At 32.6% G+C, this 57,671-nt stretch carries 60 protein-coding genes, 3 pseudogenes and 1 other annotated feature (2 of these 64 cut by a window edge); of the genes and pseudogenes, 16 read left to right on the plus strand and 47 right to left on the minus strand.

From position 1 onward, the window contains the following. The 14 genes from ssp1_RS11455 to ssp1_RS11515 form a co-directional block, all read right to left on the minus strand. A protein-coding gene (locus ssp1_RS11455) for a helix-turn-helix domain-containing protein (RefSeq protein WP_107536195.1) crosses the window boundary here: on the minus strand, nt 1-217 show its 5' portion. Its footprint begins 125 nt before the window's first position; only the first 217 of its 342 coding nucleotides appear in the window; the start codon lies at nt 215-217; its stop codon lies beyond the left edge, outside the window. Between the two features lie 2 nt (nt 218-219). Beyond that, nucleotides 220-678 (minus strand): pathogenicity island protein, encoded by a 459-nt coding sequence (locus ssp1_RS11460; protein WP_107536194.1) that lies wholly within the window; start codon nt 676-678, stop codon nt 220-222. Nucleotides 679-739: 61 nt separating this feature from the next. Beyond that, nucleotides 740-1,390 (minus strand): hypothetical protein, encoded by a 651-nt coding sequence (locus ssp1_RS11465; RefSeq protein WP_107536193.1) that lies wholly within the window; start codon nt 1,388-1,390, stop codon nt 740-742. A 29-nt stretch (nt 1,391-1,419) separates the two neighbouring features. Beyond that, on the minus strand, nt 1,420-1,761 hold the full coding sequence (locus ssp1_RS11470; protein ID WP_107536192.1) for a pathogenicity island protein: 342 nt from the start codon (nt 1,759-1,761) through the stop codon (nt 1,420-1,422). Nucleotides 1,762-2,170: 409 nt separating this feature from the next. Beyond that, nucleotides 2,171-2,812, minus strand: a complete 642-nt coding sequence (locus tag ssp1_RS11475) for a pathogenicity island protein (protein WP_107536191.1) — start codon at nt 2,810-2,812, stop codon at nt 2,171-2,173. A 4-nt stretch (nt 2,813-2,816) separates the two neighbouring features. Continuing rightward, nucleotides 2,817-3,335, minus strand: coding sequence for a hypothetical protein (locus tag ssp1_RS11480; protein ID WP_107536190.1), 519 nt, complete (start codon nt 3,333-3,335; stop codon nt 2,817-2,819). 311 nt (nt 3,336-3,646) lie between these two features. Further along, a complete protein-coding gene (locus ssp1_RS11485) occupies nt 3,647-5,347 on the minus strand; it encodes a DUF927 domain-containing protein (protein WP_107536189.1) in 1,701 nt (566 codons plus the stop codon). Between the two features lie 14 nt (nt 5,348-5,361). Next, nucleotides 5,362-6,234: a primase alpha helix C-terminal domain-containing protein gene (locus ssp1_RS11490; RefSeq protein ID WP_107536188.1), complete on the minus strand. Its 873-nt coding sequence runs from the start codon at nt 6,232-6,234 to the stop codon at nt 5,362-5,364. A gap of 90 nt (nt 6,235-6,324) precedes the next feature. Then, entirely contained in the window at nt 6,325-6,630 is a 306-nt protein-coding gene (tscT, locus tag ssp1_RS11495) for a type II toxin-antitoxin system toxin TscT (protein WP_107536187.1), read from the minus strand. Then, on the minus strand, nt 6,630-6,992 hold the full coding sequence (locus ssp1_RS11500; RefSeq protein WP_118828227.1) for a pathogenicity island protein: 363 nt from the start codon (nt 6,990-6,992) through the stop codon (nt 6,630-6,632). The genes tscT and ssp1_RS11500 overlap by 1 nt, the downstream gene beginning before the upstream one ends. Before the next feature lies 1 nt (nt 6,993). Next, nucleotides 6,994-7,206: a type II toxin-antitoxin system antitoxin TscA gene (gene tscA / locus ssp1_RS11505; protein WP_107536185.1), complete on the minus strand. Its 213-nt coding sequence runs from the start codon at nt 7,204-7,206 to the stop codon at nt 6,994-6,996. Nucleotide 7,207: 1 nt separating this feature from the next. After that, nucleotides 7,208-7,363 (minus strand): hypothetical protein, encoded by a 156-nt coding sequence (locus tag ssp1_RS11940; RefSeq protein ID WP_162886120.1) that lies wholly within the window; start codon nt 7,361-7,363, stop codon nt 7,208-7,210. 15 nt (nt 7,364-7,378) lie between these two features. Beyond that, complete coding sequence (locus ssp1_RS11510) at nt 7,379-7,651, minus strand: helix-turn-helix domain-containing protein (RefSeq protein WP_107536184.1); 273 nt, start codon at nt 7,649-7,651, stop codon at nt 7,379-7,381. After that, on the minus strand, nt 7,651-7,872 hold the full coding sequence (locus ssp1_RS11515; RefSeq protein ID WP_107536183.1) for a helix-turn-helix transcriptional regulator: 222 nt from the start codon (nt 7,870-7,872) through the stop codon (nt 7,651-7,653). The genes ssp1_RS11510 and ssp1_RS11515 overlap by 1 nt, the downstream gene beginning before the upstream one ends. Before the next feature lie 191 nt (nt 7,873-8,063). Here ssp1_RS11515 and ssp1_RS11520 point away from each other — a divergent pair, with 191 nt between their 5' ends. After that, on the plus strand, nt 8,064-8,987 hold the full coding sequence (locus ssp1_RS11520) for a helix-turn-helix domain-containing protein (protein ID WP_107560731.1): 924 nt from the start codon (nt 8,064-8,066) through the stop codon (nt 8,985-8,987). An 8-nt stretch (nt 8,988-8,995) separates the two neighbouring features. Beyond that, nucleotides 8,996-10,219 (plus strand): tyrosine-type recombinase/integrase, encoded by a 1,224-nt coding sequence (locus ssp1_RS11525; RefSeq protein ID WP_118828228.1) that lies wholly within the window; start codon nt 8,996-8,998, stop codon nt 10,217-10,219. A 226-nt stretch (nt 10,220-10,445) separates the two neighbouring features. Here the strand turns inward: ssp1_RS11525 and rpsR are convergent, their stop codons facing one another. Genes rpsR through rpsF form a run of 3 tightly spaced genes read right to left on the minus strand, consistent with a single transcriptional unit; the run spans nt 10,446 to nt 11,564 of the window. After that, a complete protein-coding gene (gene rpsR, locus ssp1_RS11530; RefSeq protein WP_002451519.1) occupies nt 10,446-10,688 on the minus strand; it encodes a 30S ribosomal protein S18 in 243 nt (80 codons plus the stop codon). A 42-nt stretch (nt 10,689-10,730) separates the two neighbouring features. Further along, nucleotides 10,731-11,246, minus strand: a complete 516-nt coding sequence (gene ssb / locus ssp1_RS11535; protein WP_002451520.1) for a single-stranded DNA-binding protein — start codon at nt 11,244-11,246, stop codon at nt 10,731-10,733. A gap of 21 nt (nt 11,247-11,267) precedes the next feature. Beyond that, nucleotides 11,268-11,564, minus strand: coding sequence for a 30S ribosomal protein S6 (rpsF, locus tag ssp1_RS11540; protein ID WP_002451521.1), 297 nt, complete (start codon nt 11,562-11,564; stop codon nt 11,268-11,270). A gap of 375 nt (nt 11,565-11,939) precedes the next feature. Here rpsF and ssp1_RS11545 point away from each other — a divergent pair, with 375 nt between their 5' ends. Together ssp1_RS11545 and ssp1_RS11550 are read left to right on the plus strand one after the other, a co-directional pair. Beyond that, a complete protein-coding gene (locus ssp1_RS11545) occupies nt 11,940-12,761 on the plus strand; it encodes a GH25 family lysozyme (RefSeq protein WP_002451522.1) in 822 nt (273 codons plus the stop codon). A 61-nt stretch (nt 12,762-12,822) separates the two neighbouring features. Next, a complete protein-coding gene (locus ssp1_RS11550; RefSeq protein WP_002451523.1) occupies nt 12,823-13,014 on the plus strand; it encodes a hypothetical protein in 192 nt (63 codons plus the stop codon). A 165-nt stretch (nt 13,015-13,179) separates the two neighbouring features. Here ssp1_RS11550 and ychF read toward each other — a convergent pair whose 3' ends face one another. The 4 genes from ychF to ssp1_RS11570 all read right to left on the minus strand — a co-directional run bounded on the left by ychF (nt 13,180) and on the right by ssp1_RS11570 (nt 16,378). Next, on the minus strand, nt 13,180-14,277 hold the full coding sequence (gene ychF / locus ssp1_RS11555; RefSeq protein ID WP_002451524.1) for a redox-regulated ATPase YchF: 1,098 nt from the start codon (nt 14,275-14,277) through the stop codon (nt 13,180-13,182). A gap of 11 nt (nt 14,278-14,288) precedes the next feature. Further along, nucleotides 14,289-14,492 carry a DUF951 domain-containing protein gene (locus tag ssp1_RS11560; protein ID WP_002451525.1) on the minus strand — a complete coding sequence of 68 codons (204 nt, stop codon included), beginning with the start codon at nt 14,490-14,492 and terminating at the stop codon, nt 14,289-14,291. A gap of 20 nt (nt 14,493-14,512) precedes the next feature. Next, nucleotides 14,513-15,391, minus strand: coding sequence for a mechanosensitive ion channel family protein (locus ssp1_RS11565; protein ID WP_002451526.1), 879 nt, complete (start codon nt 15,389-15,391; stop codon nt 14,513-14,515). A gap of 147 nt (nt 15,392-15,538) precedes the next feature. Then, nucleotides 15,539-16,378, minus strand: coding sequence for a ParB/RepB/Spo0J family partition protein (locus ssp1_RS11570; RefSeq protein WP_002451527.1), 840 nt, complete (start codon nt 16,376-16,378; stop codon nt 15,539-15,541). A gap of 265 nt (nt 16,379-16,643) precedes the next feature. Beyond that, nucleotides 16,644-17,021, plus strand: a binding site (T-box leader). Between the two features lie 60 nt (nt 17,022-17,081). Between ssp1_RS11570 and ssp1_RS11580 the strand changes: the two genes are divergently transcribed. The 5 genes and pseudogenes from ssp1_RS11580 (at nt 17,082) to ssp1_RS11600 (ending at nt 24,157) form a co-directional block, all read left to right on the plus strand. After that, on the plus strand, nt 17,082-18,185 hold the full coding sequence (locus ssp1_RS11580; protein ID WP_002451528.1) for a PLP-dependent transferase: 1,104 nt from the start codon (nt 17,082-17,084) through the stop codon (nt 18,183-18,185). After that, complete coding sequence (gene metC / locus ssp1_RS11585; protein ID WP_002451529.1) at nt 18,182-19,357, plus strand: cystathionine beta-lyase MetC; 1,176 nt, start codon at nt 18,182-18,184, stop codon at nt 19,355-19,357. Before ssp1_RS11580 ends, metC begins: the two co-directional genes overlap by 4 nt. Beyond that, on the plus strand, nt 19,311-21,149 hold the full coding sequence (locus tag ssp1_RS11590; protein WP_075778681.1) for a bifunctional homocysteine S-methyltransferase/methylenetetrahydrofolate reductase: 1,839 nt from the start codon (nt 19,311-19,313) through the stop codon (nt 21,147-21,149). The genes metC and ssp1_RS11590 overlap by 47 nt, the downstream gene beginning before the upstream one ends. Then, a complete protein-coding gene (metE, locus tag ssp1_RS11595; protein WP_002451531.1) occupies nt 21,146-23,392 on the plus strand; it encodes a 5-methyltetrahydropteroyltriglutamate--homocysteine S-methyltransferase in 2,247 nt (748 codons plus the stop codon). The genes ssp1_RS11590 and metE overlap by 4 nt, the downstream gene beginning before the upstream one ends. A 21-nt stretch (nt 23,393-23,413) precedes the next feature. Further along, nucleotides 23,414-24,157, plus strand: a pseudogene (locus tag ssp1_RS11600) (cyclase family protein). A 263-nt stretch (nt 24,158-24,420) separates the two neighbouring features. On the opposite strand, the gene ssp1_RS11605 reads toward ssp1_RS11600, so the two are convergent. From ssp1_RS11605 to ssp1_RS11655, 10 genes are all read right to left on the minus strand, one after another. Next, nucleotides 24,421-24,627 carry a DUF6440 family protein gene (locus ssp1_RS11605; RefSeq protein WP_002451533.1) on the minus strand — a complete coding sequence of 69 codons (207 nt, stop codon included), beginning with the start codon at nt 24,625-24,627 and terminating at the stop codon, nt 24,421-24,423. Nucleotides 24,628-25,636: 1,009 nt separating this feature from the next. Next, nucleotides 25,637-26,821 carry an acetyl-CoA C-acetyltransferase gene (locus ssp1_RS11615; RefSeq protein ID WP_075778682.1) on the minus strand — a complete coding sequence of 395 codons (1,185 nt, stop codon included), beginning with the start codon at nt 26,819-26,821 and terminating at the stop codon, nt 25,637-25,639. Nucleotides 26,822-27,149: 328 nt separating this feature from the next. Then, nucleotides 27,150-28,955 (minus strand): beta-glucuronidase, encoded by a 1,806-nt coding sequence (gene uidA / locus ssp1_RS11620; protein WP_075778683.1) that lies wholly within the window; start codon nt 28,953-28,955, stop codon nt 27,150-27,152. An 18-nt stretch (nt 28,956-28,973) separates the two neighbouring features. Beyond that, nucleotides 28,974-29,816 (minus strand): SDR family oxidoreductase, encoded by an 843-nt coding sequence (locus tag ssp1_RS11625; RefSeq protein WP_075778684.1) that lies wholly within the window; start codon nt 29,814-29,816, stop codon nt 28,974-28,976. A 21-nt stretch (nt 29,817-29,837) separates the two neighbouring features. After that, complete coding sequence (uxuA, locus tag ssp1_RS11630; protein WP_002451583.1) at nt 29,838-30,884, minus strand: mannonate dehydratase; 1,047 nt, start codon at nt 30,882-30,884, stop codon at nt 29,838-29,840. A gap of 3 nt (nt 30,885-30,887) precedes the next feature. Continuing rightward, nucleotides 30,888-32,300 (minus strand): glucuronate isomerase, encoded by a 1,413-nt coding sequence (gene uxaC / locus ssp1_RS11635; RefSeq protein ID WP_118828229.1) that lies wholly within the window; start codon nt 32,298-32,300, stop codon nt 30,888-30,890. A gap of 15 nt (nt 32,301-32,315) precedes the next feature. Then, the gene (locus tag ssp1_RS11640; RefSeq protein ID WP_075778686.1) at nt 32,316-33,719 is read right to left on the minus strand and encodes a glycoside-pentoside-hexuronide (GPH):cation symporter; all 1,404 of its coding nucleotides are present in this window, start codon (nt 33,717-33,719) and stop codon (nt 32,316-32,318) included. Nucleotides 33,720-33,734: 15 nt separating this feature from the next. Further along, nucleotides 33,735-34,745 carry a sugar kinase gene (locus ssp1_RS11645; RefSeq protein ID WP_075778687.1) on the minus strand — a complete coding sequence of 337 codons (1,011 nt, stop codon included), beginning with the start codon at nt 34,743-34,745 and terminating at the stop codon, nt 33,735-33,737. A gap of 4 nt (nt 34,746-34,749) precedes the next feature. Continuing rightward, entirely contained in the window at nt 34,750-35,391 is a 642-nt protein-coding gene (locus ssp1_RS11650) for a bifunctional 2-keto-4-hydroxyglutarate aldolase/2-keto-3-deoxy-6-phosphogluconate aldolase (protein WP_002451587.1), read from the minus strand. 407 nt (nt 35,392-35,798) lie between these two features. Further along, nucleotides 35,799-37,022: an AraC family transcriptional regulator gene (locus ssp1_RS11655; RefSeq protein ID WP_075778688.1), complete on the minus strand. Its 1,224-nt coding sequence runs from the start codon at nt 37,020-37,022 to the stop codon at nt 35,799-35,801. 51 nt (nt 37,023-37,073) lie between these two features. Between ssp1_RS11655 and ssp1_RS11660 the strand changes: the two genes are divergently transcribed. Together ssp1_RS11660 and ssp1_RS11665 are read left to right on the plus strand one after the other, a co-directional pair. After that, on the plus strand, nt 37,074-37,910 hold the full coding sequence (locus ssp1_RS11660) for an HAD family hydrolase (protein ID WP_107536036.1): 837 nt from the start codon (nt 37,074-37,076) through the stop codon (nt 37,908-37,910). A gap of 15 nt (nt 37,911-37,925) precedes the next feature. After that, the gene (locus ssp1_RS11665; RefSeq protein ID WP_075778690.1) at nt 37,926-39,650 is read left to right on the plus strand and encodes a glycoside hydrolase family 3 protein; all 1,725 of its coding nucleotides are present in this window, start codon (nt 37,926-37,928) and stop codon (nt 39,648-39,650) included. An 81-nt stretch (nt 39,651-39,731) separates the two neighbouring features. Here ssp1_RS11665 and ssp1_RS11670 read toward each other — a convergent pair whose 3' ends face one another. The 6 genes from ssp1_RS11670 to ssp1_RS11695 all read right to left on the minus strand — a co-directional run bounded on the left by ssp1_RS11670 (nt 39,732) and on the right by ssp1_RS11695 (nt 45,213). Then, a complete protein-coding gene (locus tag ssp1_RS11670; RefSeq protein ID WP_002451591.1) occupies nt 39,732-40,661 on the minus strand; it encodes a CobW family GTP-binding protein in 930 nt (309 codons plus the stop codon). A 14-nt stretch (nt 40,662-40,675) separates the two neighbouring features. Continuing rightward, nucleotides 40,676-42,016, minus strand: a complete 1,341-nt coding sequence (locus ssp1_RS11675; protein WP_075778692.1) for a nucleoside recognition domain-containing protein — start codon at nt 42,014-42,016, stop codon at nt 40,676-40,678. Continuing rightward, the gene (locus tag ssp1_RS11680; RefSeq protein WP_118828236.1) at nt 42,010-43,119 is read right to left on the minus strand and encodes an NAD(P)/FAD-dependent oxidoreductase; all 1,110 of its coding nucleotides are present in this window, start codon (nt 43,117-43,119) and stop codon (nt 42,010-42,012) included. The genes ssp1_RS11675 and ssp1_RS11680 overlap by 7 nt, the downstream gene beginning before the upstream one ends. A gap of 280 nt (nt 43,120-43,399) precedes the next feature. After that, nucleotides 43,400-43,942, minus strand: coding sequence for a GNAT family N-acetyltransferase (locus ssp1_RS11685; protein ID WP_118828230.1), 543 nt, complete (start codon nt 43,940-43,942; stop codon nt 43,400-43,402). A 237-nt stretch (nt 43,943-44,179) separates the two neighbouring features. Further along, nucleotides 44,180-44,818 carry a hypothetical protein gene (locus ssp1_RS11690; RefSeq protein WP_075778694.1) on the minus strand — a complete coding sequence of 213 codons (639 nt, stop codon included), beginning with the start codon at nt 44,816-44,818 and terminating at the stop codon, nt 44,180-44,182. Nucleotides 44,819-44,832: 14 nt separating this feature from the next. Then, the gene (locus tag ssp1_RS11695; protein ID WP_075778695.1) at nt 44,833-45,213 is read right to left on the minus strand and encodes an LptM family lipoprotein; all 381 of its coding nucleotides are present in this window, start codon (nt 45,211-45,213) and stop codon (nt 44,833-44,835) included. Between the two features lie 268 nt (nt 45,214-45,481). Here ssp1_RS11695 and ssp1_RS11700 point away from each other — a divergent pair, with 268 nt between their 5' ends. Genes ssp1_RS11700 through ssp1_RS11710 form a run of 3 tightly spaced genes read left to right on the plus strand, consistent with a single transcriptional unit; the run spans nt 45,482 to nt 48,336 of the window. Then, nucleotides 45,482-46,240 carry an ABC transporter ATP-binding protein gene (locus tag ssp1_RS11700; protein ID WP_075778696.1) on the plus strand — a complete coding sequence of 253 codons (759 nt, stop codon included), beginning with the start codon at nt 45,482-45,484 and terminating at the stop codon, nt 46,238-46,240. Then, the gene (locus ssp1_RS11705) at nt 46,230-48,110 is read left to right on the plus strand and encodes an FtsX-like permease family protein (protein WP_118828231.1); all 1,881 of its coding nucleotides are present in this window, start codon (nt 46,230-46,232) and stop codon (nt 48,108-48,110) included. The genes ssp1_RS11700 and ssp1_RS11705 overlap by 11 nt, the downstream gene beginning before the upstream one ends. Nucleotides 48,111-48,147: 37 nt before the next feature. Beyond that, entirely contained in the window at nt 48,148-48,336 is a 189-nt protein-coding gene (locus tag ssp1_RS11710) for a VraH family peptide resistance protein (RefSeq protein WP_002451605.1), read from the plus strand. A 45-nt stretch (nt 48,337-48,381) separates the two neighbouring features. Here ssp1_RS11710 and lip read toward each other — a convergent pair whose 3' ends face one another. Then, nucleotides 48,382-50,448, minus strand: a complete 2,067-nt coding sequence (gene lip / locus ssp1_RS11715; RefSeq protein ID WP_107536039.1) for a YSIRK-targeted triacylglycerol lipase — start codon at nt 50,446-50,448, stop codon at nt 48,382-48,384. Between the two features lie 214 nt (nt 50,449-50,662). Here lip and ssp1_RS11720 point away from each other — a divergent pair, with 214 nt between their 5' ends. Continuing rightward, a complete protein-coding gene (locus tag ssp1_RS11720; RefSeq protein WP_075778699.1) occupies nt 50,663-50,875 on the plus strand; it encodes a hypothetical protein in 213 nt (70 codons plus the stop codon). A gap of 31 nt (nt 50,876-50,906) precedes the next feature. On the opposite strand, the gene ssp1_RS11725 is transcribed toward ssp1_RS11720, so the two are convergent. Continuing rightward, entirely contained in the window at nt 50,907-51,614 is a 708-nt protein-coding gene (locus ssp1_RS11725; protein ID WP_075778700.1) for an SDR family NAD(P)-dependent oxidoreductase, read from the minus strand. 185 nt (nt 51,615-51,799) lie between these two features. Here ssp1_RS11725 and ssp1_RS11730 point away from each other — a divergent pair, with 185 nt between their 5' ends. Beyond that, a complete protein-coding gene (locus ssp1_RS11730) occupies nt 51,800-52,135 on the plus strand; it encodes an antibiotic biosynthesis monooxygenase family protein (RefSeq protein ID WP_002466328.1) in 336 nt (111 codons plus the stop codon). Nucleotides 52,136-52,282: 147 nt separating this feature from the next. On the opposite strand, the gene ssp1_RS11735 is transcribed toward ssp1_RS11730, so the two are convergent. The 8 genes and pseudogenes from ssp1_RS11735 to ssp1_RS11765 all read right to left on the minus strand — a co-directional run. Further along, nucleotides 52,283-52,885, minus strand: coding sequence for a short chain dehydrogenase (locus ssp1_RS11735; protein WP_002451610.1), 603 nt, complete (start codon nt 52,883-52,885; stop codon nt 52,283-52,285). A 268-nt stretch (nt 52,886-53,153) separates the two neighbouring features. After that, a complete protein-coding gene (locus ssp1_RS11740) occupies nt 53,154-53,381 on the minus strand; it encodes a hypothetical protein (protein WP_080496615.1) in 228 nt (75 codons plus the stop codon). Next, nucleotides 53,378-53,491: pseudogene (locus tag ssp1_RS12175) on the minus strand (immunodominant staphylococcal antigen IsaB family protein); the annotation flags it as partial. The gene ssp1_RS11740 and the pseudogene ssp1_RS12175, both read right to left, overlap by 4 nt. Nucleotides 53,492-53,715: 224 nt before the next feature. Beyond that, the gene (locus tag ssp1_RS11745; protein ID WP_075778701.1) at nt 53,716-54,516 is read right to left on the minus strand and encodes a CPBP family intramembrane glutamic endopeptidase; all 801 of its coding nucleotides are present in this window, start codon (nt 54,514-54,516) and stop codon (nt 53,716-53,718) included. A gap of 26 nt (nt 54,517-54,542) precedes the next feature. After that, nucleotides 54,543-55,789 (minus strand): annotated as a pseudogene (locus ssp1_RS11750) (aminoacyltransferase). A gap of 152 nt (nt 55,790-55,941) precedes the next feature. Continuing rightward, nucleotides 55,942-56,439, minus strand: a complete 498-nt coding sequence (gene isaB, locus ssp1_RS11755; protein WP_023374479.1) for an immunodominant staphylococcal antigen IsaB family protein — start codon at nt 56,437-56,439, stop codon at nt 55,942-55,944. A gap of 609 nt (nt 56,440-57,048) precedes the next feature. Continuing rightward, nucleotides 57,049-57,396, minus strand: coding sequence for a hypothetical protein (locus ssp1_RS11760; RefSeq protein WP_142396222.1), 348 nt, complete (start codon nt 57,394-57,396; stop codon nt 57,049-57,051). A gap of 22 nt (nt 57,397-57,418) precedes the next feature. Then, a protein-coding gene (locus ssp1_RS11765) for a hypothetical protein (protein ID WP_075778704.1) crosses the window boundary here: on the minus strand, nt 57,419-57,671 show its 3' end. It continues 299 nt past the right edge of the window; 253 of the gene's 552 nt are visible here — the last part of the coding sequence; its start codon lies beyond the right edge, outside the window; the stop codon is at nt 57,419-57,421.

Raw genomic sequence — 57,671 nt, forward strand, 5'->3', positions numbered from 1 at the left:
TATTGTATTCTCTAAAATCTGCAATACGATCAACCAGGATATCTAGGTCATTCATAAATATATGTTCATCTGCATTAATTGTTTGATATGAATATTCTTCTACATCATCATTTAACGTAAAGAAATCATTAACTGATACATACTTATAATCATCATCCACATTATTATGGTAGTTTAATATAAAGTCTTTCAGTGTCTCTTTATCACCAACAAACATAATCACACCACCATTGTCTGTTGTGGCTCACTAGTCTTTGTTAAAGGCGTATCATGGCTAATGTTATATAAATCTACCTGCAAACGTTCAATGAGCTCATGCGTCTTGATACGTCCATGCGATTGCATGTATCTAACCACTTTTTGTTGTTCTTCTTTGGTATAGGTATTGAGCACCTGCTTTAATAAATATAATCGGATGGCTGAATCATCTTTAAAACGTTTCAAATTACCTTTTGTTTCACTAATCCATATCACTAAATTATCAACTGGATAAGATACAGAAATAATACCCATAATCTGATCACATGTTGTAATGGAAGTACTTAAATGATACATCTCATCTATATGTGACTGTGCCGTTTTGATTTTAGAATTAATGTATTTAGGATTATATTTTGTTAATAACTCATATTCAGATATCTTTGATTGTTGATATGATTCATTAGTATGTTCCTGCACGATAATACCCCCAATAATATAGAATGAGCCTACCCAATTAAGGATAGGCGCTAGTTAGTTTTTATTTTGTCACACTTTTGATTGCATCAGCATATCGGTCATTAATCGTTTTGAAATCCACTGAACCATATTCATTTTCTGTTACAACCACACCACTGTTATCCATTCCCGTTTGATTAATTACGTTATAGTTATATTCAAGTTGAGCAAATTCATCATTACGCTCTGGATATAGAACATTTTGTTTCAATGTTTCAAAACTCATGGCTACTTTATTTTTTTCACTTTCAGTAAATCGCTTATTGATGACATCTTGGAGTAACTTCAATTCATATACCGTCGTATTAGTAGCATCAACATTTACAATCATTGCGATAACTTCAGTGTTATCAATTAAATCAATTTTAGCTGATAGATCTTGGCGCTTTAACATTTCTGATTGAGGATTGTTATAATCCTGTTGCGCTTGTTCAGTTAATGTATCTAGTTTATTTTTGATATCTTCCATCTTATTTATAGCAAACTGTTTAAAACTTTCAGTTAACGCCTCAACTTTTGGTTGTTGTTGCTTATCAATGACATCTGGACGATAGCCCTGTCTATACATTGTCTTAGTTTCAGTAAGTAGATCGTCTAAATCTCCTAATAGATTTCTATATTTCCTATCATCAAAGAATACACCCCATGTATTTTGCTTGGTTGTTGTCGTCATACTCTTATACCTCTTTCTTTTCAAATTTTTTATACTTTTATTTCTTCTAACGCTTTTAAGCGTGTCTGTGCGCCTAATACTTGGCGTTTAACACTATAGATAGCTTGTTGCTTATCTTCTTCACTTTTAATGATGTAGTAGCCTCTAGCATCTTTCTTATAGCTATAACCTACTGGATATTGATAGTTAATAATTAAGCTAGTAATAACTTGTGTAAGCCATCTATCATTGGCTTTATTTAGGGGATAACCCAGTTGATTCAATATCTTAGTCTTAGTTACATACTTTTCATTTGAGTTCTGAATAATATCATAAACTCTTAAATATTCGGTTGGTGGTTGAGCTACCTGTTTTTCTATCGTTTTTATCATGTCAAAACCTCTTATATATTAGTATTTGTTGTCCCCTAATTTTCAATGATTCTTACACATGATTTCTTTCGCTCTGAACTTTTTCTCCTTATCTCTATTATACTAAATTTACACTTAAAACGCAAACTTACGTTCTCCATTTTACTGATTTTAATTATTTCTTATCATTCAACTTAAACATTGATATAACAATATTTATAATGACATTCATATACTTTCACAAACTCTCTAATAAGAACAAATGTTCTGTTTAAGAGTGTAGTTTTGCCCCTTATGAATTTTTGAATACTTAGCTTTTTTTAGTTTTTAATCAAAGCCTAAATTTGAACTCTGCTATTTTTTCATACCTTCATAAAACCTTTCCTATTTTTATATAGGAGCCACACAACATATGTGACCCCTCTTAACACTACTTATTTAAACTATAATAAGTTGCTTTCAATTCACTTAACTTACGCTCTAACGCTTTGTAATCCTCTTGTGTAGCGTTCTCATCTTGCACAAATTCAGTTACCAACTTCAATCCCTCAACTAATTCTGTTGCTGGTTCATTAATCCCTGTTGCTAACTGGTATAACATTTCCATATTACCTATCACATCAGCATTACTAGACTGAATACCCTCAAGTTCTTCTACACCAAAATCTTTTTCCATATACTCGAACATATCAGTATTATTACTTTCTGCAAATGTTTCTAGGCCATACATGAAATAATCATTATCAAACATAAAACTAGCCATCATATCGCTGATAGTGTCATGTGTCCCATCTGGTATTTCATAACCTGCATAATGCCCCTCAATACTTCTTATAAGTCCTTCAGTGTGCTTAGGAGACGCTAATTCAAACGCTTTTCTAACATTACAATCTTTAATGTAGATATGGCCGTACAAATTACCTTCCATGACCACATACACCATATCAAACGGATCGTTATATATTTTGAATCCAAACGGTGTCTTTCTGCTACTTTCTAACAAACCTGTGTAATATCTTAATAACGTGCCTGCTCTTGTTTCAAATTGGTTTGCGATTATTTCAACGTTCATGTTGCTATACCTCTTTCCTCTTAATCATCAAATTTTCTTTCGCTCTTCCACGTTTACCGATGCTTTCAAAACCATATTTTTCAAAATATTTAGTATTAGAAATCGTTTCAGTCCATAAACAAACATCAACTTTCATAACGGAAGTTATTTCCAGAACTTCATTCATTAACTTATTGCCATATCCTTTTTTAAGTGAATTTAAATTGTCAATTTCAACTATCCAATAATCAGTAAAGTAGTCGATATATTTTGGATTAGGTTGTTTAATATTAAATGAAATAGCACTTTTAAAATCTCTAGTAAATAAATGTAGAGATCCACCGCTAATATATAAATAATATTTGTCTCGAAGTAGGAGCACTCTACTCAATATAGTTTTATGCATTTTTGTAGGTGCATACATTAATAAACTCATTAAAATTTTAATAATTTCATTTTGACTATCTTTAACATGTTTTCTAAACATCGTATTATTGCTTAACATTTTAAACTGTTGATACCCTTGTTCTGTAATTGTTGTCATTTTTTTACCTCCATATTGTATAAGTGGCGACTAGTACCCAACGAGTACCCACTATATTTATTTATTGGGGACTGCTTTAACCCTTGATATAACTCGGTTTATTAGAAATAGTCCCCATAGTCACCACTTTTATAAACAATAGTGGTTATATATTTAAATGCTCTTACTTTATTTTCAATTATTCATTTAATACACTATTAATTATTTGGGGACTTTGGGGACTAACTTGTTTAGAGTGTTGATACAATAACTTTTATCCAGTCCCCAATTATATTTTTTAATGGGGACTACTTGGAGACTTCGGGGACTTTTTAATTATATGGATTATGTGAATTAGAAAAATCAAATCCTAATTCTTTTACAATCTCATTTTTAATGGCATACCCTCTGTTTTTTTGAGAATTAAACCTAACTTCTTTTTGTATTCTGTCTTTACTAGTTATTAAATAGCCTTTTTTATCCCATTGGCCTGTAATTGTCTGCATTTCATGTCCTAATTTTTCGTGTACCGTTTGACCTAATATACACATATAATCATGTTTATATATTGCTTTGATATCACCATTTTTGACAGAACTATAACCATCACCAGCAATATTATTTCTATTAGCATCTAAATACTGAAGTAATTCCTCTAATAGCTGTTTAGGTTTATCTATCGTTTTATTATTTCTAACCATGCTGTCATAAGCTTGTTCAATGATTTTAAAATGATCGTGTTCAAATCCCTCAATATCATTTAGTATTTCGCCAGTAACTTGTAGCAATGCAAATGCACGCCCTAAACGTTGCATGATTTCATTGCTACCTTTTTGATTAAAGTATCGTTGATAGCTTTCAAATGCACTCTTATATGCCTCTTTTTTAGATTCATATTGCTTGATAAATGCTATGCCTAACGTCCCGTAGTTTTCTCGAAATGCCTTATCTAAAGTGGTGAAATCAAAGTTATCTGGGTATGGTTGATCCTGTAGCGTTACTACACGAGCAGATACACCAGCTTTCTCATCTGCCATGTTAGAAATTGACGCCTCACCTGTAGAAAGTAGTATATTTCTCCATTCTTTTTTAGCATTAAGTGTCAAATTGATATTACTTCTTGATTTACTTTCACCACTGGAGAAATTGTAAGTTGCATTTGCAACAAATTTAGGATTTGTATTACGTGTATCATCTTTAAACATTGGAAATGAATTTAAGAATGATGCCATTGCTTCAATACTGTTCTTCGTAGAACCCCATGTAGTAATAAGGTCACTTGTACCCCATACACTAGAAACCAAGTTAAGCGTGAACGTCTTACCTGTTGAAGTACTGCCCGAGATTTCTACAATAAAAGGCTGTAGTCCAAATTCACGCAACAATACTGAACCTAGTGACGCATATAGCATAACCATAACCATAGGCAAGTTCTTAATTTGGTTAAATACGTTTTTTGAATAACTTTCAAGCGTTCCTTTACTTTGGAACGAATCAATTAACTTTTGAAAACCTCTATCATTGTTAAACAACTTTATATTGCAGTTTTTCATTTCTTCTTGGTAGGGATAAATAAAATACCCTTTAACATGACCCAAACGAGTGGCCACATTAACATTTACTGGTGGATTATATCGTTTAGACTTATTGATATAATCAATCAACCTAGTTGAAGTGGTTGAAGTTACATCTAATTTCCGATTAACTAATTTCAATAATTGACGACTGTCAGATATTTCTTCGGCACTAACACCTAAATTCACTGGTAAATGATTATCATAAAAAAGCATATTAAAACTCACTTCATTGCTTTCAATATCTTCGAATCGTTCAGTGATTTGGGGAATTGTATTAGTGATAAATATTTTCTTATCTGGTTCACCATCTTTTTTACTAGGAATAATTTGATAAAGTGCCACACCATTTTGATGTTGTTCAATTTCATAACCTTTAGGAATAACTTCTTGAATAGCATCTTTTTCTTGCTTAACTTCTTCAATTTCGTGAAGAATATCATCTTTAGTTAGTTCCATATACTTCCCCCTTTCTATTTATTACGATGTTTCTTTAAAATAGACTGAAATGTAGCATTTATTTCACGTTCTTTTAGTGGAGGCTTACATGCATTTTGTCCCCATAACAAAGCATATGAGTATACAATGTATTCATTCACATGTCGGCTAAATAAATGTCCTATCAAACTAGCTAAAGAGTTATTACGATTGCCCTTTGCAACAGAAAAACTAATATCACGCCAATAAGCATCATCGCGCTTGTTAAAGTTAGTTGTAATTGGTTGATCTATTTGTTTTTTAGTTTCTTCCGACCAATTTTTTAATGTTTCAACCTTCAAAATGGGCGCATCGTTATATTTAAAGATGTAAATTGAATCGTTTGATTTCTTTACTGGTAAAGCCATCGCTCTGCTAGGTTGAAAACTCCCCTCATCTACTGGATGTCCTATTTTATTTACCAACACTTTTGTAAATTTACGGTAATCATCTGCATTGACACGCTCATTTAATGGCACATACAAGCGTATTCTAGGGCTTTCTGTTTGATGATTAAACGTAGTATGCCAAAACCACGCAACACCTTTTAAAGTGTCTGTAATTGCATCATGCAGTGGTCTCAACTTGGGTATGTCATCGTAGTCCAATACTAGAACATCACGATAAATCACATTGTCATTGTTACGGTATTTTTTATATTCTTTTCCATATTCATCCGTACCATCTTTTATATCGCCGTATACAGCGACACCACGAGCATATTTATTAGTATTATTTTGTGGTATTGATAACCTATTAACTAACTCACTCCATTTAGGTTGAGAGAAACTTTTAAATGAACGAGAATCTAGGTTGTTATACCAAATCACTGATATTTGGGTATCGTGTTCTAGCTTTATTTTGTTCAATTTATTCACCTCTGATGAAACAACAGAGCAATGATGTTATAATGAAAATATGTAATTTCTTAATTACTCTGTTGTTAGATTATTAAATTTCTATGCGTTATCTGTTTCTGTCGCCAAACATTCAACAGATGCGCATTTTTCTATTTCTTGAAACTTTTTAAGAATATGATCAAACTGTTGCGTATAGAGATGTAGCAAATCAAACATCTGATTGTCATGAATACGTCTCTCGTGGTAAGAAAACCCTTCTCTGATTAACTCATCTTTATTTAAAACATGATTTGTTTCATAAGGATAATGTTCATCAAAATGCCAACCGTGACTATCCTTTAAATCTTCAAATCTATCCTTTAATATCTCTAAATCGCTAAATAAATCTCTAATTTCCCAGTTCACTATTCTGCATCCTCCATATTCTCAACGAAACTTGTCATTTCTCCAATTGCTACTTTTAGATCTTCAATATCATCTTTAGTGATGAATTGATGAACATTTGAATCTTCATAATTAAAAGGGAAGTCCATCAAGGTTTCTGTTGCTCTTACAAGCTCTTTATAATTTCTGTAATCCATAATAATTTCTGATATCTCACTATCACTTAATCTAGGGTATTCACTTTTAATAATTGAAGCATCTCTACGATATTCTTTTTGTAATAGTTTACTCATTTTTTTAGTGCGTTTTTTACCATTTACCATATGATCGTAATTCAATTTGTTTTCCATATTTTTGTATTCCTGTTTAGTTAATTTATTCATCTTATTCATTCTCATCATTGATATTAAAATTTTTCTCTAACTCTTGTATTGCCCACTTCATTATTAATTCGAGATGTTTTTCTCGACTAATTTCCGAAACTACTTCTTGACCATCTTTAAATTCAGTATGCTCATAACTTTCAAAGTGATTATAAATACTTGTTTTAAGTTGATATTTAATGTGTTCTAATACTTCAAGTTGTTCTTGTTTCATCTTATTTATCTCCTTTATATTCGAATTGATTCGCTACTGGCATACTAAACACTTGAATCAAAAATGTGATTGCTAAACCATGTAAGAAATCTATTTTAACTGCATACAATGTACCAATAGCAGTCGCTAGTATTGAAAGTAAAATATATAACTTCATTTGCCTCACTCCTTTCTACATCCATTTTTTATGACGTTTTTTCATGTACTCTTCAAAACGCGAAATACTGATAACCGTCATTGTTGATGACAATGAATAATACAAATCATCAACACCTTTAGAATCTTTCTCCCACTCTTTTAAAATACGGTTTACTGAACTGTATGAAATACCGAAAATACTTGCTAACGTATTAGGTTTAGCAAACATAGGCTTTACCACTACTTGCTTTGGTTCAGTGATCGTATTTTCTTTTGTTGGTAAATCTTGCAACTTTGTTCTAGACATTATTTAACCTCCTTAACTTCAAATTCAAATTCAAAAATATCTTGAATTTCAACACCTAATGCATTAGCTACATCTTTTGCTTTTTGAGGACTTAAACCTTTCTTTCTAGTTACTACTGAACTCATATAAGTTCTAGAAATATTAACCTTATCTGAAAATTCTTTTATGGAATATCCGTTTAAGAATATTTCATTTTTTAACAAATTTTCCTTAGCTTTCACAAAATCACCTCTTAATCAAATTTAAATATTAAACTTAATTACAGACGATATACATTAGTTATAAAGCTTTTTAATTAAGTTGTATTTATAATTTAACTTAAGTTAAGTTTAAAGTCAATAATTATTTAACTTAAGAAATTAAAAATGCTATAATCTATGTATAAATTAAAAAGAAAGGTAGTTTTTACTTAATGTATGATTTAGGGACGTTTTTGAAGAATGAACGCTTAAACAAAAAGAAATCTGTAAAAGAAACAGCAGAAGAACTTAAAGTTAGTAGTTCTTATATATCAATGGTCGAAAACAACAAAACCTTTCCAAATAGCGATTACTTATATAACCTATCTTCTTATCTTTATGGTGGAGAAGAAACATATGACATATTAGTAGCAGAAAAATACATAATGTATTGTTTGATAGGCGGAATAAAAGTACAACCTTATCCATTCGTTAAATTTTTATTAACAGAGCGAGGTATGTTTGAAAATAATTCAATAGTAGCAAAACCGTACTATTCATTGAACTGGCTATTAAATCAGCATAACTCACCTATTACTTTTGGATTTAAAAATGATAACCATTTTTCATTTGACCTCGAAGAAATAGAGCCGATATCTGACTTCAATTTTTTTAACGGAGAACCTAAAGCTTTCATACAGTTAGATTCAAAAGACAAAAAATTTATATATGAACTTATAGAAAGTTACCTTAAAACTAAATATTCAAGTCTTATTGAGAATAGATTAAATCCAATTAAAAATGATGTTGATCTTATAATTGAAAAACTATTTGAAGATACTGATAATTCAAATATAGCTACACCTATTTTTACAATAGATGAATTAACTAAAACCAATAAACAAATTAATGTATTACACATAAGAAAAAATTGGAAAGTAGCTAATTACACTGATTTAGATTTCTTAATAACAAAAAAATCATTATTAGGAATCAAACCACAAAGTAATACAAGCAAGGAATTTGTAAAAATTGGTGAAATAGAATTTGATGAGACAAAAAACAACCTAACTAACTTTTCAATAAAATTTCCGGATAACTATCAAATAGATATAAAAAAAGAGGATAAAGAAATAATTTTTGAATATAAAAAGTAGGGATAAAAATGTGGCATGAGAAATTCACTAACAAGCATGGTGATGTACAATTTCGCTATTACGAGAAGTACAAAGATCCACTCACAAACAAATGGCGACGTGTTAGCGTGGTACTTAATAAGAATGGTAAACAGTCACAAAAAGAGGCTCAGAGACGCTTAAATGAGCGTATAGAGGCGAAGTTGAAAGATAAGACACCTACTACACTTAAGTCACTAACTTTCCATGCTGCATGTGATGAGTGGTTAGAGTATTATAAAAATCATTCTGGTTCAAAGGCTACAACAATCAAAGAAAAGATTAGCAATACAAACACAGTTAAAAATGCTATTGATAAAGAAGTGCTGATAAACAATATTACTCATAATTATTTACAAGATATTATTAATGAGTGGGCTAAATTACATAGTAAAGGACACGTTCAGTCTCTTGTTATTATCATTCGTTCTGTTTTCAAATATGCGTTTAAATATTACGATCTACAAGATATAAGTGTACTAGATAAAATAGATATTCCTAAAAAGGCTAAAACTAGGGACGAACTACAAGCTAAACGTAATAACTATTTAGAAGATAGTGAAATTAAAGAGTTATTGGATTGTTTCGACTATCTAATTAAGCATAAAAATCATTCATCTCGCAAACGTAACTACAACATGGTTAAAGCTATAGTACAGTTTCAAATCGCCAATGGCATGCGCATCGGCGAGCTACTTGCAATAAAGAGGGAAAATATAAACTATGAAGATAAAACGCTAGATATCGACGGTACAATTAATTGGGTAACTGATAAAGAGACGGGAGCATTCGGAGTAAAAGAGACGACTAAAACAAGTAAAAGCTATAGAACAATCGGACTCACTACCCAAAGTATTAACTTACTTAAAACACTTATTTTAGAAAACAAGAAAGAAAACCAGTGGAATGACAAATTTATTGATAGAGGGTATATATTCACAAATACAGCTGGTAGCCCTATCGACTTGAACAAAATAAACAACATTATCAAAGAGGCTACCGAAATTAGTTCCATTAAGAAGTCTGTAACGACGCACACCTTACGTCATGCCCACATTTCAACACTTGCTCAATTGGGGATTAACTTAAAAGCTATACAAGAGCGTGTAGGTCACTCAGACTATAAAACCACACTAGAGATATACACACATGTTACTGATCAGATGGCTAAAGATATGATGAATAAATTGGAACATATTAGTACTTATAGTTAACTGAATATAAAGCGAACTGTATTATATCTGATATAAGGTCACGAACACAGACCTGTAAAAAAACAATAAAATATCAAAATAAATACGCTTTAATATAGGCGTATTTTTTATGCCTAAATTTCCAAAACTTTCATATAATGCCCTTTTTCCGCCCTTTTTTTATATTTAAAAACACAAAAACAACCCCATAAGCCTATTCTTACGGGGTTTTACAATAAACTATATATTATTGTTCTTCTTTAACATATGGTAATAAAGCCATATGACGTGCACGTTTGATAGCAGCTGTCAACATACGTTGATATTTAGCTGAAGTACCAGTTACACGACGTGGTAAAATTTTACCGCGTTCTGAGATAAAACGTTTTAATAATTCAGTGTCTTTATAATCGATATGTGTAATACCATTTGCTGTGAAATAGCATACTTTTTTACGACGACGTCCGCCTCTTCTTGGTCCACCTGCCATGATTAACTGCCTCCTTTTAATTTTATTTTAATTAGTTATTTTTTAGAATGGTAAATCATCATCACTAATATCAATAGGTCCGTTCGCATTCGCAAATGGATTATCTGATTGATTTGAATTAGGTCTTGATGAATTGTTGTTATACGAAGTATTTTGTCCTGATTGTTGGCCACCGAATCCTTGACCATAGTCTTGGAATTCGTTGTTTTGTGAACGTTGGCCACCGCCATTTTGTGAATTCTTAGGTTCAAGGAATTGAACACTGTCACAAACGACTTCAGTAACAAAGATACGACGACCTTCTTGATTTTCATAACTACGTGACTGTATGCGACCATCAACGCCAGCTAAACTACCTTTAGATAAGTAGTTATTTACATTTTCTGCTTGTCTTCTAAAAACAACACAGTTAATGAAATCTGCTTCGCGTTCCCCTTGAGCATTCGTGAAAGTACGATTAACTGCTAGAGTAAATGTCGCTACACTTACGCCTGAGGGAGTGGTTCTGTATTCTGGATCTTTCGTTAAACGACCTACTAATACAACTCTATTTAACATTTAAACGCCCCCGTCAAATTATTACTTATCTTGGTCTTCACGGATAACGATGTAACGAATGATATCGTCATTGATTTTAGCTAAACGTTGGAATTCGTCAGTAGCTTTGTTGTTATCTGATTTAATACGTACGATGTTATAGAAACCTTCTTTGAAATCATTGATTTCATAAGCTAGGCGACGTTTACCCCAGTCTTTTTCTTCTAAAACTTCTGATCCTTCTGAAGCTAAGATACCATTAAAGCGTTCAACAACTGCTTTTTTCGCATCTTCTTCAATGTTTGGGCGTACGATGTACATAATTTCATATGTTCTCATTGTATATTTGCACCTCCTTGTGGTCTATACGGCTTATCATCATTTTGTGATAAGCAAGGAATAATTTTCATTACTCACAATCAAGAATTATAGCACAGAGTATTACTTTTTACAATCATATTTAAAATTATAATAAACGAAATGACAAACATATAGGCACTATGTCCTCTTTTTGATATTTACTCGATAGAGCACCTAATTTTAATATAATTTTTTCAACCAATTTTTATAAAAATCAATGTGAATATACATAATAAAATCGTTCTTTATATTGTGTAAGTCGTATCATTGTAAATAAAAATTAATTGTAATAACATCATCATTGCGTTTTCAATTTAATTGCGTTTAATTTTTTATAAATAAAGGAGAACTTTTATGTTAAAGAAACTATCTTACTCGATGTTTGCTGCAACAATGTTAACTACGATTTCAGGCATTAATTTATCATATGCAGATGAAAATTCAAATAATACAAACGATACTCAAAGTAAAAAAGGTACAATGGGCTACGGCTATCAACAATATATGAAAAAGCATCCTGAAAAAGCTAAAAACGATACTCAAAATCGATCTACTTTTTCAACTAAATCGCGCGCTGCAACAACTAATAGTGGTGAACGTGTACTTGATATTTCCGAATGGCAAGGTAACTTAACCGATGCTCAAGTAAAACAACTTAAGAAAAATTATGATTTTATCATTATTCGTGGACAATATGGTTCTGAATATGTCGATAAATGTTTAGAACACAATTCTGCCTTGTTAGATAAAAACAATATGAAATTTGGTGTTTATTCATATAGTATGTACGAAAATGCTGACGATGCTCGTTATGAAGCGAGAATGTTATACAATCGTGCGCCAAAAGCAGAATTTTATATCAACGATTATGAACAACAAACGGTTACTTCTGGCGATGCGAACACTGCTACAGTAGCTTGGGCTGATCAAATGAAAAAACTAGCTGGTAATAAGAAAGTATTATTCTATTCATACGAAAACTTTATGGTTAATAATGTGGCTAACGCAGTGAGTTCATATGACGGTTATTGGTTAGCTTCATATCAAGCTCAAGAGCCAACTCGAGAAAAAGTGTTATGGCAATATACAGATAGTTTCTATTCATCAGAACTTAATCAAAATGTAGATGCTAACTATGTTGATTCAAATGTAAGCACAAACTGGTTTACATCATAAATGTGTAAAAACACTTCACAAGTACGAACGTTTGTTCTATAATGGGTGTGAGGTGTTTAACATGAACTTAAATTTAGATTGGAATAAAGACTTTCAAGAATTTCAAGATATTTTAAATTGTGGTTTGCACCCTGAATGGTTATACAATGCCAAAGCTAATATGATTTTAGTACCTGCTTATACTGGTGAAGGCAAACAATTTTTTAGAACTACAGATATTCTTAAAGCAAGTGAGGTTATTCCTTTCTTTTAATATAATAATGTTGTATTTAAGCAATGTAGTCTTGTCACTTAGTAACTCCGACCATGTACTACATTGCTTTTTCTATCTTAATCTGCAATTTCTCCCATAAAAAAACTACTCTAGTTAATCTAGAGTAGTTAAAATCTAATTAATGATTGATACTGTTGATTATAATTAAACATTAAATCTAAAATGAACAATATCTCCATCTTGCATGATGTAGTCTTTACCTTCTAAACGTTGTCTACCTGCTTCTTTAGCACCATTTTCGCCACCATGTTCAACATAATCACTATAACTTGTAACCTCTGCACGGATAAAACCACGTTCAAAGTCTGTGTGGATAATTCCAGCACATTGTGGTGCTGTCATACCTTGTACGAATGTCCAAGCACGTACCTCTTGTACACCAGCAGTAAAGTATGTTGATAAACCTAATAAATCATACGTTGTACGAATCAAACGATCTAAACCTGGTTCTTCAATTCCTAAGTCTTCTAGGAACATTTCTTTATCTTCATCGTCTAATGTTGCAATTTCTTCTTCTATTTTTGCACTGATGACAATAACTTCAGAGTCTTCTTGAGCAGCATAGTCACGAATTGCTTTCACTTTATCGTTTTCTTCATCGCCAATTTCGTCTTCACCAACATTAGCAATATATAACATTTTTTTAGATGTTAACAATTGTGCTTGGTTAACCCATTTTTGATCTTCATCATTAAATTCGATACTACGTACGGGTTTACCTTCTTCCAATGTTTCTTTAATTTTAGATAAAATACGTAATTCCATTTCAGCAGTTTTATCTTTTTGGCGAGCCATTTTTTCAATCTTAGGCAAACGTTTTTCTACTGATTCTAAATCTGCTAATACTAACTCCATATTAATAACTTCAATATCATCTAGAGGATTAACTCGACCAGACACATGCGTTACATTTTCGTCATCAAATGCACGAACAACTTGGCAAATAGCATCGACTTCTCGAATATGTGATAAGAATTTATTACCTAAACCTTCACCTTTTGATGCACCTTTAACAATACCTGCAATATCAGTAAATTCGAATGTTGTTGGAATCGTCTTTTTGGGTTGAACCATTTCTTCTAGTTTTAACAAACGTGAATCCGGTACTTCTACGATTCCTACGTTTGGATCGATTGTTGCGAATGGGTAGTTAGCTGCTAAAGCCCCCGCTTTAGTAATTGCATTAAAAAGTGTAGACTTCCCTACGTTTGGTAAACCTACAATACCTGCTGTTAAAGCCATTAATCATTCTCCTAACTTTCTGTATCTTCATTGGATACTAAAATTTTCTTTAATTTTTTATTAAACGTCTGACGTGGAATCATAATACTACGTTGACAATTTTCACATTTAATTCTAATGTCAGCGCCCATTCTTATGATTTTAAAACGATTTGTCCCACATGCATGTTGTTTTTTCATTTCTACTATATCATTTATTCCGTAATTTGACGTCATGAAATTACCTCCAATGATAATTAGCCACGTTTTTGCTCTTCATATGGAGCAAAAATGGGTTTAGGCATTTTAATATTTTCTCTAACAAATAATCGTTGCACTTCTTTTCTAATAATTCTACCACCAGCTGCACCTTCTCCAGGTATTGTTTCTGCAGAGATTCTGATAGTCACCTTATTATTATCAATAGAATCAATACCTTCTACAACAGGGTCACTCACAAATAAGTAGTATTTACTTCTAAGTGATGTGAATAATTTATTCAATTCTTTCTCAACATGATCTAAATTCTCTTCTATTGAGACCGGTATCGCTACAATTGAAGTTCCATTAGTAATTGAGAAGTTAGTAATTTCACCCATACTACCGTTTGGAAGAATCGTTAATTCCCCTGAGATAGTATTAATACGTGTTGATCTCAGTCCAATTGATTTAACAGTTCCTTCAGCAACCGTCGTACCACCGCTATTAATTTTAACATAGTCGCCTACATCAAATTGATTTTCGAATATGATAAAGAATCCAGTAATGATATCTTTAACAATTGTTTGTGCACCGAAACCTACGGCTAAACCAACTACACCAGCACTCGCTATTATACCTTCTACGCTAATTCCAAATTTACTTAAGATGGTCGTAATAACGATAAACCAGACAATATACTTAACTACATTTTGTACAAGTGAAATTAATGTTTTAGAACGCTTTTTATTCCCTTTTCTACTCTTATTTTGAATTTTAAACGCTTGTTCAATCACTTTATTTAAAATGCTTATGACTATAATCGCTGCAACAATATAAATCAAAATCATGATAATCTTGATCGCCAACGTTTCATAAGTTTCAACTTTTGTAAGTGGCTCAATTAACGAAGAAAGGATATGTTTGACTTGATTCATTATGCATTTACCTCCTCACTTTAAACTTTTCATAATTAAATCATTATATCTTAAAACCACTTATATTAAATCAGTCTTCAGATTTAAAAACTGCTTTCTATAGTAAGCAGCGTTTATTTTTAATATGTTTCTATGTGACTTCTACACTTATATCTCATAATTTTGATTTAGTTTTTTTATTAATGACTTAAATTCTTCTTCTGATTTGAATTCAAAAGCAATTTTACCAATATTTTTATGTGTTGATATATCTACTTTAGAACCATATTGTTCTTTAAGTTGTCTTTCTTGCTTTTGAATAAATTTGGGTTTATTTAACGTTTGTTCATCAACCGAAGTCTTTGGAGAAGTTTTGCTTACATAATCATTGATATAGCTCTCTAAATATCTTACACTCCACGATTCTTTCACAGCTTTTTTCGCTATTGATTTCATTTTCTGTGGAGATTTTAAACCTAGTAATGTGCGACCATGTGCACCTGAAAGCTCACCATCACGTACCATTTTAGCAACGTCTGAAGGTAATTTTAATAAACGTAACATATTAGCAATATAAGGACGTGATTTAGAAAGTCTTTCAGCAACTTCTTGTTGTGTTATATTCAAATCTTCCATTAGCTTTTTATAACTTTCTGCTTCTTCTATAGCATTCAAATCTTCACGTTGTAAATTCTCTATAATGGCTAATTCCATCATATCTTCATCAGATAATTCTTTAATGATTGCAGGAATTTCAGTTAAACCTGCTTTTTGGGAGGCTCTAAAACGTCGTTCTCCTACAACAATATAATAACCTTGAACAGTTTTTCTTACTACAATCGGCTGCAATATGCCGTGTTGTTTAATTGATTGTGCCAAATCATTTAGTCTATATTCATCAAATGTTTTTCTCGGTTGATAAGGATTAGCTTTAATTAAGGCTAACGAAACGGAATGTACTTGTTCATCTTTGTTTAATTGCAATCTTTGATCTTCTCGATGAGCCATTTTTTCACATCTTTCTCTAAAAATTAATACCGTGATATTAATATAATTTGTATCTCTATTTTATTTTAAAAATTTGACCCTTTTTTCACAAGTAGAAATCACAAGTTACGACAATTTCTTCAAAAATATTATTTTAAGATAACGCTATGATTTCAACGATTCGACAAATCTGAATTGTAAGTTTAATCTAAATTTTCAGAAAAGTTATTGACAAATGATTCTTCTATCTGTAAGCTATGTATTAACAATTACAAAACGAAACATTTTACACACTATAAAAAGGAAAGTAAAACTTACACTGCTTATACAGAGAATCTTCGTAGCTGAGAGAAGATATTGTAAGAAAGTTTGAAAATGGCCTTGGAGTGTTGATGCCAATATGAGGTGTCAACGGGTTCGCCCGTTATAGCGATACAGTATTAACATTTTGTTAAATGGCGTACTGGAATTAAAGACGCACATTTTATCGTTAATACTCATTTCTTCAATCTCTGAATGGATGAGTTTTTTTATGAACGATATTTTTGTGATTTCTTCATTTTTATCAGTGCCTATTACCAAAATGGTGTACTGATAGAGGTTACTTTAGTAATAAAGTAACAAACAAAGGTGGTACCACGAAATCAAAGCTTTCGTCCTTTACATCCGAAAGAATCGGGTTTAAAGGACGAAAGCTTTTTTTAATTTTAAGGAGGGTCTAGTAATGAAGGATACAGAATTAGCACAAATTTCTTTGACTAAAGATCATACAGGAGCTATTGCCAATCCAATATATTTATCAACTGCATATCAACATCCTCAACTAGGTCAGTCAACAGGTTATGACTATACACGAACGAAGAATCCAACAAGGACAGCTTTTGAAGAATCATTCGCCAAACTAGAGAAAGGTGTAGCATCATTTGCAACTTCAAGTGGCATGGCTGCAATTCAACTTGTATGTAACCTTTTTAAACCTGGTGATGAAGTATTAGTTGCATTTGATTTATACGGTGGCACATTTAGACTATTTGATTTTTACGAACAGCAATACGGTGTGACATTTAAGTACGTAGATTTCCTAAACTATGAAGAAGTTGAAAATCAAATTACATCACAAACAAAAGCACTATTCATCGAACCCATTTCTAATCCACAAATGATTGATATCGATGTTACACCTTATTATGTGCTCAGTAAAAAACATGATTTATTAACTATTATTGATAACACATTTTTAACACCATATCTTTCAACACCATTAGAAGAAGGTGCCGACATTGTTTTACATTCGGCTACAAAATATATTGGTGGTCATAATGATGTGCTAGCAGGTGTTGTTACAGTCAAAGACGACAAGTTAGCTGAAGAATTGGGACAATTCCACAATATGATAGGCGCTACGCTATCACCGTTGGATAGCTATTTACTACAAAGAGGTCTAAAAACTTTGCATTTACGAATCGATCGTTCACAAGAAAATGCTCAAAAATTAGCAGTTAAATGCCAAGATTTAGATGCAATTGACGAGGTCTTATATAGCGGTAGAACTGGCATGTTAAGTTTACGACTCAACAAGGCATATAGCGTTCCTAAATTTTTGGAAAATTTAGAAACTTGTATATTTGCAGAGAGTTTAGGTGGTACAGAAACGTTTATTACATTCCCTTACACACAGACTCACGTGGATATGCCCGATGAAGAGAAAGACAAACGAGGTATCGATGAGTTTTTAATTCGCTTATCAATCGGAATCGAAAACTATTCTGATATTGAAGCAGACATTATCCAAGCATTAACGCATTCAAAAGTAGGAGTGATTTCATGAATTTATCAATAGATACTGAAGTAATTTTCGACGAACGTCGAGGAAAGGATTATATCTCAGCCAATCCACCTTTTTATGATTCATCAACATTTCATCAAGACCAACTTGGTGGTAGTCCACTTTACGATTATGCACGTAGTGGTAATCCAAACAGAGCGATTTTAGAAGAAAAATTAGCTCATCTAGAGAAAGGTAAATATGGGTTTGCATTTGCATCAGGCATTGCAGCTATTTCTGCAGTTTTACTTACATTGAAATCCGGAGACCATGTCATATTACCTGATGATGTTTATGGTGGTACATTCCGATTAACTGAAGATATTTTAAAAAGATTCAATATTGAATTTACAACTGTAGACGCGACTCAAGCAGAAAATATTAACAATGCAATTCAAACTAATACGAAACTTATATATGTAGAGACACCTTCTAATCCGTGTTTTAAAGTGACCGATATTCAAGCAGTTGCAGAGATTGCGCAAGCCAACCAATTGTTATTAGCTGTAGATAATACCTTTATGACGCCATTAGGACAATCACCTTTAGCACTTGGTGCAGACATTGTTATTCACAGTGCAACTAAATTTTTAGGTGGACATAGTGACCTACTAGCAGGCGCAGTCATTACAAATCGCGAAGATGTGGCGGATGCGTTATATCTTATTCAAAACGGTACTGGTAACGCCCTATCTACTTATGATAGTTGGGCATTAGCTAAACATCTTAAGACTTTCCCTATTAGATTCAAACAATCTGTAGCAAATGCTGAAAAGCTTGTTTCATTCTTAAGTCAAAGAGATGAAATCGCAGAAGTGTATTACCCAGGAAATAACAAAACACACCTTAAACAAGCTAAAACAGGTGGTGCTGTCATTGGTTTCAGACTAAAAGATGAAACAAAGGCACAAGCGTTTGTAGATGCGTTAACTATTCCATTGGTTTCAGTAAGTTTAGGTGGTGTAGAAACCATTCTATCTCATCCTGCAACGATGTCACATGCAGCGATTCCAGAAGATATTAGAAATGCGCGTGGTATTACCTTCGGATTATTCCGATTAAGTGTAGGATTAGAAAATCCTGACGAACTTATTGCGGACATCAACTATGCTTTAAAGGAGGCATTTAATGAGTCAATTCCTGAACAAATTACAGAACAACGTTTTAGTAGCTGATGGCGCAATTGGAACCATTTTTTATTCAGAAGGCCTAGATACATGCCCAGAAGCTTATAACTTAACTCATCCGGAAAAGGTCGAACGTATCCATCGATCATACATTGATGCCGGTGCTGACGTTATACAAACGAATACGTACGGCGCCAATTTTGAAAAGTTAAAAGCCTTCGGTTTAGAACATAAGGTCAAAGAAATTCATAAAGCAGCTGTTCAAATTGCTAAAAAAGCTGCCAATGAAGATACTTTCATTTTAGGAACGGTTGGAGGCTTTAGAGGTGTTAAACAAGATGACCTAAGCCTTTCAACTATCCAATATCATACTGAGCATCAAATAGATACTTTAGTTGATGAAGGTGTAGATGCTTTATTGTTTGAAACCTATTATGACTTAGAAGAATTAAAAGGTATCGTTGTATCAACTAAAAGAAAACATCACATTCCCATAATCGCTCAATTAACCGCTTCTAACACAAATTATCTTGTAGACGGTACACCCATCAATGATGCATTAAAGCAATTAGTTGAATGTGGTGCAGATATTGTAGGACTTAATTGTCATCATGGCCCACATCATATGCAACGTTCATTTTCACATATCGAGTTACCAGATAAAGCATTTCTATCCTGTTATCCAAATGCAAGTTTGTTAGATATTGAAAATAGCGAATTCAAATATAGTGATAACGCACAATATTTTGGTGATGTGGCACAAGAGTTAATCAACGAAGGTGTGAGATTGATTGGTGGTTGTTGTGGTACTACGCCAGAACATATTCGATACATTAAAACATCTGTAAAGAATTTAAGACCTGTTGTCCATAAAAACGTCATACCAATTAATAAAAAAGTCAATCGTAAAAAAGACCTGAATTCCAAACAATCATTGACTTCCAAAGTCAAACAAGGCCCTACTGTCATTGTAGAACTAGACACACCTAAACATTTAGATACTGATCAGTTTTTCAACAATATTGGCAAGCTTGATGATGCAGATATCGATGCAGTGACATTAGCAGATAATTCCTTAGCAACTGTTCGCGTAAGTAACATTGCTGCAGCAAGTATTATCAAACAACGATTTAATATTGAACCCCTCGTTCATATTACCTGTCGTGATAGAAATCTCATAGGTCTACAATCTCACCTATTAGGTCTCTCACTCATTGGTGTTAATGAAATTTTAGCCATTACAGGTGACCCATCAAAAGTAGGTCATTTGCCTGGCGCAACCAATGTTTATGATGTTAATTCTAAAGGATTAACCGAAATTGCACTTCGCTTTAATCAAGGTATCAACACAGACGGTGATGCGCTGAAGAAACATACGAACTTTAACATCGCTGGTGCATTTGATCCTAATGTAAGAAAACTCGATGGTGCAGTCAAACGTCTTGAGAAGAAAGTAGCAAGTGGCATGAGTTATTTCATCACTCAACCTGTATATAGTAAAGAAAAAATTAAGCAGGTGTATGAAGCAACAAAACACTTAAATACACCTTTCTTCATAGGTATTATGCCCATCGCAAGTTATAACAATGCACTATTTTTACACAATGAAGTACCTGGCATCAAAATGTCGGAAGAGGTACTCAATCAATTCAAAGCAGTTAAAGATGATAAAGAAAAAACTAAAGAACTTAGTCTTAGACTTTCAAAGGAACTCATCGATACGGTGCATGAATACTTTAATGGATTATACATTATTACACCTTTCCAAAAAGTCGATTATTCACTAGAACTTGCAGCGTATTCAAAATCTATTACCACTCATAAGGAGGCAATATTATGACAACAATTAAAACTTCAAACTTAGGATTCCCAAGATTAGGTAGAAAAAGAGAATGGAAAAAGGCAATTGAGAGCTACTGGGCTCAAAAAATTGATAAAAATGAACTAGATCAAACACTTACTGACTTACACAAAGAAAACCTTTTACTACAAAAGAATTACAATCTAGACAGCGTTCCAGTAGGTGACTTCTCTTTATACGACCATATCTTAGATACATCACTACTATTCAATATTATTCCTGAACGTTTCCAAGGACGAGAAGTGAATGATGACTTGTTATTTGATATTGCACGTGGTAATAAGCAACACGTCGCAAGTGCATTAATCAAATGGTTTAATACAAACTACCACTATATCGTGCCAGAATGGGATAATGTAGAACCTAAATTAAATCGTAATGTGTTATTAGACCGCTTTAAGTATGCACAATCTATTAATGTCAATGCACATCCAGTCATTGTAGGCCCTATTACCTTCGTTAAATTATCAAAAGGTGGTAACCAATCGTTCGAAGAAAAAGTAAAAACATTATTGCCATTATATAAAGAAGTATTACAATCACTTGTTGATGCAGGTGCAGAATATATTCAAATTGATGAGCCCGTGTTAGTTACGGACGAAAGTAAAAATTATGAAAATATTACTAAAGAAGCTTATGAAGAATTAACTCATACTGGATTAGGCAAACATTTAGTGATTCAAACTTATTTCGAACGCGTAAATCTTAAATTCTTAAGCTCATTACCAGTCGGCGGCTTAGGATTAGACTTCGTTCATGATCATGGCTACAACTTAGAGCAAGTTAAAGCTGGTGATTTTGATTCAAGCAAAACATTATACGCAGGTATTATCGATGGACGTAATGTTTGGGCTGCTGATATTGAAGCTAAAAAGTCATTGATTGAAACTTTACAACAATATGCTCAAAATATTGTCATCCAGCCTTCTTCATCTTTACTACACGTGCCTGTATCATTAGATGACGAAACATTAGATGAATCTATCGCTGAAGGTTTGAGCTTTGCTACTGAAAAATTAGACGAATTAGATGCTTTACGCCGTCTTTTCAATAATAACGATAGTACGAAATATGACAACTTAAAATCTCGTTATGAACGATTCCAAAGTCAATCATTCAAAAACTTAGACTATGATTTTGATAGTGTCCGTACACACCGTCAATCACCATTCTCTGAGCGCAAACAAGCACAATACCAAAGATTAAATTTACCGGATTTACCGACTACAACGATTGGTTCATTCCCTCAAACGAGAGAAGTTAGAAAATATCGAGCAGATTGGAAGAACCAACGTATTTCTGATGAAGCTTATAAAGAATTCTTAGAAAACGAAATTGCGCGTTGGATTAAAATTCAAGAAGAGATTGGACTTGATGTGCTCGTACATGGTGAATTCGAACGAAATGACATGGTTGAATTCTTTGGAGAAAAACTACAAGGATTCCTAGTTACTAAGTTTGGTTGGGTTCAATCATACGGTTCTCGTGCAGTAAAACCACCAGTTATTTATGGGGATGTTAAATGGACTGAACCATTAACAGTTAAGGAAACTGTCTACGCACAAAGTTTAACTGATAAACCAGTTAAAGGTATGCTCACTGGTCCAGTCACAATTCTTAACTGGTCATTTGAACGCGTTGATATTCCACGTACAACTGTACAAGATCAAATCGCGTTAGCAATTAATGCAGAAGTGCTAGCATTAGAAGAAAATGGTATTAAAGTCATTCAAGTAGATGAGCCAGCACTTCGTGAAGGATTACCACTACGTTCTGAGTACCATGAACAATATCTAAAAGATGCAGTTCATTCATTTAAATTAGCAACATCATCAGTCAAAGATGAAACACAAATTCATACGCATATGTGTTATTCTCAATTTGGTCAAATTATCCATGCGATTCACGATTTAGATGCAGATGTTATTTCAATTGAAACATCTCGTAGCCATGGTGACTTGATTAAAGACTTTGAAGATATTAACTATGACTTAGGTATCGGATTAGGGGTATATGATATCCATAGCCCTCGTATCCCTACAGAAGATGAAATTACTACTGCAATTAATCGTTCTTTACAACAAATTGATCGTTCATTATTCTGGGTGAATCCGGACTGTGGATTAAAAACACGTAAAGAAGATGAAGTTAAAGAAGCATTAACTGTATTAGTTAACGCTGTTAGAAAGAAACGCGAAGAAAATAATGCTACAACAGCATAAAATAAATTGAGGATGATGCTTATGTCAAACTATCCTTTATGGGATCAATTAAATCAGTTAAAAGAATCTAAATGGGTCGATTTAACACATACTTTCGACCCTGATATTCCAAGATTCAGTGATTTTGAAAAAGGTGAAGTATCTACGTTATTCACAGTTCAAGAACATGGTTTTTATGTTCAACGATGGAATATCGTCACACAATATGGTACGCATATCGATGCTCCTATTCATTTCGTGGAAAATCAGAGATACCTTGAAGAATTAGATTTAAAGGAATTGGTGCTACCACTGATTGTTTTAGACTTTTCACAAGAAGTTGCTCAAAACTCAGACTTTATTGTTACACGTGAGCACCTAGAACAATGGGAATCAAAAAATGGAACGATCGAACCTGGCACATTTGTAGCTTTACGTACAGATTGGTCAAAACGTTGGCCGGACATTGAATCATTTGAAAACAAAGACGTTGAAGGTCAACAACACCTACCTGGTTGGGGATTAGATGCATTAAAGTTTCTAATTGAAGAACGTCATATCAAATCTATCGGTCATGAAACATTTGATACCGATGCATCTGTAGACATTGCAAAAAATGGTGATATCGTTGGTGAACGTTATGTCTTAGGCTAAGATACATTCCAAGTCGAACTGTTAACAAACCTAGATCAACTACCTACCCGAGGTGCGGTTATCTATGCGATAAGTCCTAAGCCTAAAGATGCACCTGGTTTCCCAGTTCGAGCATTTGCAATTAAACCTTAATTTATTAAAAGGACATATGCATAGTGTTGATATTAAAATAAATTCGACATGACTCATTCATCTTAATATAGACAAAAGCATTCTAATATATAAATAACTGCAACGGCAGCAACTTGTTTTGAATTACAAGCTTGCCGTTGCAGTTTTTATTTCTCATTTTCTTTAAAAAATTTACTTATACTAAATAGAATAAAAATGGTTACGAAGCCGCTTATAACCATAAGTAACAAAGTAATACCTCCTATAAAAAATTAATATGTAAATTAATCATTTTTCAATGAAGTAGTATCTACTTTAGTTACATTTCCATTTTCATCTAATAATGGTGTAATACCACCACCTGTACTCACCCAAGTAGCAAGATATTGAACGCCTGTTTCTTTATCAGTCAATACATAACAACGCATATTAGAGTCTTTTGAGACCTTTTCTACATCAAAGCGATCATCTGATTTCTTATTATTAAACATGTACAAAGCCCTCCTTAATCATTCTCTAATTATTTATTTCACTTAACTATTATCTGAAACATCTTATTATTCAATCATCATTTTCAATTTCTTTTATTGTGAATATTAATAATAATAGAGTGGTAAATTTATTGTATGGGGGTGGAGGATATGAGTTCTAACAATATAAATGACAAAAAGACAAATAGTACAAAAATATCCCGTTACTTAAAAATGGTTAGTATAACACTGATTATAATTGGCGTACTCATTTTTATCCTTCGTATTATATTAGATAGTATTTATGGAGGGGCCCACTTAAAATCAGTAGATAATATTTTTATCCTTATTGGTCTATTACTCTCCGTGGGGGCATATACCATTGAGAAAAATTGGAAAGAAGTTACTTTCACTAGCATTTTTTTCATCATCTTCATACTACTCACATTCTTTTAAATCAAACGGCACTCTTTGATGAGTGCTTTTTTACTTTTCAAATCAGAATATCGGCTCATTATCGTGTTTTTATAATAAATCGTCCTCCTACATTTATTACAATCATTTGTAATAGACACTCGTGCTATTTCAGCAAACCAAGCTAAATCTTATAACTATATTCAATGATCATAATTAAGAGATGACATGACGTAATAAACACACCCTACTAACTAGTGGGGTGTGTTCCCTATGTGATTCATCATAAATAAACATAAAAAAACAAGATTTTTTACCAAACAAACTATGGTGAGTATAACATCAAAATTATAAAATGTATATACAAATTCATTTTATTCTTAAAATAAATTCGGATTTAAATTTAGTTTTCTGAAATTGAAATTTTCAAACAATATTGTAAAAGTATAACTTACTGAATCATGTTTGTCCAATTTCTGAATCGATATTCTTCTTAAATAAGCTCACACAGTCTATAGATTTTGTTTAATTATTAATAATTTTACTCATTTATTTCTAATTCATAAAAAAACGGTTAAGGCTAATCATGCCCTAACCGTTACTTTAGAAATTTACCTTAACCTTTATAATAAGATACTGCTGTCGCAATACCTTGCCCGCCACCAATGCATAATGAAGCAATACCAGATTGCTTTTCTTCATTTAATTGATGTAACAGTGTCACTAATATACGTGCACCTGAGGCACCTATTGGATGACCTAAAGCAATAGCACCACCCTTAGTATTGACCTTTTCAGCAGGTAATTGTAATTCTTGATTTACTGCTAAAGCCTGTGATGCAAATGCTTCATTAAGTTCGAAAACATCGATATCTTCAATAGATTGATTTGTGCGTTGTAGTGCTTTTTTCACTGCGTCTACTGGACCAATACCCATAATAGATGGATCCACACCGCTAGTGCCAAAGCCGTCTAAAATAGCGATAGGTTTGATATTTAATTCTTTAGCCTTTTCTTCAGTCATTACTAACATCATTGATGCACCATCATTAATACCTGATGCATTACCAGCTGTTACTGAGCCATTCTTTTTAAAGGCGGGTCTTAAGTGATTCAATTTATCAGCAGTTGTGCCTTTTCTAATACCTTCGTCTTCTGATACGACAATAGGATCTCCTTTACGTTGTGGTACCTCGACTGGAACGATTTCCGCATCAAAAGCACCACTATTTTGAGCGGCTTCTGCTTTTTGTTGTGATTGAGCAGCAAATTCATCTTGTGCTTCACGGCTAATACTATATTTTTCGACTAAGTTTTCAGCCGTAATACCCATATGATAATCATTAAATACATCTGTTAATCCATCTGCTACCATACTATCAACTAACGCTTGGTTACCCATTTTAAATCCGAAACGTGCATTCTTCATAAGCATCGGTGATTGTGACATACTTTCCATGCCACCTGCTAATACGACGTCATTGTCACCCGCTAAAATGGATTGATACGCTAATTGAATAGATTTTAATCCTGATCCACATACTTTATTTACTGTAAACGCTGGAACAGATTCAGGTAAACCACCCTTAATTGATGCTATGCGAGCTGGGTTTTGTCCTTGACCTGCTTGTAAAACGTTACCTAATATCACTTCATTAATTTCATTTGGATCAATTTGAGTTGTTTTTAAAATGTGTTTAATTAAAGTAGCACCTAAATCATAGGCAGGGATATCTTTAAAAGCACCTCCAAACACGCCAATTGGTGTACGATATGCTTCAGCTAATACGATACGAGACATAAGTTAGCTCATCTCCTTTTAATTTATATAAAGATATACTATGTCAATTTCATTAATGAATCACGCAACTTTTTTCATCACAAAAATGCCTTGATGATCAATACATTATAATGACTAGTAATGAAAAATAGTTATTAACACGCTAGTTCACTCATTATTCATATTTTACCAAAATTCTATTCAAATTTACCACAAAGACCATAATAAGAAACAGTTATAACTTAGTTACATATGTATACATTAAAAATGAACCACTTGAAACGATCTGATTTCAAGTGGTTCAATACATTATCTGATTGTTTAGCTTACATTATAAACTATCTCAATATTAAGATTTATAACCAAAATGAGGTATATGTTGCCAACGTTCTTTAAAGTAATGGGCAATCGCTTTTGGCTTACGATCTCGTGTGAAGATACCTTTTTTGTTACCTTGAACACGGATAATACCATTCGATGTTTCAAAGTCAGCAAAGTTCCATGTTTGTTCACCAATGAATTGTGGATATTTATCCATAATTTCATGATTGGCTTTATAGTAATTCAGTTGATACTCTTCTGTAAACATTTGATCATCAATCGCATGTAAACCTGCAACGGTATCCGCACCATACTCTGTAAACATGATTGGCTTATTTGGTTGTCGTTTCGACCATTCGGCTAGCTCCTTATCTAATGCTTGTTTAGCACCTTCTAAATCACCTGATTGTGTATACCAACCGTAGTATCTGTTGAGACAAAGCACATCGACTAAATCTTGAACTTCACATACATCTGGTTGTGCAGTTAATATAGTAACGATAGTCACTGGGCGATGTTGTGGATCTTTTTCACGTGCTAAATTAACAAATGGCTCAAAGTATGCTTTAGCACCCGCTTCATTTGACGCTGGCTCATTGGCAATTGACCACATGACTACGCATGCATGATTCTTGTCTCTTGCAATCAAGTCTTCTATGACTTCTTTATGAGCTTGATGAGTGTCAATTTCTTTCCATGTATCATGTGCAATGGTGCCACCTAAGGCAACCATAAAGTTAAGGTGTATACCGACACCGGTTGTCTCATCTATCACTACAATACCTTGTTCATCTGCTAAGCGCATCATTTCTTCTGAATAGGGATAATGAGATGTTCTAAATGAATTAGCACCTATCCATTTCATCAAGTTAATGTCCATGACATTGGCTGATTCGTTTAAGCCTCGACCGTTATAATACGTATCTTCATGTTTACCAAACCCTTTGAAATAAAATGGTTTGTCATTAATTAAAAACTGTCCATCCTTCACTTCAACAGATCGAATACCAAAACGTTCTGTGTAAACATCTACACACTCATTATCGTTAAGTAATTCTACTTTCATATGGTATAAATAGGCATCTAAAGGTTGCCACAATATAGGATTTTGAATGGTTATATTGCCTTTAGCACCTTCGCTTTCGGCTACTGTATGATCATTTTCATCTAGAATCGTGATTTTAACTTGGTCTACCTTATCGCCACCATTTACCATCGTTACTTCATAATGAACTATACTTTCATCAACCCCATTTAATTCTGGGTTAATTGCAATATCACTAATAAAAGTATGAGGTGTCGTGTAGATTTTTACAGGACGGTGAATGCCTGCATAATTAAAGAAGTCAAAGTTAGGTTCGTTGACAGGTATGACTGTTCCATCTTCCCGTGTTTGCTCACTGTAATTACCCACTGGCAATGTGCTATGTGTTAATACATTGTTTACTTTCACAGTTAAGCGATGAGATCCCACCGTTGCAATATTAGAAATATCGGCTTCAAATGGTAGGAAACCACCAGAATGCGTAATGACTTCTTGGCCATCAATATATACTTTAGCATGATGTGTTACAGAACCAAATCTTAGGACAATACGTTCTCCGCTAAGTTGTTTAGGAATGACAATTGTTCTTTCATAGACGACCTCGCCTACGTGGCGTCTAATGCTCTGAATCACACCTTGATCATTATACGAACCTGGAACCGCCATCACGTCCTCTGTATCCAACGGATGACTAACATCTATTTCTTCTTGATGTTGTACTAATTTGAATTTCCATGTTCCTGACAAATCAACTAACTGTCTTGTTTCAGTTAAGATTGGATATAACAAAATGTTTCCCTCCTATCATTAGACACCGGAATATGCGTTAAATCCTCCATCGATTGGTAATACAACACCATTTACAAAACTAGATGCCTGTTCATTTACTAAGAATAATAATGCCCCAATTAATTCTTCCGGTTTACCAAAGCGCTCCATAGGTGTAGCATTGATGATTTTTCTAGAGCGTTCCGTGTAACTTCCGTCTTCGTTCAATAATAATGCTTCATTCTGTTTTGTTAGTAGAAATCCTGGTGCAATGGCATTAACTCTAATATTTGTTTTAGAGAAATATACACTTAACCATTGTGTAAAGTTACTGATTGCCGCTTTAGCACCACTGTATCCTGGAATTTTAGTTAATGGTGTGAATGCATTCATAGATGAAATATTAATAATTGTAGCTTCATCTTTGTCTAACATATCTGTCGCAAACACTTGAGAAGGAATAAACGTACCTAAGAAGTTTAAATCCATCACAAAACCAACACTCTTTTCATCTAAATCAAAGAATGTCTTACCATCTTGCTCAAGTTCACCTTCAAAACGTTCATCATCTGTTGTGCCTTTAGGAGAGTTTCCACCAGCACCATTGATTAAAATATCTACACTGCCAAATGCATCATTAACTTCTTTTTTAACTCTTTCCATTTCAGCTTTTTTAGTTACATCGCCTAAAAACACACGTGCAGTGCCACCTGCTGCTTCTATTTTATCTACTAGACCATCTGCGTCTTCACTGATTCCAATCATTGCGACTTTAGCACCACTTTGTGCTAAAGCCATAGACATTGCACTACCAAGTACACCAGTACCTCCAGTAATCACAACGACTTTATTTGATAAATCGACATTGAAAGGCAATTCCATAAATTCCATCTCCCTTTAAAACTATTGTCTACTTTTACTTACTGCTTCATATAAGCCATTTAAATATGTTGCACCTAATGCACGATCATATAATCCATACCCTGGTTTACCAGTTTCGCCCCAAATCATTCGACCATGGTCAGGTCTAATTGGGCCTTCGTATCCAAAGTCATACATAGCTTTTACTACTTCATACATATCGATTGAACCTTTTTCTGATAAATGGGCAGATTCTTGGAATGACTTGTCACCTATTAATTTAACATTACGTGCGTGTACAAAATGTACACGTCCTTTTTCACCAAAGTAACGTAACATTTCAACAAAATCATTGCGACGATCAGCGCCTAATGATCCAGAACACATGGTTAATCCATTATGCTTGGAATCGTATAAGTTAATGAATCGTTCTAAATTATCTTTATTAGTAATGATTCGTGGCAGTCCAAAGATATTCCAAGGTGGATCGTCCGGATGAATTGCCATCAGAACATCTTCCTCTTCGGCTACAGGAATGACTTTTTGAATAAAGTAGTTTAAGTTTTCCCATAGTTTTTCTTCGTCTACTTGTTTATAATCTTCGAATAATTGATTTAAGTCTTCTTTCGTATAACTTGAATCCCAACCTGGAAGTGATAATTCACCACTTAATGGGTTCATTTTTTCAACATCATTTTCATCGTAAATTAAACAAGTTGAACCGTCATCTAGTCGATAATCTAACTGAGAACGTGTCCAGTCAAACACTGGCATAAAGTTATAACAAACAGTTTTAATACCTGCTTCACCTAAATTGCGTAATGTTTGGCAATAGTTTTCAATATATTGATCTCTAGTTGGTTTACCTAATTTAATATCTTCATGAACAGGTACACTTTCAATGACTGATATTTCCATGCCTGCATCTTCAACTTCTTGTTTTAAGGCTTTAATTTTATCTAATGGCCAAACTTCACCCACTGGCACATCATAAATCGCAGTAACAATCCCTTTCATACCAGGAATTTGTTTAATATATTCTAAGCTGATGGGATCATCTTTCCCATACCATCTAAATGACATTTTCATCGTTTAGTCCTCCTTAATGAGCTTGAAATAGTGATATGCATTGTTGTAGCAAATGTTCTCAATCATTTTTTGTAATAAACGGTCATCGTTCGGAATTTCACCTTTTTCTACTAAATCACCTATAAATGTAGATAAAATACGTCTAAAATAATCATGTCTTGAATATGAAATGAAACTTCTTGAATCTGTTAGCATACCTACAAAATGCATAAGTAAACCTTGATCTGCCAATGATGACATTTGTCTTAACATGCCCCGTTTCGTATCGTTAAACCACCAACCAGCACCGTGTTGGACTTTACTTTGAATACCTGGTTCAGTTTGGAAATTGGCAATTGTAGATCCAACAATATCGTTATAGATTGGATTTAAATTATATAAAATCGTTTTCGGTAAATGATTTTCTTTTTCCATCATATCTAATGTAGCATTTAAGTGATAAGCAAGATTATTTTGATCTCGAATAGAATCAAATCCTGCATCTCTACCTACTTGTTCAAACATTTTAGTATTATTGTTACGAATCGCACCGAAATGAATTTGCATTACCCAACCACGTTCATAATAAGCTTTACTTAACGCGTTCAACATAAATGTTTGGAATTGGAATTGTTCATGTGTAGATATGTCTTCTTTATTGAGCGCCTTAGTAAATATTGTTTCAATCTCTTGAGTTGTATAGTTTTCAAAATGGATTTCCTCTAAACCATGGTCAGCTAAACGGCCACCCTTGTCATGGAAATATTGAATACGTTGATTAAGTGCTTCTACAAATTGCGTTGCATTTTCAATGTTGTGCGTTGTTCGTTCTAACTTTTGTACGAATTCAAGAAAAGCAGGTTCGCCTACTTTAAAAACATCGTCAGGTCGGAATGCTGGTAAAACCACCGTTTTGAAATCATCTTGTGCTTTAATCGCATCATGATAAGCTAAATCATCTGTTGGATTGTCAGTAGTACAAATCAAATTGACATTTGAATTACTAATAAGAGATTGAGTTGTAACCTGATGTTCTTTCAAATAATCATTCGCACGATGATATATTTCTTCTGCGTTATCACTAGTAAGTAAATCATCAATATTGAAATACATTTTAAATTCTAATTGTGACCAATGATATAAAGGATTCCCAATAGAATTTTCTAATGCTTCAGCCCATTTTTTGAATTTTTCAAGTGGATCTGCATTACCAGTAATGTATTTTTCTTCTATACCTTGCGCTCGCATAGCACGCCACTTATAATGGTCACCACTCAACCATAGTTCAGCGATATTATCGCACTTAACATTATCACTAATTTGCTTAGGATCTAGATGACAGTGATAATCATAAATAGGCATATCTTTCGCAAAATCGTGATACAAATGTTTAGCTGTTTCATTTTCAAGCATAAAGTTTTCATTGATAAAAGCCATGTTATCTCCACTCCTCTATAATTCTTCTCTTAATGCAAGTTCTTTAACAATTTGTTTGTGTCGTTTGTCTGTTAATGGATACCAAATAAAGAAGACTATCAGTGCGATTAAGCTTGCTACTGCTGGTACAACAAAGAATAAGACTTTAAGTCCTGCAATCGTTCCAGGTGTTTGATCTACATTTGGCGTGTAACCAATTAATGTTAGTGCTAAACCAGGTACAAATCCTGCAAGTGCTTGAGATACTTTTCTTGTAAAGCTGTAGCTTGAATACGTAATACCTTCAGAACGTAAACCAAATTTCCATTGACCGTATTCCACAACATCGGCAATAAATGCCCAAATAACTGTATTAGGAATAACTAAGAAGAATTGCGCAAATGTATTGATAACTAAAAACATAATGTAGTTTTCACTAAAGAATAAGAAGTTGATACTTTCAAACACGATAAATCCTGCTACACCAATCATTGCAGTTGCTTTTTTGCCCATTTTTTTACTAATTAATGTCGTTGCATATAGAGATGGTAGTAAGACAACAAAGTTTAATGTACTTACGAGACCTACTAAATTAGGTTTATCTAGAACATATTTAAAATAATACAACTGACAAGATTGAATTAAGAACATAGACATAATTGTTAATAATGTAAAAATAGCCAATGTTGCAAAGGCTTCATTCTTCACCAAATTAAAGAATGCTTTTTTATTGACGCCTTTCTCTTTTGGACGTTCTATAACGTGACGTTCTTTAACACCTTTGTAGCAAATCAAGTGGAAAATGACACCTAATATCGCCATACCAGCCACGACTACTGGATATCCAATAGCATGATTATCAAATTGAGCAACCATAGGTACAACCACAATACCTGCTATAAATAATGCACTTTGTGACCCTAAGTTTCTAAATACTGATAATTGTGTTCTATCATCCGCATTCAAAGTCATAGCTGCAGATAATGAACCATACGGAATATTAACTACAGAATACGCTGCGTTAAATAATAAGTATGTTGCAAATGCCCAAATAACTTTTCCTGTATAACTAAAATCGGGTGCTGTAAACGATAAAACTGTTACAATTGCTAAAGGCACTGTACCGTATAAGATAAACGGTTTAAACTTCCCTTTAGGACCGATATTTCGTCTTGAATCGACGATTGTCCCTACACCTGTATCTACAAAGGCATCAAATATCTTTGCCACTAAAAATACAAGACCACCGTAAAAAGCTGAAATACCAAGAATATCTGTAAAGAACATCATTAAATAAATCTGACCCATATCGAACATCATACCGTTACCCAAGTCACCAAATCCGTATGATAACTTTTCTTTAAAACTTAATGTAGCGTCTTCGATATGATTAAATTTATGCATTTTCCGTTTTTCTCTTTTTTCAACTGTATCTCCCATAATCCCGCCTTCTTTCTATCTATTGATATCTCGATTACTTTGAATAGATGCGTAAATATTTTCTAGACTTGCATAACTAAAATCACCAAATATATTGTGTTTATAGCTCATGTTATAAATACCGAATTCAACAATTTTTTCTAAATTCCATTTCTGCATAATCCCATAAATGACACCTACGCTAAATGCATCCCCAGTTCCTAATCTATCCAAAATATCAACATCCAAAGGCTCAGTTTTTGCTAATTGATCCTTTGTAGATAGAAATCCTTGTAAGCGGTTTCTTTTATGGTTAAAAATTTTTCTCTGTACAAACGCAATATATTGAACATTGTACTTCTCATGGATTTGAATTAAATATGGTCGAATGACATCAATATCTGCCATTCTATCCAACCCATCTTTTTGGTCGTGACCTTTGTCATCTGGTAATGCTATCGGTTCATAACCAAATACTAAATCTACATCATATAATATGTCTGACATTTCTTTTCTGGCCGTATCAAAGTCCCATAGCGCTGCTCTAAAATTTAAGTCACAACTTACAAATAGACCTAATTCTTTTGCAACTTTGACTGCTTTTTTCAAAAATAATAATAATTCTTGATTTAGGCCTGCTGTTATACCAGTAATATGAAACCAATCATGACCTTTTAAAATTGGTTTGATAACATCATCTCGATGATAAAATTGACTAAATGTACTCATTTGACGATCATAAATAAGTCGATTTGCACGCTGAGCATAACCGCTTTCGATATAATATAGGCCCAATCTGCCTTCCTTCTGACTCATATGCTCAGTATTAACATCATATCGCTTTAAATTTTGAATAATTTGATTACCTAAATCATTATCAGGTACAGCACTAATCATCGACGTTTTGACACCTAATCCTGATAAGCCTATCGCTACATTCATCTCTGCACCACCGTAATTAATATCAAAGGATTGCGCTTGATTAAACGTTTGGTGATTAGGTGTACTTAAACGCATTAGAATTTCGCCAAATGTGATGAATGACATACCATCACCCTCTTATTGTTTTGAATTTTCCGACAAATTTTTCTGTGTTTTCTTTAATTACTGAATCATTTCCATCTTTGGCATTTTTCATTAATGCACTACCAATACCGACTGCAAATGCACCTTTACGATACCAATCTTCTAGATTATCTAATGACACACCACCTGATGGCATGAGTTCAATTTGAGGAATAGGTCCATGTACATTTTTAATAAAGTTAGCACCTAATAAATCACCAGGGAATAACTTCACTAAATCTACACCTGTTTCCATGGCTTGAACAATTTCTGTTACCGAACCACATCCAGGTAAATACGGTACCGCATATCGATTACACATTTTTGCAATATCTGGATCAAAATGAGGACTTACCACATATTCTGCGCCATTTAAAATAGCTAATCGGGCAGTCGTACTATCCAATACCGTTCCTGCACCAATGACCACGTTTTCGTCTGTTACATGTTGACTTAAATGTTGAATCACTTCTTCGGCTTGTGGTGTTGTAAAGGTAATTTCAATGTTATATATGCCGCCATCAATCATATGTTCTACAGCTGCAATTGCATCTGCTTTACTTTTGCCTCTGACAACAGCAACGAGATAATTATCATGTAAACGATTTAATGTCTGCATTTTTTTCATTTACTCAGCTCCTCGCTATTTTTAATTGTTTTCTTCGCCAACCCAACTTCATTATATTTCCAATTCAAAAAACGTCAATTCAGTGTAAAAAGGTCTGAATTGATAAAAAAATAAAACCCTTTCATACAATCTTTAATAAGAGTTGGTATCAAAGGGTTTCTAAAATCTATTCAATTTTGCAGTGTATCACAGTAATGCGTAAGTTATGATGTACCAAATTACACTTAAAAAGTATCATTTAACATGATTTTTTGTAATTTTTTATACTCTTTTATAAAATTTTGACATCAATTTACAAAATTAGGCTCGTTTTCCAAATTTTCTATGACTTAAGCTAGTGAAATCTAAAAATGAGTGATAATTTTAAAATGTAATGTAAAGGTTACAGTAAATCGTAAACAATCATATTAGTTTACCTTTTCATTGCTATAAGCTTTCTTATATTCTAAGGGCGACAATTGGTACTGTATTTTAAAACATTTTGAAAAGTAACTTTGCTGCTTGAAACCTACATAACTGGATATTTCTTCTACAGTCATAGGCGTATTAAGTAGTAAATCTCGTCCCTTTTCAACACGTAGTTGCATAATATATTGAGATAAAGACTTTCCTGTTTCTTGTTTAAATAATCTTGAAAGATAGGATGGCGCCAACCCTACTAATTCAGCCAATTCTTCTAGATGTATAGGATGGTCCAAATTAATCTTAATATGTTGAATGACTGTGTTGATATTAGAACTATAATTTAATGATTTAACTTTTAATGCTGTTTGTGCATAATCAAATATCATTCGTTTCGTAATAATTTCTAAAGTTTCAACATCTCCAGCATCATCAATTTTTGCTGCATAATTAGCAGATATTTCATTGATGATGAGTAAATTCACATCTGCTTTTTCAATACTTTTACGACACAGTGTGTTAAGTAGATATGCTTTATATTTATGGTTTAATAAATCATCTTTAACACGCCTAATTCCTGCAACTGAAACATGCATTACAGAAAATAAGTTGAGTGCTTCATCGACATTGCCATTTTGAATAGCAGTTAACATTTTATTCTCATTGTCATAACACATTTTAATTTTGTTAAATGTATACTCATATTGCTCTTTATCTTGGGCATGTGATTCTGTATTACGGTGAAAGCTAAAATCAAGTGTCTCAACTTTATAATGTACGTTTCGATTTTTTAAATATCGTACAGTTAAATGTGCCATTTTCAATGCTTGACTGTACGGGCAAACAGGTATTTGTAATAAGTATTGTTTTAAGATCGATAATTTAGAATATTTAATTTGTACTTGTTGTAACATTTCGTGGCATCTTTTTTCATTTGGTCGTTGATGTAGAAACGGACCAAGTATGACCACTCGATTATATTTTCTGTATTTAAATAGCAAAAAATTAACATCAAATTGATTCACATAATGATAAATACGATCGCTGTTCATATTTTCTAAAAGTTTCTTTAACTCTACTTTGTATTTTTTACTTTTAGTATTTGTAAATGGCGACTTTAAGTGATTACTAATATTTTTTATATCTGATAACTCGTAATGATTTAAATCAATCATTAATAATTCAAAAGCATGTACTTTTAATACATCAAAGATTTGTTGATTTAACATAATGATCACCTTCACTTAAGACTATAAACCGAACAGAAAGGATTGAAAAAATTGAATTATTCATTAGAAAATTTTCAACCTCAACATGACTACCTAATTTGCGTAGATTCAGATGGTTGTGGCATGGATACAATGACAATCAAACATGAACGCGCATTTGGACCTGCCTTATTAGATATTTGGAATTTAGATGATATGAAAGAACAAGTTTTAGAGCGTTGGAACCAATTTAACCTTTATGAAATCACACGTGGTATTAATCGATTTCAAGGTTTAGAAAAAATGCTCACAGAACTACATGAGCAAGGTCGCACTGTTGATGGCTATCATGATATTAAAGAGTGGGTCGATCATACTTCAACATTCTCAAATCCACAATTAGAACAAGATATGAAAGCGCATCCACAAAAGAAAGGACTACGTTTAGCCTTAGACTGGTCTAACCGAGTTAACGAATTAATCGGTAGATTACCTAGTCTAGGCGCATTTGAGAATGTTCATTCAACTTTAAAACATGCACACCATGATGCTGATATTGTTATTGTATCATCTGCAAATTTACAAGCGGTGGAAACTGAATGGACTGAACACCATTTAACACCATTTTTAACTAGTATCTTCGCACAAGAGGTAGGTACTAAAAAACATTGTATTCAACAACTTAAACAACACTATAAACCAGATCATATATTAGTTCTTGGGGATGCAAGAGGCGATTTACAAGCTGCCCAAGACAACCAAGTTTATTTTTATCCTATTTTGGCTGGACATGAAGCAACATCTTGGTCTAACCTAGATCAAACCTATCTCAAACTATTTATCAATAATCAGTTTGATAATACTATTCAAGACCGTGTAATTCAACAATTTTATAATAATTTTGACTAAAGGAGCGTTGTTATAATGGTAAATGTAGACTTAAAAGCTAAACCCTATTATCTTGATAATCAACAAATTGAATGGGTAGAAAATACGTTATCTCAGCTCACTGACGAAGAAAAAATCGGACAATTATTTTTCAACTTATTTTCTCTAGAAGAAGATGGAGACTTTAATAATAATGACCTTACAAATAAAGATATTTTAAATCAGTATCATATAGGTGGTGCACGATACCAAGGTGGTAATAAGCATCAAGTTCAAAACCTTCTCAACGACTTACAACACAATAGTAAAGTACCATTATTAATAGCAGCAAATTGTGATTCTGGTGGTAATGGTGCATGTAAAGATGGGACTTATATTGCCTCTGCAGCACAATGCGAAGCAGCTCAAGATATGAAAGTTGCTTATCATGCAGGCTATGTATCAGGTCGAGAATCACATGCATTAGGAGTTAATATCAACTTTGACCCTTGTGTAGACATTCTTAAAAACTGGCGTAATACTATCGTTAACACTCGCGCATACGGAACAACAGCTGACACAGTTATTAAATATACTAATGCCTTTATCGAAGGTTTCAATGAAACTAAAGATATGATTACTTGTATTAAACATTTCCCGGGTGATGGTACTGAAGAACGCGATCAACATCTCGTTTTAGGCGTTAATGAAATGACACCTGAAGAATGGGATCAAAGTTTCCGTAAAGTGTATACCAACCATATCAATAATGGTGTAGAAATGATTATGTCCGGGCATATTGCTTTGCCACATTATTCTAAAAAGTTAAATCCTAACTTGCATGATGAAGACATTTTACCTGCATCATTATCTAAAGAACTTATCACAGACTTATTAAAACAAGATTTAAACTTTAATGGATTAGTTGTGACAGATGCAAGTCATATGTTAGGAATGACGGCTTCAATGAAACGTGAGGACTATGTACCTTTAGCTATCGCAGCTGGTTGTGATATGTTCTTATTCTTTAATGATATAGAAGAAGACTTCAATTTCATGCTTCAAGGTTACCGTAAAGGGGTCATTACAGAAGAACGACTTAACGATGCGGTTGCACGTATTCTAGGTCTCAAAGCTAAAATTCATTTACACGATAAACAAGCACAACAAAAGTTAGAAAAAGAAGAGGCTGAATTAGATGTCATCGGTTGTGATGAGCATATAGAAATGCAAAAAGAAGCTGCCGATTTAGGTATTACATTAGTTAAAAACACGCTCAACCAACTACCTATTCGTCCCGAAACACATAAAAACATCCAACTTTATGTTATTGAAGGCGAAAAAAATGGCATTTATAAATCTGATGACTCAGTGACTGACCATCTCGTAAGTATACTAGAAAATAAAGGATTTAACGTTACAGTGAATGATGGTTCAACACGAATTAAAGGTAAAACATTGGACTACCGTAAAAAGGTAGATGCAGCATTAGTATTCGCCAATATCGTTGGATATGCTGCAGAAAATAATTACCGTATACGATGGTCAACTGCAATGAGTAATGAGATTCCATGGTATGTTCACGAAGTACCTACTGTTTTCACATCACTCAACTTCACTACGCATTTACACGATGCAACAATGGTAAAAGCATACATTAATGCATACCATTCAAACAAAACAAGTTTAGAAACGGTCATAGATAAAATCATGGGTAACTCTGACTTCAAGGGTAAACCTAATGATTTAGTTTGGACTAATAAATGGCAAGCTAAATTATAATAAGCAATTAATTAACCCCATATAACGCATAAAGATAACAACTAAGTTATCTTCATGTCTATATGGGGATTTATTTATACTTTAATAACCTATTTCCATATCGTTACTATTACATAATTGACGATAATCGTCATATTGTATGTTTTTACCAATTAACACCAGATATTGCGGGACTTCTTTCTTAAATGCTACTGGCGTTAATTCAAACTGACCTTGCATATATTGAACTAAATAAGTATGCGGTTGGTCTATGAATTGAATAAATCCTTTCATACGATAAATATTTGACGGTAAGGCGTCTAAATAATCTATAAACTGTAGTTTGGTACATTTGACTGGTACATCGATGTATTGATGATGAATACCTTTATGAAGTGATTGATGATCTATTTTAGTCTTTGTCATCTGTACATTGTTATCGGTAGTTTTTGTATACTTAGGCAAAGTGATTCGACCGTACATACCTACTTGAATATCTGCTTCTGGATTGATAATTTCTAATTCTTTTAATAATTGGCTGGTAACATTCACATGTGTTAAATCAATTTTATTCACAAATAAGTGAGAACAATGACTCAATTGTTCATAAAACAAACCTTGGATATCTTTTGGATAAGATTTTAACGATTGATACATTTGTGCATCTACAATGCCCAACATATGTTTAATACTAGTAAATGGTGCTAAGATGGGTGTTAAACATGCATCTACAACTGCCAGTGGTTCTGCGATCCCACTGCATTCAATAAATACAATATCAGGTTGATAATCTAAATATAGTTGATGCAATTGATCTGAAACATCTGCTTTCATTGCACAACAAATACAGCCTTCAGTAAGCTCATTTAAAGGAATCTTTTGATCAATTAATTGACCATCCACACTTTGCTTACCAAACTCATTCATAATTACCGCTGGTTGTAACCCTTGTGCCACCGCTTCAGACACGAGATGATTCAATAATGTGGTTTTACCACCACCTAAAAACCCTCCTATGATCACAATATCCATCTTAGCCACTCCTTTTAATTCATAATTGCTATAAGCTTAGCAATGGTTGCAATAATGATAACCATACTAAGTGATGTCACCATTTGTTTTGCTATCATTTTAAAACTTTCATTCAATCCAAGTTGTTTAAATACCATGGTCATCGTGACAGAACACGCTGTAAATGTGGAACTAAAAAAGACTAATAACAATAGTTGTATGACAGACAATTGTTGAATGTAAGCACCTTGATGCATATTAAATAACAACATGCCATCTTTTCTAATCATGGAAAATAAGATACCTGGAGATAATTCATTGGGAATACCTAAATACATCAATATTGGCATGAATACATGTGAAATGAGCGATAGAACGGGCGTTAAGGAAATGATACTAACAATGAAACAGATTGTGATAAAGATTGGCATAGCTTGAATGACAAACATGCAAATATTACCCCAAATTTGTTGACTCAATTGTCGCATAGAAGGCAAGTGTATGGTGGACCTATTAACAGTTTGAATTGCAAATGGGTGATGGTTTGTCCTCATCCATAATCGATTATGGATAATGCCACCCACCAATACTAATATTAAATAAGGTATAAATAGCCACGAATGACCTGCTACGCTAAATATAGATAACGTCGCTCCTATTTGGTAACTGCATGAACTTCCAAAACTAATCAAACTCATGCACTGTGTTTTGGTACAAGCATGACATTGATGACCTGCTTGTGTAATAGCCGCAGCATTACATCCAAATCCTTCTAATAAAGGAATGATATCTTCTCCATTTAATCCAATGCGTATCATCGTGGGTTCAATTGCCCAAGTGATCCACTCCTTTAAATGGCTTTGTTCAACGATAGCTGAAGACAAACTGATTAACACCACTACAGGTAATGCCCATACAAATGAATATGTCCCTAGCGATAACACACCATAATCTCCGAAGAAAATATGTTGCATGATACCATTTTGGAAATATTCTAATGAAGCTAAAAAGGTAATGCAATGTTCGACATAATGACTTTGTAGCCAATCTGAAAAGTGATATGCAACACCAATAGGCAATGCGAACATGAGTAATATCATCAACCAGCCAAGTATCATTTGTAAGATATTCGGTGTTTGATGTTGTCGCTGTTTCTGAAATTGCTCAAGGTGTTGTATAACATAGTGACTATGTTGAGAAGTAGACACTACACTCTCCAATAAAGATATATCCAATTTGTTCTTGATAATCGTTGATTTTAATAAAGCTTTTTCAGCAGATGTCAATCTTGATATATGTTGCATGGTTAAGAGATGAGTATCTTCGGGAATCGCATCATGATACCCACGCTTCAAATCATATTTCACTTCTAACATGAACACGCCACATCACAACAAGTATAGTCATCTAAGTACATTTGATTCTTTTGGTATGATTCTATGACTTGATGATTGACCGGTAAGCCTTCCCTCTGTGCAATCTCATGTGCTAATACAGCAAATCGCGCTCTGAATTTATAGATATAACATAACTTGGCATGATCATTTTCAACTGTATCACCTATTAAGAAAATATTAGGATAGCGTGTCGACTCATCTTGAAGTGTTAATTTCACATCTTGCTTTGTCGTTTCGAATAATTCTTGAACGATAAGGTTTTGCGTTACATCAAATCCGGTAGCAAGAATAGGTTCATTCACGGTTTGTACTTCATGACCATTTTCAAAATAAATATAGTACCTACCGTCTTGATAATTAATTTCTGAAACACTATAATGCACATTCATTTCTATCAACGCACCTTGTTGGATTACTTGGCTTAAGCGTTGGTGTGTATAAGGTGATAACCTTACACTTGGATCAGCGTCTTCATCATTTAGACCGGTCGTACGTGTATACAATGAAATCGTCGACTGATTTTTAGCTAATTGAATCGCAGCATCAAACCCACTTTCATTACCACCAATCACAACATAGTCTCCCTTATCGAATTCATTAAAGTCGGTCACTTCACTATAATGAATACCATACTTAAATGGTTTGTTTGGAAATTGAAAATCACCAGTAGCTACAAAAATATAATCTGCCGTGTAATCACCTTGAGTTGTCTTGATGAGATATAGACCCTCTTCCATAGAGACTTGCGTTACAGCAGTGTAAGTTTGAATACTGATACCATAGTGATAAGCCACAACTTCTAAATATTTCGCATACGTTTCCCCAGATACATGTTCCTGGTTAAAAGTGAACGCAGGTGACGTCTCTTTAGAAATAGCATTCATATCTGGCATACCAAATCCATTAGATGTAAACGATGGCGTAATGGTACGAGTTGACTTAGGCCATTGTTTAAATGATGAACCTATCTTTTCTTTTTCTAATATTAAACAATCATCTATACCAAAATCTTTCAATGTGATAGCCATGCCGATACCCGCAGCACCTGCGCCAATAATGACTACCTTTCGATGTTGTTGCATCATTAAACACTTCCTTGAGATATTTATTTTCGGATTCAAATCGAAACAATTACGATTTATAAATTATAGACCTATCTTATTAAAAATTCAATACATCTCTCAATTCTTTTATCATTAATGAACATAAATAACCCAATACTAAATCCACTAATAAAGTAAATTTAGTATTGGGTTATATTATTTGTAGATGTTTTTTAGCGTTATCGTGATGATTTTAAATATTCACAACGAAACACTGAATATATAATGTATAACCAATAATTATCTAGTCTTTTTCTATTTATGATTCCCATTCTGATTTTAATAAACTATAAACAAAACTATCTTTAAATTGACCTTGTACTTTTTCTTCGCATCTCAGTCGACCTTCTCTTGTAAAACCTAATCGTTTTGGTATCGCTTGGCTTTTTTTGTTTTCAACTGATGCTCTAATTTCCACACGATTTAACTTTAATTCATGGAATGCATAATCAATCAATGCTTTAGTACACTGTGTCATGATTCCTTTTTTCTGATGATTTTCACCTAAATAATACCCAATTGATGTTTTCTTGTTCACATTGTCAATATAGTGTAATCCAATCACACCAACCAATTGGTCTTCTATCCATATACCGCAATGAAAACCATTACCTGAGGCAAATTGGCGTAACGCTGCTTGAATAAATTTTCGACTATCTTCAACTTGGTTAGTATAAGCTACAAATGGTAACCATTCTGCTAAATATGACCTCGATTGATCAACAATATTAAATAATGTATCCGCTTCTCTCTCTTCTAATATCTTTAAAGTTACGTCTTCATTTACTTTAAATCCAAACATCCTTAACACCCCATTTACATTATTGTCACACAATTCTGTTAATTATCAACATAATAACACACGTTGTGGATAACTTACAATCAATCCTTAAACCTTGATATACATAGTTTTATCAAACTGTTAATTCAAAATTATCCACAACCTCTAAACTTATCCACGAAAAAAGCCCCTATCATTGATTCATCTTTCTTACAAAGTTTTAATCAACGATAGAGACCCTTTATTAATAATGATTATTTATTGAACAACACCATTTTTAATTTTGACGTGTTGTCCTTTTTGAATTTTGTCGTATTGCTTTTTGGGTACAACTACAACACGTTTACCTTGTTTCGTATCAACTGTTACTGTGTATAATTTTTCATGGTCTTTCATTTGATGTTTCAACATGTTCATTTGATATTGAACATTATTTTTCTTTTCCTGACTGGCTTGAGATGCGGAAGAAAAGAGATACAAATATAACCAATTATTATAAAATGACGTCGACATAAATTGAGTTTGATATGCTGCACTTGAACTATAAGGACGTCTTGGACTTACTAAAGATTTGGTAGTCGAGTTATTTTTATATTGTTTGCTTTGTGCTGACTTAGATTGACTCGATTTAGCTGCTTGTTGAGACGCTCGTTGACTTGATTGTTGAGCTGCTCGTGACGCATTAGCTGCACTTGAACGGCTCATAGATGAACTTGATGATGTGGATGAAGCACCTCTTGATGAAGCCGATGACGAACTTGATGATGAGCTACTAGAACTACTAGAGCTAGAACCACCTGAAGTACTTGCCGCATCTAGTTGAGTAGACAAAGCAACTGTCATGATCGTTACAAACGTAATGGTTATTAAACTAAATTTACATAATAAACGCTTCATAAACTCACCTCTACTTATTTAGATACTTCATCTTTAGACACTGCTTTACCTTCTGTTTCATCATCGCCATACATCATATATGGTGGACGATAAACATGGATCTTTTTACCATCTTTAATCATATATGGTTTCTTATTGCCGTCACTTAAGATATGTTCGTAAACATGATCTAAAGTTGTTTTTTCTAAATGGGATTTCCCTTTACTATCTTTATATTTGATTTCAACATTTGGTGTTTCTTCATCACCATCATTTAATACTTCGTAGTATTCGTATTCATATTTATCAGATTTTTTACTTTCTTTGGAAGGCTCTTTTTGTTCACCATTACCCCCACACGCAGCTAAAGTTAAACATAATAAACATGTGCTCACTAAAAATAAAATCTTTTTCATGAACAGATACTCCTTTCAAATTATAAATATGTAAAACCAATTAATTATATGATTACATAACTTAATTAATTATTTCAATTACATTTACAAAAATTAAACGATTAATTCTAATTTTTTATACGTATTTTTAAATATCACAAATGATTCCCTTCAACCACTTCAACCTTTCAAAGCTGTAAGTTTAGGGCGATGATTTGTAAGATTAGATAAAGGCTAGAATGACAGATCACTTCTAAAATAAAGATATAAGCAAATAAGGAGTGATAACATGTCAATCTTACAGGTCAATCAATTATCCAAAATTTATGGTAAGAAGAAGCAATATCAAGCACTTAAAGATATTAATTTTTCAGTTGAAAAGGGCGAATTTGTGGCCATTATGGGGCCATCAGGATCCGGTAAAACAACCCTTCTAAATGTCTTAAGTTCAATTGATACGATTTCGAGTGGTTCTGTGATTGTTGACGGTCACAATATAACTCAATTAAAAAATAAACAACTTGCACAATTTCGTAAGACGTCATTAGGCTTTATCTTTCAAGATTATAGTGTTTTACCAACGTTAACAGTTAAAGAAAATATTATGTTGCCTTTATCTGTTCAACAACATAGTAAGAAGGAAATGGAGCAATATTATAAAGAGGTTACTAATGCTTTAGGCATTTATGATTTAAGCCAAAAATATCCAAATGAAATATCTGGTGGTCAACAACAACGTACTGCAGCTGCACGTGCATTCGTACATCAACCTAAAATCATTTTCGCCGATGAACCTACTGGTGCGCTTGACTCTAAAAGTGCACAAGATTTATTAAATCGTCTTGAAGACATGAATCGAAAATTTCAATCCACTATCATAATGGTCACACATGATCCAGTCGCAGCTAGCTTTGCAAAGCGTGTCATTATGTTAAAAGATGGCAATATTCATTCTGAAATTAACCAAGGAGAAGATAGTAAACAAGCCTTTTATGAACGTATCATTCAACTTCAATCTTCTTTAGGTGGTGTGACTCATGTCATTTAATCAAATCACACTTAAAAATTTACGAATGAATATCAAACACTATGGTATTTATTTATTTTCATTGCTTTTAAGTATTATCTTGTATTTTAGCTTTACCACTTTGCAATTCACACACAGTATTAATAATAACAATGCTTTGGCAATTATTAAAAAAGGCGCCTCCGTGGGGTCAGTATTTCTATTTATCATTATCGTGATTTTCTTGATGTACGCGAATCATTTATTTATTAAAAGGCGTACACAAGAGTTTGCCTTATTTCAACTGATAGGTTTAACACGTAGTAATATTTTAAGAATGCTATGTATTGAACAACTAACAATATTTCTAATCACTGGTGTACTAGGTGTGATGATAGGCATATTTGGTTCTCAACTTTTATTGTATATCGCATCAAAATTAATGCATTTAACAATTAAATTGACTATTGGTTTCGAACCTATGGCTTTATCTTTAACATTATTGCTATTAATTATTGCATTTACACTTATCCTATTCCAAAGCTATATATTCTTAAAAAAGCGTAGTATTTTAGCTTTAATGAAAGACCGCCGTCATACTGAGGCCACTAAAGTTAAAATTACCTTTTTAGAAGTAATTAGCGGATTGTTAGGTATTGCGATGATTGTTTTAGGTTATTACATGGCTACTGAAATGTTCGGTACTTTTAAACAATTAACATTATCTATGACATCACCGTTTATTATATTATTTCTAACTGTCGTAGGTGCTTATTTATTTTTCCGAAGCACTGTGTCACTGATTTTTAAATCAATTAAACACTTTAAACATGGCCATGTCACTATTACAGATGTCGTATTCACCGCTTCAATTATGCATAGAATAAAGAAAAATGCGATGTCTCTAACTATTATTGCAGTTATTTCGGCTGTTACCGTTTCTGTCCTTTGCTTCGCCACAATTACACAAGAAAATAGCAACAATACTTTTAAATCTATAGCACCTCAAGATTTTAACTTAACAACTGAAAAGCAAGCTCAATTATTAAAAAAACAATTGGAGAAAAATCATATCGACTATCACACCAAAACGTATGAATCCATTTCTCCTAAATCAGTAGAAGATAAGGTTTTGACATTAAAAAATGATAGTAAAAGTATGGCAATACACAATGTACTTGTACCAAACGACAATCTGAATGGTACTGACGCAATTATTACAAATACGAAAAATACACCTGGTATTATGGAGGTTCATATTAATCAAACGGTAACTGTAAAAGGTAAGCAACAACAAACTTTTAAAGTGACTAAAGAGGATAAAAATAAAATACTGCCACTTGATCTCACATCTAATATGCCAGCCATTGAAGTCAGTCGTGCCGAATTTAATAAATTAAAGACGGCTGATATCACACACAATATATATGGCATTAGTCTTGACCATCATCAAGACATGAAACAAGCCACACACATTGCAAAATCAATTGATCCTAATATTCAATCGAAAAATGAAATTAAAAAGGACTTAGATGCGACAAATGGTATTTTAGTATTCGTGACATCATTCCTCGGTTTATCATTTTTAATTGCTGCGGGTTGTATTATTTATATTAAACAGATAGATGAAACTGAAAATGAAATTGATCATTTCCGTATATTAAATCGCATGGGTTTTACTCATCATGACATGTTAAAAGGGCTAACTTTAAAAATCATTTTCAACTTTGGCCTACCACTCATTATCGCATTATTACATGCTTTATTTGCTGCAATTGCTTTTATGAAATTAATGGGAAACGTGTCATACACTACCATCATTATCGTGATGATTGTGTACACTATTGTCTACTTTGCATTTGCGCTAATAGGATTCTTACATTCTAGTCGAGTTATTAAAAAAGCCTTTTAGTCATTATTTAAATAAAAAGTATAAGGAGAGATTTATAATGAAATTTAAAGATTTAATTAAACAGTCATACGAGGATTTGAAAAACTTAAACGTCAATGTATTCAACGTCATTATGTTAACGTTAATCGTTATAGTATTAAGTAGCGCTTTGACACCGATTGCCGGTATCCCAATTGGATTACTAGGTGGCGCCTATGTCTTAAAACGTCGTGACGAAAAGCAATAAATACAGTAGAACAGTGTGTGCTCAATATTGAGCACACACTGTTTTTTAATGTTTTATACCATCAATTTCTTCAATTCTAATTAAATTATTGATAATTCCTAAATAAAATTGACTTAATTCTTCACCTATACGTTTATAATCTGTTGCATCTAATCCGACAAAATCTAAATGATCCCAACCGTTCATCACTGGTTTGACTTGCCAAATACCTTTATCTGTAGATGGAGAAGTCATCCCTACCGTCTTAGCGGCTTGATTTGTAGGAAATAATGAAGACGACACTGGCACAATACCATCATTTTTCCTTACATTTACATTATCATCTCTACCTATTAACCTACTTGTTAAATCAAATAAGAAAAATTGTCTAATATTAGGATTCTCATTACCTAGTGGTCCTGTATGTGTATCTAGTCCCGTATAAGATGTATAAACAATATTAGGATTAAGTGATGTCATCTGATTTAGCTTCTCAGAACCTTCAGTCGTCAAATCATAGACTGCACTATCTTGAGTCTTCCAAATCTTACTATTTGCAACTCGTTTCACATAATCAATGTAACTTTCATCTGGACGTTGTTTGAATCCCCATTGTGAAAATCCGAGATCAATATGAGAATATTTATTTCCACTTAAACGTCCTATTCTATTAAATACACCTTTTACAAAATCAGTATTCCCAAGTTTATCTGCAGCTGGTGTGCCATTATGTGGTGTCGCTAAAGTTGTGATTGATGAAATCATATTATCTTTCCCACCTGTAAATAAAGGAGAAATCTCACCACCATGTGCTTTTTGATAATCTATTTCTTCCTGATTACCATGTCTTAAAAAATGCTCAAGCAGACGTATCGTTTGACCGCCCATACTGTGACCTATTAAGTGAAGCTTTTTACCTGGCTCCCAATCTGGCATAATCCCTTGATAAACTTTACCGTATCTATCATGCCCCGTTTTAGCAGCATGTGCTGCACCATAATCTACTTTTCCACCTTTAATATAATGATACAGTTCTACAGCGCGGTCATAGTTACTACTAAAAGCACCGACACTCGCTTCATGCACGTCATAACCTAGCTTCTCTAATCGTTTCTTAACTGGGAATTTTGTACCGCCCCAATAATTAGGATACAAAGCTGGTGCATTGTCACCCACTAATCCTAAAAATCCATGCACTAGTACTACTGGATATTTATTTTTATATTGATTACTTTTGACAGTAGCTTCATCTGTATTTTTAGGTTTAATATTCTGATTTGTAGTTTGCTGTTGTGTTGGGTTAGTAGAAATATTTGTGTTAACTTTTTGACCTGGAGTTGAATGGGATTGGGTCTTTAATGAATGCGGTTTATGTTGTTGGCTGTGTGACTTTACAGAAGTTGTGTTGTCTTTGCTTTTATTGTTACTTTGCTGCTTGGTATCTGTTTGCTCAATTGGCTGGTTATCTAATTTTTCTTTTACATCATTTCGAGATTGTAATTGTTGGTTATCGTTTTGTGGTTTAACATCTAGACGTTGCTTTTGTTGTTTATTATTTGATGAATCAGGGTTTTCTTTTTGGTTTAATTGCGAATGGTTAGATTGATTATTATTAACCTGCTTGTTTTTATCTTGATACTGATCTTGAATACGCTTATGATCATCTGCTTTTTCAATTTTTTCTGGTTTGATATTAGAAGTTTTGTCATCACTAAGTTGCTGTTTGTTATGACTTTCCTGATTATTAATGGAGGACTCTTTTGAAGACTGATTAGCCGTCTGATTAGAAGCAGGTTGTTCCTGTTTTTCAACTTGTTCTGCTTGTGTTGAATTCTGTATTTCCTTACTTTCGGCTTTTGAGGATTGTTGCTCATTTTGTTGAGAATAAGACTGCGCGTCGTCTACTTTATTAATATTTTTGTCGATTTCCGATTCTTTTGAAGACACATTAGCTTCTTGATCGGAAGGTTTGGATTGAGTATAAACTGATTCTTGTGATAAGTGGGAGGATTGTTGCTCAGCAGCTTGAACGTCATGTTCTGAAATAAAAAATGTAATACCAGCTACAATTGATACAACACCTATTGTAATTTTTCGAATACTAAACTGTCTTTTAGAATTATTATTTTTCAAAAAAATCACCTCTATAAGTATTTCCCTAACTTATAGATTCAAAAAAATAACTGTTAATTAATTTTATCATATAATCGTTAAGCATCTTTAATTTTTTATTTACATTTTGGTAAAGTTTTTTATTAATTTTATACTATATAGATTGATAAATTAGATAATTAATGGTTATGTTTGTTATATTGAAAATATCTTTCTAATTTAAGGAGTTCCTTTCATGGATCAATATCAAGCGTTATTCAATAATCCAAGTGGTTTTATATTTATACTTTTTATCTTCTATTTAATAGCAAGTTTATTTTTCTTTACCTTAACTGTATTTATTGGATTGAAACCTGTATCGTTTAAAGAAAAAATCTTAACAATCGTTATTTTAACTACTGTATTGACCCTTACTTTAACAGGTCTTTCATATGTCATTATTAAATAATAAAAAGGGGCACCAATATGATGGTGTCCCTTTATTTGAATATTTTAAATGGCATCAATCTTAATAAAATTTTACCATTATGATTATGATTGTCTGTTAGTACTTTTACTATGGATTGTGCGCCTTCATTTACTGAACGCATTAAAAATCCTTTTTGATGATTATTCAGGTCTGTCGTAATACCTCCAGGCATGACACCAAATATTTCAACCGGTATTTTATTTTTCTTAAAATGTCTACCAAATAATTTAATCATCGAATTTAATGGAGATTTAGTTGCAATATAACTAAATGGCTGGAAAAAGCTATTAGGATTCAAAGGTATCGTTAAATTTAATATTCTGCCGTGATTTTTAGCCAAAATAGGTGTAAATGTCTTAATCATTTCGAAATTACCAAAGAAATTGACATTTGCCAGTTCCTTTAATTCATCAAGTTCAACATCCAGTGGTGATGCGTTCATATTGCCTGAAATACCCGCATTATTAATCAATGCTTTCAAATCAGAATGTTGTGTTGCTATATAATCAGCAGCTGCATGTATGGTATCAATATTATTTAAATCAATTTGTATCCATTCAGCTGTTATACCTTTATTTTCGAGTGTCTTAACGGCAGCACGACCTCTTTCTTCATTACGTGCACCTAATAATATCGTCCATCCTTTGTCACCTAGTTGTTTTGCCGTTTCAAAACCAATTCCCTTATTTGCGCCAGTTATTAATACTTTTTGTCTCATATATATACTCCTATTAATCTGTCTTATTGTTAATCCCACTATACAATATTGATACTTTTAAATCACATTATTTCCTTTTATTCATAAAATTTCAATTGTTGATTAAAGTCACTAATTTAAATAAATCAATATATTAGGTTCTATTATATGTAACTGCTAAAATGCTAAAAAAGGAGGTAATAATTATGGAAGATAAAAGACTATTTTATAACCAACCTGGTGTTGTTATTAAAATGAAAGCTAAGGAAGGTAGAGGTCAAGAATTGTTTGATTTATGTTTAAAAGCTAAACATTTAGAAGAATTGGGCATCGATGATCCTACTGATTGGGTTTTATGTCGTTCAGATGAAGATAACGATGTTTTATTAGCCTTTGAATTTTTCAGAAGTGATGAAGCTAAAGACAATCACTACTCTAAACCTAGTACTGAAGACGAAACAAATGAGATTATGGAATTATTAGCAGATATTCCTCAACGTATAGACACACACATTGTATATTCTAGCGAAACTGAAAAATAACTCATTTTCACAATAAAACTTTCTAACTGATATAAAGAAGGTGATTTCTATGGATTTAATATAGAAGTCACCTTTTCTGTCTAATATTCTCTGTTTATAGTAATATCAATAAATTAATCTCATCATTTTCAGATAAAGTATAAACTATCAATACACTCGATACGTTTGCCCTGTTTGTGCACCTTCTACACTTTTAACAAATGCATTAGCTACTTTATCGGCAGGTACTGCTGTAAAACCTTTAAAGAATTCTCCATACTTATCTAATGCTTCTTCAACTACATTAGGACTAACATTATTAATTCTTAAACCATGTTTTAATTCTACAGCAGCTGAAGTCACAAAACCTGCGATACCGCCATTAGCCATTGCTGCTGAAGATCCTAGTTTTATAGGATCGTCCATCATAATACCTGATGTTAACGTAAAACTGCCATTTTCATTTAAATAATGTTGACCAATTAATACTAAATTGATTTGGCCCAATAACTTACCTTGAATCGCTACATTATTTTCTTCTAAGCTAATCTCAGACAACGCTTTGAATGTAGCGCCGCCTGTTGCACTGACAACTGCATCAATATTATCAATATTTTTATACATTTTTTCGATTTGTTCTGGAGACGTAATATCCAACTGATAGTCACCAGATTGACTTCCTACTTCAATCACTTCATGATGATTTTCTTTTAGTTTTTCTGCTACTTTACTACCAATCGTTCCACTTGCACCAATAACAATAACCTTCATGATATACCTCCAGGAATTTTAAGCGTTTACAAAAAGCCTATCATATACAAAATACAATTAAAGTAAGATGCTCAATTCCGTGAATGATAAAAGTCAGTACATACGCATACACTTAACATTAAATCGGCTACTAACATGTTAAAAAGCCATCAAATGGCTTTAACTAATACCATTTGATGGCCTATATCATTCAAAATTCTATTTTTTTATAACATTTATGATTTAAAATCCAATACCACTGTGCGTAATATTTATATTTGTCACTTTATTATTTTTTTATACTAAATATCACGCCGGGTCCTTGATTTGTTGGTTTATAACTTAATACTGATTTTTCCTTAGCTGACGTTTGATAAGGTTCCATTCTTATTAAAGTATTACCATATGATTTTTTTATATCTGTGTATGATAAATTATCTTTTACATTAATAGAAACACCAGATGCACTTTTTCCTGACTTTGTTACCCCAGAAAACGTTTGATCATAAATATTCACTTCTCCATTACCTTTTTCTTACCTTTAAAAGTAACGTTATTTGCCTTAACTGCTTCCTTAAATTGAATAGATAATACAAAACTAGTATCATTGCCTGCATAACCATGATAATTATAATATGGTTACGTGGTTGCATGAGCCTAATGATGTAAAGATTCTTCAACTCCAACGCCTAAACCTAAAGTCACCCCAACTGCTAAAGTACCTGTTAACAAACGCTTTGATAAAGTATTCATTATTAACATTACTTTAATAGTTAAATGTCTTTTTAAAGTAATATTACAAAAATGATAATGTATAAGTATTTTTTATTTCATTACCTTATTGTTTAATATTATTTGAACATTATATAAAAATATCCTACTAAAATGGCTATTCCAATAATACTATTATGAATCATATGAACCATCATACTATCTTTGATATTACCTCTACGTGAGTAGGCAAGATAAAACACCATACCCATTGATGTATACATAATAAATGAAATAATATTATTAATACCGTGTTGTGAACCAAAAACGATTGAAGAAATAATGAACGGTAACCAAAATGAGGTCTTTTTAAATAAAGTCTCTTTGAATATACCTCGATATATAAGTTCTTCAAGATATGGTGCAATAAAACTGATGGTAATTACAAAAATGATAAAAGGAAATACTTGTGCAAGTTGGCTTGCATTTGTTGCTTGTTGATTCATATCACCAAACAATAGCTTATCGTTACTTGTTTGAGCAGACCCTGTGACTTTGTATAAAAGGAACAAAAATGCATAGACAATAATACGAAGTAAGACTGCCCACCCTATATTAATACCAATATCTTTCGTCGTAAATTTGCCCGTATGTTCATAAGTATGCCGTCTATAGTACCGTCTAATTAACCAAACCACTACTGATACAACAATGAGATATAAGACGGTGGACATTGTAGCTTTCAAAGTGTCCATTTTAACCGATAAATTTGTAATCGTAAGTATGATAATAATAGGTAATTGCGCTAGAATCATCCAACCTATAAAAATGAGGATATTTAATGCTATATTTCCTTTCGGTAAAACATCGCTTTGATTTTTTGATAAATCTTCATTCTGATTTTCCTTATGTTGTTCATTCATTTCATCATGATTAGTCATATTAATTACCACCTTTTTTCATCATATTATTCATTTAACAATCGGAAAACTTTATACAATAATGGGTGGATAGGCTTAATGAAATCTCCAATTAATTCTTCAATGTGGGTTCCGAATCCTTTTTTAAACTGTTGTACGCCTAAATCATCTGCTGTCTTGCTAAAATCTCCAGTAATACCATAAAAATTATATTTAGGAATCTCATGTTTTATAGCAAACTTAATCATATGCCATTGCAAAGCATACGCACCTTTATATTGATAGTAATGTGGATTTGAACCACTGGATAAATAATAAACTTCATCTTTTGTAGCTATATATAAGGCTGCTGCTAAATCAATTACATGTCCATCTGTTTGAATGATGTCTTGTGTTTCTGTAATTTTCTTTTCGTTACTATTCCATTGCTGTTCTAACTGTTTTAACTTGTTCTTACTCTTTTTAGAATTAGGATGCCCACTTAACTTATCTCTTGTGTTTTCTATATCTTTAGCTATTTCAGATGATTTTTTAATTAATTGATTTTTATAATCATCTAAATTAATATATGAAAGCTTAATCATTGCCTCATTCGGATACATTAACAGTACTTCTTTAAAAAATTGATATGGATTTGCCCTATATTTAAAATGATGTCGTTCTTCAGCCATTTTAAATAATTGATAAAAGCGATCAATTTCTGATATGTCTAACGTTATTGTCTTAACACCTATTTCAATCGCATGTTGAACATGACGCCTGGTTTTATATTCCATATTTTTTAAGACATCTTCTTCTTTTTGTCCTTCCATATCTAGTACAGATAGCCATCTAATTTGACTCTTTTGAGAATAGTCAATCGTTAAACCTTGGTGCTGATAACCTAATTGATGTAATGTATGAATTAATTCTTTATTATTAATCGGTGTCACAATATCTCCTGCAGTATTCCGAACATTTTCTAAAATATACGGATCTATAGAAGCAAATAGTGCTCTTTTTTTTGTAGATATGTTGTTAAGCCTTTAAAGAAGCATTTTACTAATTCAAGATGATTAAAATCTAATATCGGGCCTTTTTGAGAATAAAAATACTTAAAAAATTTTAACGCTCTAGATTCCGTTAATAAACAAGCTGCTATGACATCATTTTCATTATTTTTGACACCAACTAAGTGTGCTTCTTCGCCATTTGTTTTTCTATATTTATATTAATCAATACATTGAGTAAAATGGACCTTATTATTTTGAATAAAATTGTCATATTCTGTCTCTGTTAGTTGCGTAAAATACATAATTTAATCCCCTTATTCACTTTATATAAAATAAACGGCTGATGACCTGTCTCACCAACCGTTTGCGATTACTCAATTTTTCTCAACTTTGCTATAACTAGGCTAGTAAAATTGTAAAAAATGAATTCCATATAAAATTTTTATTTTATCACTTAACTTTTTCCGTTGTGGATACCGACTTCAGTAATATAACCATTATTCTCTAAAAAGCGTAATTGTTTTTCATTAAATTGATATAAATATTCATTTCCATGGGCTGTTCCAGATGGCTTATTTAAGGGCTTACCATAAGTTTTCACTAATTCAGCTTTAGAAACTACACCTGGTTTTAATTGGAACCACACACCATCCGCTTTCCCTTTGCTAGGTAAATAAAATTGTTGATCAAATTTTTCAATTGTATCATTATCATTACCTTTACTGTTTTCAGTAATTTTATATCCATTAATTGTGAAATTGTCATTTTTAATGGCATTAATAAAATTTTTATCTAAAATAAAATCACTTTGTGATGATGTATAACCATGATAGTTATAATATGGTTGCGTAGCCGCATGAGCTTCATGATGTGAAAGATCCTCAACGCCAACACCCAAAGCCACTCCAACTGCTAAAGTACCTGTTAACAAACGCTTTGATAAAGTATTCATTATTAACACTCCTTTAATAGTTAAATGTCTTTCTAAAGTAATATTACAATATATTACAGAATATTACAAATTATTACAAAATTTATTATTTGCATAATCTTGTTTATTCTAAAGTCGGTTTAAATCTCATTATTATAAACAGAGGAATGACATTTTATTCATAAAAATAAATAGTCATAAAATGAGAGTATTCTGTTTAGTTATTTTTATATAATTACATGTTAAAATTTTAAGACGCTCAAAAATATAATAAGTGTAATGAACCTAATAACCAATCATTATGTGAACGAGAATCATTTTGATATAGGACTATTTCAAAATATTAATAAAACATTGATACATAGACCTATGTTGAAATTAATCAATGAGGTGATATGTGATACATAAATATAAAAGTTTCTATCTTCTTTGTTTAATTATTACTTTTATCATTTTTGCTACTTTGCCAGTATTAGTTGGGCATAATCAGCTTTTTACACCTTTTTTGTTATTATTCCAATGGTATTTTTAGGTGTTTTTCTTTTCTCTTCTCAGTAAAAATATCAATAAATATTTTCTTAATTTAAATCGACTAATAATAAATAAAGCAAAACTCTCAATTTATATTTTTTACTTTTGCACATTTTCCAGTGTCTTTTTAGGATAAAAATGCTTAATTACTTTAACATCTTGAGACGTTTTAATTTTACTAACAAGTTTAGGTAAAACAAACCATCCAAGAATAAATGAAAAAAGCCAAAGTCCTAAACAAATAGCATTTCGAATCTGAGTATAAAAAATAATTTGTAATGAGGCTTCTTTTTGAGCTTCAAATTTTTTAGAATCATTTCTATAGTGTCTAGATAATTCATACATATTTCCATTATTTTTAGATGTAATACGAATATATTTGTCCATCGGAGTGTAATCATATTTTTCTTTAATAGATTTAGCGCTACTAAGGAACGATTTAGTCATTCCTTCACTCGTTGGAAAAATTTTATTTAAAGTTTCTATATTCATTGCCCACATTTAACACAATTAATATTATAACTATTGGAAATTGAAATATTATAAATAAAACAGTTTGCGAAATAATATAACTCAACTCTAAACCACTACTAAATAAATGATGAATTGGCACTACCAAAAATGTAAAAAAGAAAAGAGAGCCAACAATCATACTCATTGGTTTCATATATGCTTTGTATACTAAACAATCAGCCTTTTCTAGGGTCCCCATTTCATCAAAA

The organism is Staphylococcus sp. M0911 (assembly GCF_003491325.1).
In the GTDB taxonomy this organism is placed as follows: domain Bacteria; phylum Bacillota; class Bacilli; order Staphylococcales; family Staphylococcaceae; genus Staphylococcus; species Staphylococcus warneri_A.

Coding starts and splice junctions, on each gene's coding strand:
- ssp1_RS11465 (WP_107536193.1), bottom strand. CDS start 1,390: ATGACGACAACAACCAAGCAAAATACATGGGGTGTATTCTTTGATGAT.
- ssp1_RS11470 (WP_107536192.1), bottom strand. CDS start 1,761: ATGATAAAAACGATAGAAAAACAGGTAGCTCAACCACCAACCGAATAT.
- ssp1_RS11475 (WP_107536191.1), bottom strand. CDS start 2,812: ATGAACGTTGAAATAATCGCAAACCAATTTGAAACAAGAGCAGGCACG.
- ssp1_RS11480 (WP_107536190.1), bottom strand. CDS start 3,335: ATGACAACAATTACAGAACAAGGGTATCAACAGTTTAAAATGTTAAGC.
- ssp1_RS11485 (WP_107536189.1), bottom strand. CDS start 5,347: ATGGAACTAACTAAAGATGATATTCTTCACGAAATTGAAGAAGTTAAG.
- ssp1_RS11500 (WP_118828227.1), bottom strand. CDS start 6,992: ATGAATAAATTAACTAAACAGGAATACAAAAATATGGAAAACAAATTG.
- tscA (WP_107536185.1), bottom strand. CDS start 7,206: ATGAAACAAGAACAACTTGAAGTATTAGAACACATTAAATATCAACTT.
- ssp1_RS11940 (WP_162886120.1), bottom strand. CDS start 7,363: ATGAAGTTATATATTTTACTTTCAATACTAGCGACTGCTATTGGTACA.
- ssp1_RS11510 (WP_107536184.1), bottom strand. CDS start 7,651: ATGTCTAGAACAAAGTTGCAAGATTTACCAACAAAAGAAAATACGATC.
- ssp1_RS11520 (WP_107560731.1), top strand. CDS start 8,064: ATGTATGATTTAGGGACGTTTTTGAAGAATGAACGCTTAAACAAAAAG.
- ssp1_RS11525 (WP_118828228.1), top strand. CDS start 8,996: ATGTGGCATGAGAAATTCACTAACAAGCATGGTGATGTACAATTTCGC.
- rpsR (WP_002451519.1), bottom strand. CDS start 10,688: ATGGCAGGTGGACCAAGAAGAGGCGGACGTCGTCGTAAAAAAGTATGC.
- ssb (WP_002451520.1), bottom strand. CDS start 11,246: ATGTTAAATAGAGTTGTATTAGTAGGTCGTTTAACGAAAGATCCAGAA.
- rpsF (WP_002451521.1), bottom strand. CDS start 11,564: ATGAGAACATATGAAATTATGTACATCGTACGCCCAAACATTGAAGAA.
- ssp1_RS11545 (WP_002451522.1), top strand. CDS start 11,940: ATGTTAAAGAAACTATCTTACTCGATGTTTGCTGCAACAATGTTAACT.
- ssp1_RS11550 (WP_002451523.1), top strand. CDS start 12,823: ATGAACTTAAATTTAGATTGGAATAAAGACTTTCAAGAATTTCAAGAT.
- ychF (WP_002451524.1), bottom strand. CDS start 14,277: ATGGCTTTAACAGCAGGTATTGTAGGTTTACCAAACGTAGGGAAGTCT.
- ssp1_RS11560 (WP_002451525.1), bottom strand. CDS start 14,492: ATGACGTCAAATTACGGAATAAATGATATAGTAGAAATGAAAAAACAA.
- ssp1_RS11565 (WP_002451526.1), bottom strand. CDS start 15,391: ATGAATCAAGTCAAACATATCCTTTCTTCGTTAATTGAGCCACTTACA.
- ssp1_RS11570 (WP_002451527.1), bottom strand. CDS start 16,378: ATGGCTCATCGAGAAGATCAAAGATTGCAATTAAACAAAGATGAACAA.
- ssp1_RS11580 (WP_002451528.1), top strand. CDS start 17,082: ATGAAGGATACAGAATTAGCACAAATTTCTTTGACTAAAGATCATACA.
- metC (WP_002451529.1), top strand. CDS start 18,182: ATGAATTTATCAATAGATACTGAAGTAATTTTCGACGAACGTCGAGGA.
- ssp1_RS11590 (WP_075778681.1), top strand. CDS start 19,311: ATGAGTCAATTCCTGAACAAATTACAGAACAACGTTTTAGTAGCTGAT.
- metE (WP_002451531.1), top strand. CDS start 21,146: ATGACAACAATTAAAACTTCAAACTTAGGATTCCCAAGATTAGGTAGA.
- ssp1_RS11605 (WP_002451533.1), bottom strand. CDS start 24,627: ATGTTTAATAATAAGAAATCAGATGATCGCTTTGATGTAGAAAAGGTC.
- ssp1_RS11615 (WP_075778682.1), bottom strand. CDS start 26,821: ATGTCTCGTATCGTATTAGCTGAAGCATATCGTACACCAATTGGCGTG.
- ssp1_RS11625 (WP_075778684.1), bottom strand. CDS start 29,816: ATGGAATTGCCTTTCAATGTCGATTTATCAAATAAAGTCGTTGTGATT.
- uxuA (WP_002451583.1), bottom strand. CDS start 30,884: ATGAAAATGTCATTTAGATGGTATGGGAAAGATGATCCCATCAGCTTA.
- uxaC (WP_118828229.1), bottom strand. CDS start 32,300: ATGGCTTTTATCAATGAAAACTTTATGCTTGAAAATGAAACAGCTAAA.
- ssp1_RS11640 (WP_075778686.1), bottom strand. CDS start 33,719: ATGGGAGATACAGTTGAAAAAAGAGAAAAACGGAAAATGCATAAATTT.
- ssp1_RS11645 (WP_075778687.1), bottom strand. CDS start 34,745: ATGTCATTCATCACATTTGGCGAAATTCTAATGCGTTTAAGTACACCT.
- ssp1_RS11650 (WP_002451587.1), bottom strand. CDS start 35,391: ATGAAAAAAATGCAGACATTAAATCGTTTACATGATAATTATCTCGTT.
- ssp1_RS11655 (WP_075778688.1), bottom strand. CDS start 37,022: ATGTTAAATCAACAAATCTTTGATGTATTAAAAGTACATGCTTTTGAA.
- ssp1_RS11665 (WP_075778690.1), top strand. CDS start 37,926: ATGGTAAATGTAGACTTAAAAGCTAAACCCTATTATCTTGATAATCAA.
- ssp1_RS11670 (WP_002451591.1), bottom strand. CDS start 40,661: ATGGATATTGTGATCATAGGAGGGTTTTTAGGTGGTGGTAAAACCACA.
- ssp1_RS11675 (WP_075778692.1), bottom strand. CDS start 42,016: ATGTTAGAAGTGAAATATGATTTGAAGCGTGGGTATCATGATGCGATT.
- ssp1_RS11680 (WP_118828236.1), bottom strand. CDS start 43,119: ATGCAACAACATCGAAAGGTAGTCATTATTGGCGCAGGTGCTGCGGGT.
- ssp1_RS11685 (WP_118828230.1), bottom strand. CDS start 43,942: ATGTTTGGATTTAAAGTAAATGAAGACGTAACTTTAAAGATATTAGAA.
- ssp1_RS11690 (WP_075778694.1), bottom strand. CDS start 44,818: ATGAAGCGTTTATTATGTAAATTTAGTTTAATAACCATTACGTTTGTA.
- ssp1_RS11695 (WP_075778695.1), bottom strand. CDS start 45,213: ATGAAAAAGATTTTATTTTTAGTGAGCACATGTTTATTATGTTTAACT.
- ssp1_RS11700 (WP_075778696.1), top strand. CDS start 45,482: ATGTCAATCTTACAGGTCAATCAATTATCCAAAATTTATGGTAAGAAG.
- ssp1_RS11705 (WP_118828231.1), top strand. CDS start 46,230: ATGTCATTTAATCAAATCACACTTAAAAATTTACGAATGAATATCAAA.
- ssp1_RS11710 (WP_002451605.1), top strand. CDS start 48,148: ATGAAATTTAAAGATTTAATTAAACAGTCATACGAGGATTTGAAAAAC.
- ssp1_RS11720 (WP_075778699.1), top strand. CDS start 50,663: ATGGATCAATATCAAGCGTTATTCAATAATCCAAGTGGTTTTATATTT.
- ssp1_RS11725 (WP_075778700.1), bottom strand. CDS start 51,614: ATGAGACAAAAAGTATTAATAACTGGCGCAAATAAGGGAATTGGTTTT.
- ssp1_RS11730 (WP_002466328.1), top strand. CDS start 51,800: ATGGAAGATAAAAGACTATTTTATAACCAACCTGGTGTTGTTATTAAA.
- ssp1_RS11735 (WP_002451610.1), bottom strand. CDS start 52,885: ATGAAGGTTATTGTTATTGGTGCAAGTGGAACGATTGGTAGTAAAGTA.
- ssp1_RS11745 (WP_075778701.1), bottom strand. CDS start 54,516: ATGACTAATCATGATGAAATGAATGAACAACATAAGGAAAATCAGAAT.
- isaB (WP_023374479.1), bottom strand. CDS start 56,439: ATGAATACTTTATCAAAGCGTTTGTTAACAGGTACTTTAGCAGTTGGA.
- ssp1_RS11760 (WP_142396222.1), bottom strand. CDS start 57,396: ATGACTAAATCGTTCCTTAGTAGCGCTAAATCTATTAAAGAAAAATAT.